A 44,483-nucleotide genomic window follows, 5' to 3' on the forward strand; every position below is an offset into this window, starting at 1 on the left:
TTAAAATTAACTGACTTATTTCATAAATGGTGTTGCTTCAATTAAGAAGCTATTTATGGTTTACTATCCAGTTTTCAAGGTTCATGTGTTGGCCATTTGGCCGTTTTGTTTTGCCCTCTCGCTGAGGACATGTATTAATATATCATGGCTACCAAAACACGTCAACTGTTTTTTAAAAGTTTTTTTGAGTTCTTAAACTCAGGGACTTATCCACAGTATCCACAAAGTTATCTACATACCAGTTTTTCAGTTTTCCTGAGATTTATCCACATCTATCCACAGATATATTGTTAGTAAATTATTTTTCTTATCTAAAATATAAAGTTTTGGTTTTTATACAGACTTTGGAATATATGTCCAAATTTGAGTACCTTCACCTTCAGTACTACTTACATCTATGGACCCTTGATGGGAGTCAATTATCCATTTAGCTATAGAAAGACCTAATCCTGTCCCTCCACTTTTTTTAGTTCTAGATTTATCAGCTCTATAAAATCTATCAAATATTTTAGGAATATCTTCTGATTTTATTCCAGATCCTGTATCTATTACGCCAATTTTTGCATTCTTCTCTGAGGAATCAAGCATTATTTTTATACTTCCTCCATATTCAGTATATTTAATGCTATTTTCTACAAATGCTCTAATCGCTTCTTTTATTAACCTCTTGTCTCCAAATAAAAAGACATCTTCATATATAGATTCTAAAGTTATAGTATGTTCATTATCTATCATTTTTGTTTCTTTATATATTTCCACTATTAAATCATTTAAATTAAATTTTTCTTTTTCTAGTTTTTGAGCATTCATATCGCCTCTTGCTAGAAAAAGTAACTTTTCTACAAGCTTGTTCATATGATTTGCTTCGTTTTGTATTGCTTTTACAGATTCTTCAAGGACTTGTTTCTCATCTTTGCCCCATCTTTCAAGGAGATCAGCATATCCTTTTACTACAGATATAGGGGTTCTAAGTTCATGGGATGCATCTGATACGAACTGATTCTGCTTTTCTACAGAGCTTTCTATTCTATTCATCATATTATTAAAAGTAAAAGCTAAATCCTTGAGCTCGTCTTTAGAGCCTGATACATCTATTCTCTTTGACAAATCATTTATAGTTATGTTTTTTACTGTTTTAGTCATTTGTTTTATTGGTTCTATTATCTTATCTCCAGATTTATTTCCCATAATGAGAGTAAGAAAAAAACCTAAAGTCATGCTAATTCCAAGAACAAGTGCTATTTTGGGAAAGTGAATGGCTAGTATATCTTGTGGGACTACAACTACAAATCCTATGATTATAACTGTAGAATTGAGAGCAGATACCCAGAAAAAAGTCCTCAGGTATGAAAGGGTGATTTTTAGCTTAATAGAAAATCTAAGTCTATTTGTAAGCTCATTAAAAAAAGATGAGACTACATCTGCAAGCGCTTTATATGTTGTTTTCAAAATATATATAACCATATTCACCATTTTATATACTAAAGAGGTTCTTTTCCCCATATTATTCATCCTTTATTTGATATCCCACCCCTCTTACTGTGTGGATAAGCTTGATTTTATATTTATCATCTATTTTACTTCTTATATATCTTACATATACATCCACTACATTCGTGTCACCTATATATTCATATCCCCATACTTTTTCTAGTACCTTTTCTCGGCTCAGTACTATATTTTTGTTTATCATTAAATATTTTAAAAGCTCAAATTCTTTCTTTGTAAGCTCTATTTTTTCATCTTTATATCTTACCATATATCCTTCGCAGTCTAATGTGATATCTTGAATCTTGAGAATGGAATTAGACTGTTCTCTATCTTGAAAAGAGCCATTTAACCTTTTAAAGATAACCCTAATCCTCGCAAGTAACTCTTCAATAGCAAAAGGCTTTGTCATATAATCATCTGCTCCTATATCAAGCCCCATTATCTTGTCGGTTACTTCATCTTTGGCTGTAAGCATTATAACAGGCGTCTCTATTTTTTGCCTTATACGTCTCAAAACCTCCATTCCATTTAACGAAGGTAACATTACATCAAGTATTATAAGGTCAAAATTGTTTGTAAGAGACTTATCTAACCCATCTCTTCCATCATATGCAATATCAACATAATATCCTTCATGATTGAGCTCTAGTTGAAGAAATCTAGCTATTTTTTCTTCATCTTCTATTACAAGTATATTTTTTCTTTCCATATGCGATTCACTCCTTTCTTTATTTTATAGATTTATTATATTATATTTTTGAGCTTTACAAATATTGGTTTTTTCTAAAAAAAGTCCTCCTCTTAGAATATTTCTATAAGGAAGACTTTTCATAGATTATATTTGCGTTATTATACTTTAGGATGCTGTTCATCTTTAAAAATATTGATGCCTGGTTTTACTTTATTATTTTTTTCTGTATTTTCAATTGTGATTTCATAGCCTAGTACGACTGCTACTAAAAGTCCTATTAGAACTATATGGATTGCAAGTATAGCTGCAATGATAACAATGTTTAGTGGAATACTTAAAATCTTATGATCTTCATCATGAACCGTAAGCTTGACTATATTTCCTTTGTGGATAAGAGCTTTTACTCTTTCTACAAATCTGTTTCTTCCTCTATAACCTTCATCTTTTGCTTTTCCCATTTCGTCTAGATATGCAAGAGCTCCTACCATATCTCCTTCTGCCCTTTCAAGTGCTTCTTTTGCATCTTTGTAACTAGCATTAGTTCTTTTTCTGATTAGATCAATTTCCTCTAATGTGAATTTCATCTTCTTTTCCTCCTTTTTTATGAAGATGCAATAAGTAAATCATCTTCTATAGTCTTTATAATACTCATAAAAACTTAAAGGAAAATTATACAATGATTAAAATTAGATTAAAAACTATAGCAAAGAACCTTTTTCACAAAAATATCTACAAGTTCTTTATCAAATTGTGTACCAGCACCTTTCAAAAGTTCACTTACAGCATATTCATTTGTCATTGCCTCTCTATATGATCTTTGACTTGTAATTGCATCATATGTATCGACTATTGATATTATCTTTGATTGAAGTGGTATTTCATTTCCTTTGAGTCCTCTTGGATATCCACTTCCATCTATTCTTTCATGGTGAGCTAATACGTACCTTGCCATCTCAGACATCTCACTAACTGAGCTCAGTATTCTAAATCCTATTTCTGGATGTTTTTTTATTTCTTTCCATTCCTGCTCACTTAAACTTCCTGATTTATTTAATATGCTTTCTTCTATTGCTATCTTTCCAATATCGTGAAGAAGCCCCATTACCTTAAGCTCTTTTATATTATCGTAAGAAAGCCCAAGTACTGTCCCCATTTTCTCGCAAAGCTCTGATACTCTGTGAGAATGAGCTTCTTCCCTTTTATTTTTTTCATGAAGGGTTTTAATAATTGCTGATACAGTTTTGGCTCTTACGCTAGGATTCTCAAAAAGCTTCTTTCTATACATTCTATCTTCAGCGGATTTTAAAATCTCATTTAAATCCTCTTCCTTATTAATCTTTACATTCCATCCAAATGTAAGAGTTATTTCTATATTTGAAAAGTCTTTCTTAGAGATTTTCTTTTTCATATTTTCTACCATTTTTTCAATATAAAGATTATCTGCATTAGGAAGCAATATGGCAAACTCATCCCCTCCTAGTCTCGCAACAATCGAATCTTTTTCAATGGAAGTTTTTATAATATTTGCAACTTTTTGAAGAATTTTATCCCCTTCGTTAGTTCCAAATGCATCATTTGCAAGTTTTAGTCCATTAACATCAGATATTATTACGGCTAAAGGAAGGTTACTCTCACAATCCAATTCTTTAAATTTCTTTTCAAAATATAATCTATTATAAATCCCTGTAAGTTTATCATGATATGTAATATACTCGAGCTCTTGCTGGCTTTTTAAAAGACTTTCAAAGTTTTCTCTTAACTCTTCTTCGGTGGCCTTTAGCTGATTAAGTGCGGCTTCAAGTTCTATGTTTTTCTCAGCTAACTCAAATTCATGCTTTTTCGCTCTGCTTACGTCTGTATAGATAGCATATCCCCCAGTAACAACCCCGTTTTCTTTCGACAATATCCCTCTTACGTTTACATATAATGGGTTTCCATTCTTAGAATACCTAATACCATGGATATCCATCATTCCTCTTCGAAAGAGTTCTTTCGTAGTATCTGCTGCTTCTTTTAAGGTTCTTTCATTATGTATTCCCGATACAATGATATCAAGATTTTTCCCCACGCATTCTTCTTTTTTATAGCCAAAAAGATTTACAAATGCCTGATTCACTTGAATTATAAAGTGTCTCTCGTCAAGGTATGCAATCGCATCTGGACTGTTTTCAAACAAGAGCCTATGCATTTTTTCATCAAAGCTTAAATTGTTAAGATTTTCGATAAACTCCACAGCATTCGTCACCTCTTTTTCAGTCTATTTAAAAAGTCATTTCAAAACTTTATTTTTAATATTGTAACTCTATTAATTTTACCATTTTATGTAGATTGCTACAAGATATTAGAGTTTGACGCAAAAAAGATTGAAAGCAATATTCATTTTGATTGCCTTCAATCTTTTTTTAATCATTATTATTTTGTTTTTTAGTATATATTATTCTATCAACCCTTTTTCCTTTAGCCAATTTTCAGCAACTTCTCTAGGCTCCATCTCTTCTATGTCCACTTGATAGTTCATCATTATCATAGATTCGTTATCAAGCTCTGCAGCTAATCTATTTAAAACATCTGCAAGCTCAGGATGCTCCTCTAACGTATCAGTTCTTAAAAGAGCTGATGGGTTGTATACAGGGAAAAACTGCTTATCATCTTCTAGATTTACAAAATCAAAGGCTTCAATTCTTCCATCTGTTGCAAATCCCATACCGGAATCTACTTGTCTATCTCTTAGCGTTCTATATACAATTCCTATATCCATAACCTTAAGACTATCTCCTTCAAGCTCAAATCCATATTCATCTTCAAGAGCTGGAAGCCCATCTGGTCTTGCAGTGAATTCATGATCTGCTCCAAATGAAAAACTTCCTGGATTTTGGTTTACATAATCAGCCATATCGCTTATTGTTCTTATTCCCAGTTCTTCACTTTGATCTCTGTTCATCATGATTGTATAAGTATTATTAAAAGGTGCGTAGTCCAGCCATACTATTTCGTTTTCTAAATCAGCTTCCTTAACTCTATCATATGCTTCTTGAGGATTTGTTATAGCTTCATCGTTTTGAAGATGCATCAGCCAACCTGTTCCTGTATATTCCCAGTAAACATCTATTTCAGAATTAAGAAGAGCACTTCTTACCTGCTCAGATCCAGCAACATTTGTCCTGTCTTCAACTTCAAACCCCGCATCTTCAAGTGCTAAAAGTGTAATTTGACCAAGAATAAGCTGCTCAGTAAAGTCCTTTGATCCAACTCTTATTCTATCACTAGACGAAGATGTACCTCCACATCCTGCTAAAAATCCTAAAGTTAACATGAGTACCCCAAGTAAAACAACTAATCTTTTTGCCGTTAAATTTGTTCTAACCATAAAACCACTCCTTAGTTTTTATATTATTGTTTTTTCTTCTAGTGCCGAAAACAAAGTATCTGCAACTATTGCCATCATAGCTGGAAGAGATGCTCCAAGTATTCTTATTTGCCACCTATTTATATTATTTCCAGATATTATAAGATCTCCAAGACCTCCTCCTCCAACGAAAGCTGCCAGTATGGCTGTACCTATATTTATCGTAACCGCTGTTCTTATACCCGCAACAATTATAGGAAGAGCGAGTGGCACTTCAACTTTTGTAAGTATTCTTCTTGGTTTCATACCCATACCTTTAGCCGCTTCAAGCACGGCTTGATCTAAATTTAATATACCTACCATAGTATTTCTAAGAATAGGAAGAAGAGAGTATATCCAAAGTGCAAGTATAGCTGTTCTTGCACCTATTCCTAAAAGCCCTACAAAAAGAGCTACTATAGCAAGACTTGGTATGGTCTGTCCTATATTTACAAATCCAAGTATCCTATCTCCAAATCGTTTAAACTTAGGTCTAGTAAGTAAAAGCCCCAAAGGAACCGCAGTAAAAATAGAAAGAAGACTGGAGATTAACACTATATATATATGTTCTCTCGCTGCTCTGAGTATTCTTTCATAACTTATAAATCTTTCTACTATTCTATCTTGAGGATAATTCACCACATAATAGCTTAGCCCTAGGGCAAGAGATATTATAAACACGATTATGAAAATGTCTTTTCCTTTAAGCAGAGGTGTTTTCATCTTGATCATCATCACTCACCGCCTTCAAAAGATCATCCATTGTAATTATTCCCTCAACCCTGCCTTTTTCTTTTGATACAAATATGGCTTTTCTACCTATAGAAAACATCTTAGACAGTGCATCCTGAAGAGTCGTCTTAGGTGTTACAGTTTCCTCTATATCATTAATTAACTCTGAAACCTCTTTCTCTTTGTTTTTGAAAACATCTTTATATCTTACATACCCAAGAAGCTTTTGACCGCTTTGGGTTACCAGTATATTCTTGACTTCATGCTTTAACATTAACTTTAGAGCCTCTGAAGATTTTTCTTTATAATCAATATAAGGCAGTTCCCTATATACATCCTTACACTTCATAAGATTCATCATTTTAATGGCACTATTTCCACCGATTAAATCTGATACAAAGTCATCGGCAGGATTTGATAGTATTTCTGCAGGGGTTCCAAACTGCACAAGCTTTCCATCTCTCATTACAGCTATCTTGTCACCCATCTTGATAGCTTCATCAATATCATGAGTTACAAAAACTATTGTTTTTCCTATTTTTTCCTGAACCCTAAGAAACTCATCTTGAATTTTACCCCTTGTAATAGGATCAAGAGCTCCAAAAGGTTCATCCATAAGCATCACGGGAGGATCTGCCGCTAACGCTCTTGCAACACCAACTCTTTGTCTTTGCCCTCCACTTAAATCTCTTGGTCTTTTATCCCTATACACTTCAGGATCTAGATCCATCAGTTCGAGAAGTTCATCCACTTTTTTACTGATTTTATTTTTGTCCCAGCCAAGCTCGTTCGGAACCATGGCCACATTTTCTCCTATAGTCATATGGGGAAATAATCCAGTCCCCTGTATTACATATCCGATTTTTAATCTTAGCTTTATGGGATCTAGACTCTCTATGTCTTCACCATTTACATATATTTTCCCAGATGTTGATTTTATAAGTTTGTTTATCATTTTCATTGTAGTAGTTTTTCCACAACCTGATGGTCCAACAAGCATACATATTTCCCCTTCTTTTATATGAAGGTCGAGATTGTCTACAGCTGGTCTATCTTTTTCATTATATTTTTTTATTACATTTTCAAATCTTATCATACTATGCACCCCCTATATTTCAAATTTTTTTTGAAAATATCCAAGCCCTTTATCAGTAATTACTGTAATTAGGGAAACCATTATTGCACCTATAAGTATCATCCTGTCATTTCCTCTGTTGATTCCTTGGAATATATATTCTCCAAGGCCTCCTGCCCCAATATAAGCAGCTATAGCCCCGATACCTATCCCCATAACTGTTGCAGTTCTCACCCCTGCCATTATAACTGGAAAGGCTAGAGGAATTTTGACCTTTAGCATTATCTTTCTTTTCGTGAGTCCCATACCTGTCGCAGCTTCTATTATGGATGGATCAATATTTATGATTCCCGTATATACATTTCTAATTATCGGAAGCTGTGTATAAAGGACAAGTCCCGCAATAGCCGGCGCTCTGCCTATTCCCATGATTGGTATAAGTATCGAAAAGAGAGCTAGACTAGGAACAGTCATAAGTATATTCGCAATATTTAGCACTATTTTAGCTCCAGATTTACTATTAGTGATAAGTATCCCTACTGAGATTCCTAAAAATATTGAGATTCCCATAGCTATAATGACTATTGTAAAATGATCTATGGTCATTTTCATAATAGCGTCCCATCTTGAGACAGCAAACTCTATAATATTCATTTTTACCTCCTGTTTTATAAAAATAGATAAACTAAAATAACCATTTACTGTAATTGATGGCCTTTGTAAAATTCATAAAATAATATACCAAAAAAATTATATGGATTTTTTTTAAGATTTTTTATAATTGATAGAGTTTCCTAACTCTTAAAAGACGAGCGAATCGCTCTTTAAAGGCACAAAGAAAAAGATTTTGCTTTTTCCGTAGATTGAAAAATAAATAAAATTGCGAACTATGTATTTTAAATTTAATTTGTGTTGTTTTTTCAAGAACTTATTTAGTATAACATTTAAACAACTTATTGTCAAGTTTGAAGTTGTTTGTCAAGGTAAGTATGAGTTCTATTATTGGAGTATTTAAAGATCGAGAATAGTATATTAATCTATTACGTAAAAAACCCCTAGAAGATTCTAGGGGTTTTTTATAGCTTTAATTTGCTTTTATATTATGTTTTAGTCTTATATCATCTGGCTTTGTATATTATTATGCTTTTTTAATAAGCTCCATTACTAGTTTACTACTGTTTACAAGATCTACTATATGAAGATGTTCTTCCAGTGTATGAGGCTTTCTTTCTCCTATTCCAAGGTTAACCGCAGCAATACCATTTGCATTAATTATGTTTGTGTCACTTCCACCACCTGAAGAATCTAGGAAATGCTTGATTCCAACATTTTCACATGCTCCTTGAGCAAATTTAACTATTTCAGCATCTTCTTCTATTTTAAATGCACTATACATTCTTTTTACTTCGACTTCCAAAGTAGCTCCAAATTTTTCTGCGGCTTTTTCGAAGCATTCAACCATGTGCTTGCTTTGAGCAGCTAGCTTGTCATTGTCAAGACTTCTAGATTCTGCTCTAACCATAACCTCTGGAGTAACTATATTAGTAGGTCCTCCTCCTTCTATAGATCCTATATTTGCAGTAGTTTCCTTATCGATTCTAAGAAGTTTCATCTGACTTATAGCCTCCGCAGCTACCATTATTGCACTTATTCCTTCTTCTGGAGCAACTCCAGCATGGGCAGGTCTTCCTATAACTTTTACATCTACTTTATCTTGAGCCGGTCCTTGTACTATTATCTGACCTGGGTCTCCGCCACTATCAAGAACAAAAGCCATCTTTGATTCAAATTGGCTAAAGTCCATGTTCTTAGCTCCGAAAAGTCCACCCTCTTCAAATATGCTAAACGCTATTTCAATTGGTCCATGATCTATGTTATTTTCTTTGATAGTTTTTAAAGCTTCTACTATAGCAGCTATACCTGCTTTGTTGTCTCCACCTAGTATTGTAGTTCCATCACTGTATATAGTTCCATCTTTTATTATAGGTTTTATCCCTATACTTGGAGATACTGTATCCATATGACAGCTAAAAAGTATAGGACGTCCCTCTCTAGTTCCTTTGATTTTTGCAATTACATTTCCTGTGTTGCTTCCTACTTTTTCTCCAGCATCGTCAACCTTTACTTCAAACCCTAAAGCTTCAAGCTCCCCTTTTATAAACTTTGCGAAATCAGCCTCATGCTTAGTAGGGCTGTCTATTTGTACGTATTTCATAAATTCTTGAACTATTCTTTCCTCATTTACCATTCTACTTCCTCCTTATATTAAAAAGTTGTGAAAACGTTTAACTTTATTTGTATACTTCAGTGTAGCAAATAGTTATAACAGGTGCAACCCCGCAGAATTTTCATAATATTCGATAAATAAATTCACCCAAGCAAAAAGGCGTCCTCCTGACCCGTCTTTAGATCAGCAACGCCCTTATCCTCTTAAGATTTAGCTAGTAGCTTTTTTCTTATTATATTGTTTATTCTTGTTATGGCCTGTTCTTTCGCCTTTGCCACCTGAATAGTTTCTATTCTTTGATGGGAAATTTCTGCTTCTTTCGCCATTTCTAGAATAACCGCTTCTTTGAGGTTTTTTCTTTACTCTTAGTGGTGCTTCTTCAGTAAGCTTTACCGGAGCGTTGCTAGTTTCTTTTGTCATCATCTTTAGTGCCGCTGAAACTATGTCTAATGCGTCATATTGCTCAAGTATTAGCTTTGCAGCTTCTTTAATATCTTCAGTCTGAGTTTTTTCAGATATTGATATTAGTTTTTCAGCAGCTTGCTTGTATCTAGCATTTTTAGCCTGTTCTTCTGTAGGCATAGGAACTTTATCCATAGCACGCTTTGTAGTAGCTTCTATTGCATATAGATGCTCTTTTTCTCTTGGCGTTACAAATGTGTACGATATTCCATTTTTTCCAGCTCTTCCAGTTCTTCCTATACGGTGAACATAGCTTTCTGGATCTTGAGGAAGGTCAAAGTTGAATACATGAGTTACTCCGCTTATATCAAGGCCTCTTGCCGCTACATCTGTTGCTACAAGTATTTTTATACCGCCTCTTTTAAACTTTCTAAGTACTTTTTCTCTTCTCTCTTGCTTTAAGTCTCCGTGAATTCCTTCTACCTCATAACCTCTTATGCTAAGGGCTTCCGAAAGTTCATCAACTCTTCTTTTTGTTCTTCCAAATATTATTGAAAGTTCCGGTCCGTTTATGTCTATCAGCCTGCATAGAGCATCAAACTTGTCCTTTTCTTTAAGCTCAATATATTTCTGGTCTATAGTATCCACAGTCATAGTCTTGTTTTTTACAGCTATATGCTTTGGATCTTGCATAAACTTTTGAGAAATATTTTTGATTCTTGGAGGCATCGTAGCTGAGAAAAGAAGTGTCTGTCTCTCATTTGGAACCTCTTCAAGTATTGTCTCTATATCTTCTATAAATCCCATACTAAGCATTTCATCTGCTTCATCAAGTATTACAGTATGTATAGAGTCAAGCTTAATAGTCTTTCTTCTCATATGGTCCATAAATCTTCCAGGTGTTGCAACAACTATTTGAGGTCTTTTCTTTAGTCCTCTAATTTGCTTCATTATGTCTTCTCCACCATATACTGGAAGAGCGTTTATGTTTTTGTACTTTGCAAGTCTGTTTATCTCTTCAGATACCTGAATTGCAAGTTCTCTTGTTGGTGCAAGTACTATAGACTGAAGCTCTGTGCTTCCTTCTTCAATCTTACTTAGAAGGGGAATACCAAATGCTGCTGTTTTTCCAGTTCCAGTTTGTGCTTGACCTATTATGTCCATACCTTCCATTGCAAAAGGTATTACCTGCTCTTGTATAGGACTTGCTTTTACGAATCCCATATCATCTACAGCTTTAATTATTTTGTCGTGTAACCCTAATTCATTAAATAATGTCAAAATATCTAACTCCTTTTCTACTAATACATAAAAAAAGGCATATTCCTCTTTATTGCGTGGAATACGCCTTTGATGTTTGGTTTAAATTATATTCTAGTTACGTTAGAAGCTTGTGGTCCTCTGTTTCCTTGAGTTATTTCGAACTCTACAGATTGTCCTTCTTCTAAAGTCTTGAATCCTTCTCCTTGGATAGCTGAGAAATGTACGAATACGTCATCTCCATCTTCTCTTTCTATAAATCCAAATCCTTTTTCTGCGTTAAACCATTTTACTTTACCTGTCATCATGTTTACGGCCTCCTAAAAAATTAAATTAAAGATGGAACTTGCTTAAAACACTTTACGTCCTAACACATTATTCAAACTCGATCTGATACTGAGGCCGAAAAACTGTTTTTAGATTCCAATTCTTTTTCATCTACTACTTTAGCATACCTTACTAAAAAAAGCAAACTTATTTATAAAAATATTAATTGGGTATATCGTTAGAATAATTAAATTAACATAAATATAAAAAATCCGATTATCCTAGCTCCATTTATTATTAAGAAATTTTTTACTGAAAGGGCAAATGTTTCTTTTTTACTTTGAACCTTAAAAAACTCTTCAATATTTTTGTTTACTAAAATCGCCGTCATAAATACCCCTATATTTAAAAGAGGTTCGAGTCCAAGAGATATAGAAAATCCAAGAGCAAGGTATGACGATATATATATCAGCTTAAAAAGCTTAAGACTATTTTCTTTCCCTATGTATATTGGAAGAGTGTACCGCCTGTTTGCAATATCATCCTCAATATCGCATATATTGTTTGCAAGCATTATATTACTAATTCCACCAAATACTGGAATAGAAAAGAGTAATATTTTTAAAATCTCTTTATAGTCTCCTCTAAGTTCAAATAAGCCTTCATATAAGGAAAAACTTAACATATCTGCATTCCAGATATGTATATATATAGAAAGAAATATTATTAATACTCCCATAAAAAAACCCGAAAAAAACTCTCCAAATGGAGTCCTTGAAATAGGTATTGGACCAAATGAATATACTATTCCAACTCCAAATGAAAGCATCCCTATAAGAAGTACTATTATATCCGTTTTATATACCAGTAAAACTCCTGAAGAAGTTGCAATTACTAAAAGAGCTATAATTATTGCCTTTACTATATTTTCTCTAAGTCCATGGGCTACTATGGCATTATGCTCTTCATATCCAAAACCCTCTTTTTTATGGGCTTTTTTGTAGTCATAGTAGTTGTTTATAGCTGTTGTAGCCATATCAAATGTAATTAAAGAACAAAACATGATTAATAGATTTAAAAAACTGAAACTTTCAAATCTATTAAAAGCATAAAGATTCCCAAGTATAAAGGGAATCATGCTGGCAACCTTGGTCTGTATTTCTACGAGTTTTAAAAAAGATGTAATTTTCAAGCTATATCCTCCGTTACTAGATGTCCACTACCAAATATGTCTTATCTATAATCCAAATAGAGATAAAAATGGAAGTATTACCATTATAGACGCTATCGTTATAGCAACAGCCTTTTTAGTCTTTTTACTTATTTTCATTAATTTCATTTTTTCCTCCTTATAATTAAACCCTGATAAATAAGATTTATTTTTCAATTGTTTCTTTTAATCTTTCTGCAAAGATTTTTCTAATAGTTTCAAATTCTCCAAGACCCTTTAAAATAGTCTCCACTTCATAACCTTCTTTTTCAAATATAGTTTTCCAAGAATCTTCTTCATCAGATGCCATATCATTAATAGCATGATCTCCCGCAACTATCATAAAAGGCATAAGCTTAACCTTTTTGTATCCATAGCTCTTCATCTCTTTTAGTACATCTTCAATCTCTGGATATCCCTCTACAGTTCCCATATAGCTATGAATAGTATTAGGATTTCTATCCATCAGGTACTGCATCATCACATATGCTGAGTTTGCTGCATGGTCACTTCCATGTCCCATAAGTACAAGAGCTTCATCTTTGTCTAAATCATTTGCAATCTCCTCTATAAAGCTCACCACTTCATCATAATGCTCCTTAGAATAAAGAAGAGGCCTTGCACACTCTATTTTGTTTAATCCTTCTTTATTTCTATATGCTCCATGAGTCACTTTCTTGTATTCGTGTCCCGGAATAATATGAAGAGAACTTATGTATATTTCTTCAAATCCATCTTCTTTCATCTTTTTTAAAGCTTCGTCTACATCATCTATTTTAATTCCTTCGTTTTTTTCTATTTTTTTTCTTACCATTGAAGATGTAAATGCTCTTCTTACTTCAAAATCACTAAATTTTTCCTTTATATGATTTTCAATTGCACCAATTGTCTTTTCTCTAGTCTCTGGATAAGACGTTCCAAAGCTAGTCACAAGTATTCCTTTTTTCATAATTGCCTCCTGAAATATAAATATTCTATTTTGATTTTATCATAAAACTTTTCATTAAAATAGGGATGCCTTAACATCCCCATAATTTATATCTATAGCTATTATTTATTTTTTGAACCTTTAATTATTCTAATATGATTAAAAATCTCATAACCGAATATTATAGTTAGTACAAAGGCAGTTATTCTACCTCCTAATCTGCTTGCCTCTATAATCTGTTGAGTTCTTTCCCCTCCATAAAATTCAGAAAGTACATTATAATCAACCATATTTGGATTTAATAGGAGCATCCAAAGGATTATAAGCATCCCTAAATTTAAAAATATATCTAGTATTCTTGTTTTGCTCTCCCATCTTCCTTTAACAAGAAGATATATGTTAAGAGCAAGAGAGGTAATAAGAAATATATTTATCCAAGGTATCATAGGGTTTATGACGGTGGGATTAAACCCTGGAATTATTATTTGAATGGATTCTCCCATATGAGTCAAATTCAGACTGCTATTAAACCAGTAAAGGCCTAGTATAATCAAGAATGAACTGACTATCATTTCAGTCCTTGAAATGTAGTTAGTCTCTTCAGGGGGAGACTGCAAAGTACTTAAATCCCAATTTTCTTCAATTTTTTCTTTATAGTTTGGTTCATAGTAACTTAATGCTCCAAATATAATAGTAATCATCCCTATTATCGTAAGACTAGAATTCCAAAGTTGGGCAATCAACCTTGCTAAAAGCTTTCCTGGATTCAAATCTCCAGAAATAAATGTGCTTATTGCAATACCTATAGATACACTTATCAATGCAATCTTGATTATTAAAAAATATGTGTCAATATAAGCCGGTCCAATTAGATGTCTTGGGCCTTCATTATACGCCTGAGCTACCTCTTTTGGATGACCCATAGCCCTTATAGACATTTCTATTTCTTCATCAGAATATTCTTTTACACCATAATTTTCCTCTAGATAGTCATACAAATTTGCTTTTACTTCTTTTAATACCTCTTCCCTGTTTGCAGGAGGGAGATTTTTTCCTATCGTATATAAATATTTATTAATCATGACTTACCTCCAATCAAAGCATTCATAGCCAAAGAGAGCTCGACCCATTCCTTTATAAGATTTTCTCTAAGAGTCTTTCCTTCTTCGCTGATTTTATAGTAACGTCTTGGTCTATTGTTTTCTACCTGCCATATAGATTCAAGTATGTTTTGTTTTTCGAGTCTTCTTAGCAATGGGTATAATGTGTTTTGCTCGATATTTATGTTTTTTTCATTAAGAGCTTCAATTAAAGAATATCCGTATTGAGGAGAATCCAAAAGCATTAACACCGCAAGAACTAAAGTTCCTCTTTTCATTTCCTGCTTTGTATTTAAAATTATTCTTTCCTGATCCGACATTATACTCTCCCCCTTTAATTACATTATACTGTGCAACGCACAGTACTGTCAATAAAAAATATTTTTAAGCTTTTGTATTAACAAAAAAAGGAAGGTGATTAATCACCTTCCTCAAAATAACACTTTATTTTAATCTTCAAAAGCCTCTTCTACTTTCCATGCCTTCCATACATTACCTACAAGCTCAGGTCCTGGTTTTAATACAGTTTTTCCAGGCTTCCAACCAGAAGGTGTAACCTCTGTTCCACCTGTAGCTCTTACATGCTGAAATGCTTTTATTTGCCTAATTGTCTCAGATACATTTCTTCCAACAGGAGGAGTAAGTACTTCAAATCCTTGAACTATACCATCTGGATCTATTAAAAATCTTCCTCTTGTCTCAACTCCTGCATCTTCATCATAAATACCGTACATTTTTCCTATGCTTCCATCTTGATCCGATAGCATAGGGAAAGGAATATCTTTATTTACCATCTTAGAAAGCTCTGTATCATTCCATACTTTGTGCACAAATACGCTATCAACACTTACAGAAAGAACTTCTACTCCTAATGATTTAAATTCTTCAAATTTTTCAGCAACTGCTGAAACTTCTGTCGCTCAGACAAATGTGAAGTCTCCTGGATAAAAGCAAAGTACTACCCACTTTCCTTTGTATTCAGAAAGATCTACATTAACAAACTTCCCTTGATAAAATGCTGGCGCACTAAAATCAGGCGCTGGTTTTCCTACTTTAATCATATTTTGCCCCCCTTTTTCTTCTTTCAAAGCAATTGTTTGAAAATTAGTTTCTTCTTGAGTCTTTTTTATTTCTGGTCTTTTACACCCTGCTTTAAACTCTTCAGGCATCAAATAACCCCCTTTTTGGTATAGGGTTGATATTGTTTCCACTTTGTAATTGTTCCAATTTAATCATAGTTCTTTTTACAGAATATTTCAACCCTTTTAGGCTGAGTATAAAAAATCTTTATACCTCATATAGATTTTGCATATGCTTTTGAAAATATTAAAATAGATTATCCTTATTTACTTGTAACCTCGATAACGATTATCATTAGTATTGTATTTTACTTCATACTGTTGTATAATCTACCTATTAATAGTAATTCCCAACTTTGTAGGTTTTTCAATTATATATTTGTTATTGAAAGGAGATTTCAGTCTATGCCTCTTAATATGGCTACTAGAAATCAAGAAGTTGTAATTAATGATATCCTTGCCCAAGGAGAATTGAGACAAAAATTGCTTGATATGGGTTTTACAAAGGGAGCAAAGCTATCTATAATTCAAGGTGGTAGCGCTGGATCTATTATGGTTAAAATAAGAGACTCTAAAATAGTACTCAACGCTTCAACAGCCCACAAGATACGTGTGGCTTAATATCTATACATAAAATAAGCATCCCTAGTTGAGATGCTTATTTTTTATTTTCAAGTCACATTTCTAAAATATACTACAAAGGAGATTATTGACTATGAAGTCACTTGCAGAAATGAAAATTGGAGAAAGTGGGGTCGTTGACTCTATAAATATAACCGGCATATTAAGAAGAAGAATTATAGATATGGGTCTTACTAAAGGCTCAACAGTAACAATCGAAAAGGTAGCTCCCCTTGGAGATCCTATAGATGTAAAGGTTAAAGACTTTCACATAGCTATACGAAAATCCGATGCAAAAAATATCATAATCAAGTAAGGAGAATCAACATGGCAAAAAATGAACTAGTCATCGCACTGGCGGGAAATCCGAATAGCGGAAAAACAACTCTTTTTAACGCCTTAACAGGCGCTAGGCAATATGTAGGAAATTGGCCTGGCGTAACTGTAGAGAAAAAAGAAGGAAAAGTAAAGCAAGATGGAAAAGATATAGTAATCGTTGATTTACCAGGCACATATAGCCTTTCACCATACTCAATGGAAGAAATAATTGCAAAGGATTTTGTCGTTAACGAAAAACCTGATGTAGTTGTAAACATAGTGGATGCTTCAAATATAGAAAGAAACCTGTTTCTTTCTATCCAACTTCTCGAGCTTGGTAGACCTACCGTAATAGCCCTAAATATGATGGATGTTGCAAAATCAAGAGGTTATGAAATTGATATAGCAAAGCTTTCGAAAGAACTTTCGGTTCCAATAATACCTATAGTGGCATCTAAGGGACAAGGGGTTAAAGAACTAATTTCAGCTGCAATAGTAGCATCCACTTCAAATTTTGAGCTATCAAGTGGTATTAAAAGCCTTTTGGAAAAAAATAAAGAACACGAAAAAGAATCTGCAAATCTCGAACTTGCAGATGAAATAAAAACTGATCTTACATATGAATATATAGAAGGAGTAATCAAAAAATCCGTAAAGAGACCAACAGAGTCAAAAGCAACACTTTCAGACAAAGTCGACTACTTCCTAACCCATAAATACCTAGGAATACCTATATTTGCTCTTATAATGTTTTTTACTTTTTATTTTACATTTGACCTTGTTGGAAATGTATTTAATGAAGCTATAGATGGATTTATCGCAGAAAGCCTTTCTCCAGCAGTCGAAGCAGGACTTATAGCAATCGGCGGCCAAGAGTGGCTGATATCCCTTGTGGTTGACGGTATCATAGCGGGAGTTGGTGGAGTAATTATATTTATTCCTAATGTTGCCTGTTTATTTTTTATGATATCGCTAATGGAAGACACAGGATATATGGCAAGAGTTGCCTTTATAATGGATAGATCTATGAGAAACATTGGACTAAATGGAAAGGCATTTATCCCTATGGTACTTGGACTTGGCTGTAACGTTCCAGCTATAATGAGTACAAGAACCCTTGAAAGTGAGAAAGATAGACTTACTGCAATACTTATAAATCCATTTGTATCTTGCTCTGCAAGACTTCCAGTTTACACACTCTTTGCAGCGGCCTTCTTTCCTGGAAACGAAAAATACGTGGTATTTTCACTATATCTGCTGGGAATAATGATAGCAATACTTGTAGGACTTATATTTAAAAAGACGCTTTTCAAGGCAGATGAGACTCCTTTTATAATGGAGCTTCCACCATATAGATTTCCAAGCCTAAAAAACTTGGCTCTTCATATATGGGATAGAGTAAAAGGTTTCCTTATAAGAGCTGGTACTCTAATATTTGGAGCTTCTGTAGTGCTTTGGTTCGTACTTGGCTTTAATATGTCAGGACCAGTTGAAATAAATGAAAGCTTTGGAGCAGGAATTGGAAAGATAATAGCTCCAATATTTACACCACTTGGATTTGGAAACTGGGAGGCTGCACTTTCACTTTTAACTGGTGTAGTTGCAAAGGAAGTTGTAATATCTAATATGGCTATAATCTACGGAATAGGTGAAGCTGCTGGAGATTTTGCTACAGCACTTTCAGGGACGTTTTCACTTGTGTCTGCTTATGCATTTATGGTATTCGTACTTCTTTACACTCCTTGCATCGCTGTAATAGGAGTGGTAAAAAGAGAGACCAACTCTTATAAATGGACTATATTTTCAGGTGCATATCAGCTCTTTGTAGCTTGGTTTGTGGCAATGATTGTTTATCAAATAGGAAGCTTGTTCTTTTAAGGAGATTGATAATATGTGGATTTCCATAATAATTGGAGCTATAATAGTCATCTTAGGTATATACGCCCTTGTAACTAGCATAAAAAAAGAAGTAACCGATGGATGCTACGCCTGCTCATCAAAAGATAGTTGCTCTAAAAAATCCTGCCCTTCAGAGGATTTAATATCTAAGGGATTATTAGATGAAAATAAAAAAAATTAATTTAAAGAGTTGCTAAAGGCTATGTATTAGCTTTACAGCAACTCTTTTTCATTTTATATAATATACAAAATTGCAAACTGAATTATCACCCCTATTGATATAAATGGACCAAGAGGTATAAAATCTTTTTTTCCTATTTTTTTTAACCCCATTAGAATTATAGAATATAATGCAGCGAGACCAAATCCATAAACTGTAGCGTACATTATTCCAGGAAAGCCTACATAAAGCCCCGAAACTGCTACTAGTTTTACATCGCCTCCCCCAATTCCACCCCTAGTCACTAATGCCGTAAAATAAAGTAAAAAACCTCCTATAGCGAAGCCATAGATTGCAGTATTTGAGTCTAGAATTTTAAAATAAGCAAAGGGTACCCATATAGCCATAAGGATTATAATATATTTGTTGGGAATTTTTCTAGTTTTCAAATCGACAATAGATATAATACCAAGTATTGATATTAATATTAAAAAACATGAAACTTTAATTAAATCCATAGTTTCCTCCATATAGTTAATTTATTTTATTTTATTTGGGTATATCTAAACTAAGTTCATATTTAATATACCCAAATATCTCGGAGGAATATAGCCATGAAAAAAATTAAAGAATCTAGAAAATTCGAGAGGATAAACCAAGGAATTCAGACCCAGTGCAATACCTATTATGTAGAAGACAAGCTAATTGAGGCAAACCCTCCTATAGATCTTTTAATGATGAATATATCCGAGGGAGGTATAGGTCTTGTTTCTCACGAAAAACTCCCAGTCGATTCTGTACTTATTTTAAACGTGGATTTTGGGCTTGAAACCTACAAAATAATGGCTAAAGTAGTATGGTCTAAGAAAAATGAAAATGAATTTAAAAGTGGACTGGAATTTGTCTCAATTCCTTATGCCCTAAAAGAAGCTTTGAGCCTTTATAAAAACTTAAACTAGTTTAAAAATAGAGCCTATATTGAAAGTACCCCTTCATCATTAGAGAAACTAATCTTTGAAGGTGTACTTTTTTAGGCCCTAAAACAATTGATATTATAGGATTTTTAGTTTATCGCCTATATTTACTTTAATATCAGTATTTCTATAGTCATATTCTATAACTTTTTTTGCACTTTTAACTATTGGACCTAATCTCCAGCTTTTCATGGTTTCAGGTCCTCTAATTACCATATCTTTCTCGTCTAAATAAATCACCCCTATATCAAACTTCATAAAAAAAGTGTGAATTGAGTTGCATGGCTCTAAAAGAACTGCATGTCCACTTGGAATCTCATCTTCAAACATAAGACCTTTCAGCCTTTTAGAAAAGGTATCAAATATCTTTAATTCTTCAATAATTACCTCTCCTTTAGAATCCTTAATCACCATAGGCTCACCTACAATCCTATAAGCATATTCTTAATCTGGATAAGGGCAGGTCCTAGTATTACTACAAACATGGATGGGAATATAAAGAACACTATAGGTATAATCATCTTTATTGGCGCCTTCATCGCAAGCTCCTCAGCCCTTTGTCTTCTTTTGGTTCTCATTTGAGCCGATTGAACTCTAAGCACCTTCCCTATACTAACGCCAAGCTGCTCAGCCTGAATCACAGATGATAAAAATACCCTTACATCATCAGTGTCACAACGCTGCACCATATTTTTCAGGGCTTGTCTTCTACTAATTCCCATTTGTATCTCATATACAACCTTTCCAAATTCCTTAGAAAGCTCATTACTTCCCTTTTCTGCAACCTTCGCCATTGCAGAATCAAATGAAAGTCCAGATTCAACACTTACAGTCATAAGGTCTAGTATATCTGGAAGCTGCCTTGAAAGAACAAATTTTCTTTCCCTTATCTTTTGATTGAGTACAAAGTTTGGAAAAATAAAGCAAAATCCAAAGAAAAGTACAGAATATAAAACCTTCATAAAATTAGTATAAGGTCCAATAGATATTATCATAATAAATACTATAGGAAGTACCCAGGTCACAATAGAAGATGCTATTATCCAACCACTAAGACTAAGTCCATAAGGATGCCCTGCAATTTCTAGCTTTCTTTCTATCTCCTTAGACCTTCCTTTAGGAGTTCTTTTATATATCTCTTTACTTACCTTGGATGTAAATGGTCTTATAACCCTTTCTCCAAACGGCTTTCTTCTCTCATCTAAAACTATAGCTCCTTGGTCCGAATATATATCCTCTATTTGTTTTATTCTTTCTTTTATATTTGTTACAGGTCTAAGCACAGTAGCAATTCCAAGATAAATAAAGTGGGAGATGCCTATAAAGGCTATTATCATTGTCCAGTCCATAACATCCCCTCCTTAATACCTTATATCCATGAATTTTCTAATAAACATATATCCTATAATCTGACCTGCAATTGCAAGTATAATCATAATTATCCCCAGCGGGTCTGAAAATAATGAAAGTATGTGATCTGGGCTAAAAAGAAATAGAAATACAACAAGTGCAAAGGGAAGAAACATTACAACATATCCAGATAGTCTAGCTTGGGATGTTAGTACCCTTACTTCACCTTTTATCCTATATCTCTCCCTTATGGTGGAAGAAATATTGTCCATTATCTCAGCAAGATTTCCCCCTACCTGCCTGTTTATTATAATTGCAGTAACTAAAAGGTCAAGATCTTCACTTTTTACCCTTTTTACCATATCTTTGAGTGCATCCTCTTGTTTAATTCCAAGTCTCATTTCCTTAATTGTCTTTCCAAATTCTTTGGATATAGGCTTAGGCATCTCTCTAGATATGGTTTCCATAGCTTGCATGAAGCTATACCCAGCTCTTAAAGTACCTGCCATCATATCCATAGTATCAGATATCTGGCTATTAAACATTTCCAGTGTCTTATTTTCCTTATACCTTACATAAAGTACAAATAAAAACGGAACAACAGAAACTACTATTATAGTTCCTAAAAATGAACCCGTTAAAATCATAATTAAGATTCCTGATATTAAAGTTGTGATAAGTCCTGCCATAAAAAATTCTTCAACTGTAAGCAGAATCTCAGCCTGATCAAGCCTTGTATCAATAAGGTCTCTATAGTAAGATAAATTCCCTTTTTCCTTTTCTGATTTTTCTACTTTTTCTCTATATGTTTTTTTCAAATCAACCTTCTGTCTTTTTTTCTTTGCAAGCTCAAAACCATCATCATATCTGTAATTAGATTCATTAAAATATCTATCCAGACGACTGATTGGTCTTCTTTGGTCAAGATAAAGAAAAAGGGATAGGGTCAAGATAAAGACTGTCAGAAAAGCTAAAAAAAGCGACAATACTAGCATGACCAATCCCCCCTCTATGAGAATATACTTTCATCTAAAAATATCCCTGCATCTTTAATATCCTGAAGAACCTTAGGCTTGATTCCAGTGCTTCTAAGGGATGTTTTTAATCTTCCTCTTGTGTCTTTACCCTCTATGTGAATCTTGAATATCTCCTGAAGAGTTATTATATCCTCCTCCATTCCTTGAACCTCCATCACGCTAACTACCTTTCTGGTTCCATCCTTTAGTCTTGATTGGTGAACTATTATGTCAATTGCTGATGCTATCTGCTCTCTTATAGCCTTAAGGGGAAGGTCCATGCCTGCCATAAGCACCATAGTTTCAAGCCTTGCAAGCATATCTCTTGGAGAGTTGGCATGACCTGTAGTTATAGAGCCATCGTGTCCTGTATTCATTGCTTGAAGCATATCAAGTGCCTCTCCAGACCTTACCTCACCTACGATTATCCTGTCAGGTCTCATACGAAGAGCATTACGAACGAGATCTCTAATTACTATCTCACCCTTTCCTTCTATGTTTGGAGGTCTTGACTCAAGCCTTACCACATGTTCTTGATGAAGCTGAAGCTCTGCTGCATCCTCTATACTTACTATTCGCTCATCATCTGGTATAAATGAAGAGATTACATTAAGAGTGGTTGTCTTTCCGCTTCCTGTACCTCCTGATACGAGTATATTTAGCCTTGCCTTTACTGCAGCCTTTAAAAACTCCATGAGCTCTACATTCATTGTTCCCATATCAATCAAATCTTTATCTGTATATGGATCTTTTGCGAATTTTCTTATTGTGAGAATAGGTCCATCTAAAGCTAGAGGAGGTATTATGGCATTTATTCTAGAGCCATCTGGAAGCCTTGCATCAACCATAGGGGATGACTCATCTATCCTTCTACCTATTGGTGCAACTATCTTCTCTATAACCTTCATTAGCTGAGATGTATCCTTAAACCTTACTTTAGTTTTTTCTAGTTTTCCTTCTTTTTCAATATATACATCATAAGGTCCATTTATCATTACCTCTGTTATGGCATCATCTTTTATAAGACCTGTGATTGGTCCATATCCGGTAATATCATTATAAGCTGCATTTATTGTTTCCTCTTTTTCAAGATGAGTTAAAAATATATTGTCCTCTTCCAAAATTTCTTGAAGAAAATCTTGTAATTTCTCTCTTATATCTACAGAATTCAACTCTTTTTTTTCTGTATGTTTTACCAATTTTTCCTGAAGTTTAAGGGTGACCTGATACATCTTATCACTATTATCTTCAACAACAGGAAATGGTGCTTCTTTAGACTTTATTTCTTCAAGTTCCTGTTTTTTTAGTCTATCAATAAGAGCCATTAACTATCCCCCCTTACCCACTGCCCTATCTCTGCTATGCTTTTTGATATTGGTTTCTTCGCCATATCTAGTACAAAAGGCTTCCCCTTGTTTCCAGAGGTTATCACAGTAGCACTGTCCATCGGAATAGTTTTAGATATCTTCTTTTTAAGGGTTCCCTCTACATCCTTCATGCTAACTCCATACTTCTTGTCATTCATATTAAGTATTACCCCGATCTTGTCTTCATCATAATTTAACCTTCTCATTATATCAAGACCGACTCTTGAGTTTTTTATGGCAGGAATATCTATAGTACTAACATATAGTATCTTCGATGAATGATCCATAGCAGAAAGATTTACATCTCCAAAATTTGGCCCTGTATCAACAATAATATAATCATATTTTTCCATAAGAACATTTATTACTTTATCAACACAACTGACTGACACAAAATCTGCCTGTTCAGGTGTTATTGGTGCAGGAAGAACCATTACACTTGATTCATGTCTTATCATATAATCGTCTATGATATCATAGTCAACACCTGATATATCCCTTGTAACATCCACTATAGTACTTTTGGGATTTATATCCATCATTATAGCTATATCTCCTGACATAAGGTCAAGATCAACAATAGCCACTTTGTTGTCATCTACTGAGGCTAAGTATACAGCTAGATTCACAGCTATAGTACTCTTACCTACTCCCCCTTTATTGCTAAATACCGAAATTACCTTCCCTTTTTTATCTCTCATAGCTTATCCCCTCCAGCTAACGATTGATTATATCCTGTCTTATTGTTCCACCTGTTTCTATAGTAGTTTCATCCTCAGGATTTCTAAGTGCAAGATGTATATATCCTGTTTGATTTGCAAATACAAGCTTCTCAGCATCCTTTGGCTCTAGTGATAATGTTATCTTTCTTGAATCTTCTTGAGCATTTTCCTGGGACTGCTCATCTGTAATTTCACTAGATCTGTCTACAGATAAAACAAGGACATTTTGAAGCATATCAGTAGATGCCTCGAGATTAAATATATATGTTGTTTCTGAGCTCACTTCTTTTTCAGATAGATATACAAATACATCCACAAAGTCTCCAGGTCTTATCTGATCGGCTACACCTGATACAGAATCGACTGGAATAGTAATAGCCACATATCCTAGAGGGACTTTGTATGAAAAAAAAGTCCTATCAAGATCAACAAGCCTATCATTTATTATCTGCTCACTTTCAACTATTTTCACAGCTGCATATTTTCCTACAATCTGAGCTTCATCCCTTATAGCACCAGGAAGAATATATTCATCCTGTATCCGTTCCTTTTTTAACATATCAGCAGTAATTTTAGTCCTAGCCTGTATATCTGAATTGGCTACAACTATTTCGCTATATGTGGCAGGGTCCATTCTGGAGATCTCACGTTGAATAAATGTGTATACTGCAAAAACCGTTGCAATTCCTATCAATATAGAGAGTAATATAAGCCTCTTGCTGCCCTTCATCTAAAATCCCCCTATTCTACTAGATTTACTGCTCTCACTCCGTAATCTACTGCTCCAGTGTCTCCTAACCCAAGGGTGACAAATTTTACAAATCTGCCACTTACTTCATCTTTAACTGTATTTTCTTCTTCTCTTAGTTCAAATGCAGCAAAACCAACAATAGTACTTTCTTTTTTACCATTTACGTAAAGTTCGTCTACAATGGGAACTATAATTGTAGCGGGGCTTCCCTCTGCATTAAATAAACTATCTAAACCTTGCTCTGTAGGTCCCGCCATATTTCCGGTTTCTGTATCTATTTGTTTTCCTATCCAGTAGTTACCCGTAGTTCCACTATGAATATTGTCTCTATAAACATTTGCACCATTATCACTATGTCCCTGAAGTAGACCAACTGCACCAAAGTTGCCAGGTCCTAATCTATCATTTTTATCTGCATTTTTTTTATCTCCAACCTTTAAAGTAATAAGTCCTATTTTTTCTGCATCTTCATGGAGTATGGCAAATGGTCTAAGTCCACTAACTACAGATTTTACAGGAGCATTAATTGCTGCTGCACTAACATTTACATCATTATCATTAATTCCTAGAATCCTTGCAAATGAAAATTCAACATTTCTAGTAACCTCCACGGTTATCTTTTGATTAGATTCTGAAAAAGCTATATTTGAAGTAAAAGAGTTATTTATATTTTTATTTAAATAATCTTCAGCAACTGACCTTGCAAGAGCTGTATCGAAAGGGAGCTCTTGGGCTCCTGCTAATGCTGCAGAGTCTGCTGCTGCCTGAAGTCTATTTCTATTTAGAGCCATAGCTCCTACATCTGTAACAAGAGCTGTCATACCAAGAAGCACTACCATAGTGATTGCTATAATAACTAGTATCGAGCCTCTTTCATCTAGATTCTCCTTAAGTCTAAACTCTTTAAACCTAAAAATGAATTTTTTCATATTAATCCCCTCATTCACTTTCAACTCTCATACTTGTCGCAGAATTTACATTAAGAATGCCTCCTGGAGCTATGATGGTTCTTATTATAGGAACTATGAGATTAAGATTATGATTTACCGTAACAGTAACCTCATTTCCATAGGTTCTACTTCCAGATGGATTTATTGTTACAGTTACAGCTCCAAGCGTAGATGCTTTGTCAGTAACTAAAGTATTGATTTCAGCGTTTGACTTTCCAACTGCAGCTGCCCTTGCTCCTTCTCTAGATGCATTTGATACAATTAAATAAGCATTAAACACCCTTCCAAACTCTATGGTGCCAAATACTATGAGAATCACAAGGGGAAGGACTAGTGCTGTTTCCACAAGACTCTGACCCTTTGAATTTTTTATCGGACCAAATATACCTTTCATACTAATCCCACCTAGCTAAAAGTATCTAAAATATCAAATTAGTTTTTTATTTTAAATAATCTTAATATTTCATCTAAGATTTTTAAATTAAAGTTACAAAAATATTTAAACCTTCTGAAAATGAAAATTTGCCTTGCCTTATTATAAGGCAAGGCAAATAATTATTTTTTTTATTTAATATAAATTCTCATTAAAAACCAAATTTACTCTCCTGCTCCACCTAAAGCAGTGCTTATTTTAGTAAAAACTCCATCTATTCCACCCTCAACTAACTGTAATGCTCCTACTAAAACTATAGCTATTAGTGCTATTATCAATGCATACTCAACTAGCCCCTGTCCTTCTTCATCCTTTACAAATCTCTCAATAAACGGATACAATAATGCCTTCATATAATCTAGCATCTCAAGCCCTCCTTTTAATAACCCGTAAAGTAAAGTAAACTATACCTCTTTAGTCTAAATATTGCGAAAATTCCACACCCTAAAAGACTATTTTTATGCATCTGAGGTATTATACAACTAATTGTTAATATATATATACCTAGAGAAAAGTGCATTCAAACAAAAATATTACTATTTTTTAACCAAAACTATAATGTAATTATATTTTACTAAGATTATATATTTTATCATTTGATAATTTCTTTTAAAAAATTAATTTTTTTTACTAAAATAAGGCCGCATATTTGCGGCCTTTTAAAATGGGAGTGTGCAATGCACATGAAATGATGTTTTAGTTTTATTTTAATTATTGAGTGATTAACTCTAGGTCTACTGGAATAAATGATTCTACAGATTCTCCAGCCATAACCTTTGCTGCTGTTTCTATTCCGTGAGAACCTATCATCTTAGGTTGCTGAGCTACTGTTGCAGCAAGCTCTCCAGCTTCAACTGAGCTTACAGCATCATCTGTTGCGTCAAATCCAACTATCAGTATATCTCTTCCACTTGCTTTTACTGCCTCTAGTGCTCCTAGTGCCATTTCATCGTTGTGGGCAAATACTGCATCGATTTCACTTTGAGCCTGAAGTATGTTTTCCATTACTGAAAGTCCTTTTGTTCTATCAAAGTCTGCTGCCTGCTTAGCAACAACTTCTATTTCTGAACCTTCTATCGCCTCATTAAAGCCTTGTCCTCTATCTCTTGCTGCTGACGTTCCTGGTATACCTTCAAGCTCTACAACTTTTCCAGAACCCCCAAGCTGCTCAATTATAAATTCTCCAGCCATTCTTCCACCAGCTACGTTGTCTGATGCAATATGAGATACTACGTCTCCCGATGTAGCTCCTCTATCAAGTGTAATTACAGGTATTCCAGCTTCATTTGCTGCAAGTATTGCAGATGCTACTGCATCTGAATCCGTAGGGTTGATCAGTATGATATCTACTCCTTGAGTTACAAGGTCCTCAACATTTGAAAGCTCTCTTGCTGGGTCGTCTTGAGAATCAAGAACTATAAGGTCAAATCCCATTTCATTTGCTTTTTCCGCCGCTCCATCTCTAAGATCTACAAAGAATGGGTTATTTAGTGTCGATACTACAAGTCCTATAGTACCTCCCTCAGCTGGCTCTTCTGCCTCATTGTCTGCAGGTGGTGCTGGCTCAGGTTCAGTCGTTGTGCACCCTATTAAGGATATTGATAGTGCAAAAAGCAGTGTAAATAAAAGTACAAGTTTTTTCATTTTTTAATTCCCTCCTTATTTTTCTTTTCTATCTAACAATACTGCAATCAGTATGACGATAGCCTTAGCAATCATTTGGTAGTACGCAGATACATTCATTAGATTAAGAGCATTATTTAAAATTCCTATAATTAAGGCTCCTATTATCGTACCTACGACACTTCCTTGACCTCCTGAAAGTGAGGTTCCTCCAAGCACTACTGCTGCAATAGCGTCAAGCTCATATCCTGAGCCTGCTGTAGGTTGGGCAGATACAAGTCTTGCAGTTAATATGATTCCGGCAAGAGCAGATAGCATTCCGTTTATGATATATGCAGAGGCCTTTATTCTATCCGTTCTAAGTCCTGAAAGAGCTGCTGCTTCTTCATTGCCTCCTACCGCATAAAGATGTCTACCAAAGCTTGTGTTCATAAGAAGATGCCAACATACTATAAATATAAATAGCATTACAATTATAGGTACAGGTATTCCAAACATTGCCCCTGCTCCTATATATCTAAAGCCTGAAATAGCATTTGCCCCTGCAACTGATATAGGTCTCCCATCTGTAAATACAAGGGTTGCTCCCCTAAGAAGTGTCATAGTCGCAAGAGTTGCTATAAATGGCTGTACTTTACCTTTTGTTATTATGATGGCGTTAAACAGTCCAGATAGTGCTCCAATCAAAATAGCTACTCCTATACATATAAAGAGATTATACCCAGATGCAAGAAGATAAGCGCACACTGCTGAGCTAAATGCAAGGACAGAGCCTACCGAAAGATCTATCCCCCCTGTAAGAATTACAAAGGTCATACCAGCTGCTATTATTGCATTAATAGAGGTTTGTCTCAATACATTTAAAATATTTGAAGATGTTGCAAACCTTGGACTTATAAATGATATTATTACTGAAAATATCAAAAGTCCAATTAATGGTTTGAGTTTTTCTAATATAAGTTTGTTTTTTTCCTGCATCCTTTGTGCTCCTTTATTTTTAATTACTATGAGAGAATCAGTTTCATTATACTTTCCTGATTGGCATCATTCCTTGAAAGCTCTCCTTTGATTTCTCCTTCATGCATTACTAGTATTCTATCGCTTACTCCAAGTATCTCAGGCATTTCTGATGATATCATTATTATTCCTCTACCTTCTTTTTTGAGATTATTCATAAGCTCATATATTTCGTATTTTGCTCCTACATCTACTCCTCTTGTAGGTTCATCCATGATTAGGACATCTGGATCTTTCATAAGGCCCTTTGCAATGGATGCCTTTTGCTGATTCCCTCCAGAGAGATTCTTAATTTTGTTTTGAAGACTTGATGTCTTGATATTCATTTTATTTCTAAAGGTTTCAGCAACTTCCTTTTCCTTCTTCTTGTCAATTCCAAGGGGCGTATTTACTTTATCTAGGGAAGATAGGGTTATATTGTCCTTGACACTCATTATAAGCACAAGTCCATCCTTTTTTCTGTCTTCTGATATATATGATATCCCAAGGTCGAGTCCTTCTTTTGTAGACTTTGGATTAATTTCCTTTCCTTTTAAAATAATCTCTCCACTGGATTTTGGATATGCACCGTATATGGTTTTTGCAAGCTCTGTCCTTCCAGCTCCTACAAGACCTGCTATTCCAAGTATTTCCCCTTTTTTAAGACTCAAAGATATGTTTTTTACAAACTCATTACTCACATCTTTAAGTTCCAGAAGTACCTCTTTAGAATTTACATCAATATAAGGAAACTGCTCCTTGATATCCCTTCCTACCATCATATTGATAAGGGCCTCTTCATTTATTTCAGATACAGGCTTTTCACCGATATATTTACCGTCTCTTAGCACAGTGACTTTTTCGCATATTTCAAATATTTCCTTAAGTCTATGGGAGATATATATTATTGCTTTGCCTTGTTTTTTTAGTTCATTCACTGCGTCAAATAGTTTGTCTACTTCTTTATCTGTCAAGGCATCTGTCGGCTCATCCATAACGATGATTCTCGCATCAAGGGATAGCGCCTTCGCAATTTCCACCATCTGCTTTGAGGCTATAGAGAGGTTTTTAACCTTTTCATCCGGATCTATATTTACTCCCAGCCTATTTAGCAATTCAGATGTATCTTTTTTTAGCTTGTTTTTATCTATTATTCCAAAAGATTTTTTAGGCTCTCTTCCTATAAATACATTTTCTGCCACTGTCATATTTTCCATCAGATTAAGTTCCTGATGTATTACAGAAATTCCAAAGGCTTGAGAATCATGAACAGTTGATATTTCCACCTTCTTTTCATCTATATATATATCCCCTTCATCCTTTTTGTAAGCTCCTCCAAGGATTTTTATGAGAGTGGATTTTCCGGCTCCATTTTCTCCAAGAAGAGCCATAGCCTCCCCTTCATAACCTCTAAGGGAAACATTATCTAATGCTTTTACACCCGGAAAACTTTTGGATATATTTTCTAACTTTAATATGTTCAAGATTAAAGCTCCTTTCCAATCTAAAAAGCTACTCCTGATTTAAGTATTACATTGGCATAGGGTGAAGCTTCGCCTGTCCTTACAATCGTTTTGGAGTGAAGAGTACGTTTTTTGAATTCTTCATGGGAGATAAAGTTCACCTTTTTATCCCCTAATTTTTCTTTTATAAAATCAAGGATTTCACTATTATTTTCTTTTATTTCCTCCGCTAGTACTATCTCTTCAACCTCCATCTCTAAAAGTATAGCCTCTAGAGTATCTTTAAATGTTGGAATCCCTCTTACTAGCGCAAGGTCAATTCTATTTATATCTTTTGGAATAGGAAGCCCGCAGTCTGCTACTGTTATTTCATCTGTATGTCCAAGCTTAGATATTTCATAGGAAAGCTCAGAATTAATAAGTTTTGTTTTTTTCATAATCTACCTCCAAAATTCTTCAAATTCTTCAATGGTAGGTATCGAGCTTTGAGCTCCGTATTTTGTAACAGATAAAGCAGCAGTTTTTTGTCCAAATACTATAGCTGCTTTTATATCTCCAGTTTTTAGATAATTTGCACAAAACCCTCCAATAAAGCTGTCTCCCGCCGCTGTAGTATCAACTGCTACTACTTTAAACGCGTCGTAATTTATTGATTCACTCGCGGTCACATGAAGGCATCCTTTTTCACCAAGGGTTATGATTACATTTTTTACCCCTTTTTCTATGAGGCTCTTTGCTCCTTCAATCATGCTTTTTTCATCTGTAATCTTCTGTTTGCACAAAGTCTCAAGTTCATGTTCATTTGGTATTATAAAGTCAAGTCCTTTTAGTGCCTCTAGAGATACTTCATCAGCTGGCGCTGGGTTAAGAACTGTAATTTTTCCTTTTGATTTTGCAGCAGCTAATGCATAGCTCACAGTTTCAATAGGTATTTCGTGTTGCAGCACTACTATCTTTGAGTCTTCAATTAGGCTCATGTTTTTATCTATATCTTCTTTTCTCATTTCAAAATTCGCACCAGGAGCTACTATAATAGAGTTTCCTCCATGTTCATCAACAGATATAAGAGCCACTCCTGTAGGGAGATTCTTCTCTTCCTGTAACCCTTTTATATCTACATTACTTGATGACAATGATTCTTTGAGGTTTTTAGCAAATGAGTCATCTCCCACTTTTCCTATCATAAATGTCTTGGCTCCAAGCCTTGAAGCTGCAACAGCCTGATTCGCTCCTTTACCGCCTGGAACTGTGCTAAAGTCCTTTCCAATCACAGTCTCACCCTTTTTAGGAATTTCTTTTACCCTTACTACAAGGTCCATATTGAGGCTTCCTATTACGCATATTCCCATATTCATCTCTCCTATGTGCTTTCCCTTATTACAAGCTCTGTCTCAAGTACTATACTTGTTTTTTCTTTAGAATCTTCTATTGACTCGATAAGAAGCTTTGCAGCCTCAGAGCCAATAGAATATATCGGTTGCTTCACTGTTGTAAGTGCAGGATTCAAGTATGCTGATATATAAATATCATCAAAACCCACTATTTTAACTTCTTGTGGAATTTTAAGTCCTTTTTGAATTACGGCCTTCATAGCACCAATCGCTATCATGTCACTTGCACAAAATATACCATCTATATCATTATGTTTAGTTAGTATTTCCATTGTAGCCTCATATCCATATTCACTTTTAAAGCTTCCAAATCTGCATAGCTCTTTATCAAGCTTTATACCATTTTCCTCTATGGCTTTCACATACCCTTCATATCTATGAACAGATGGAAGAGAAGATTTGGAACCAGCAATTATTGCAATTTTTTTACATCCTCTATCAATTAAATGCTTGGTACCAATATACCCTCCATTTATATTGTTTACGATTATTCTTCCCTTTAAGTTAGGTACATCTATATCTCTATCAACAAGTACAAGTGGTGGGTCCGTCTTTGATATATGTGATATAGCCACTTCAGCAGATGAAGCTGTAAAAATAATCCCATCTACCATCTTCTTTTTGAGTATATCCATATATTGCCTTTCTTTTTTTATATCATCATCTGTATTACATATCATAAGGTTGTAGCCAAGGCTATGAGCCATGTCTTCAGCACCTCTAGTAAGCTCTGGAAAAAAAGGGTTTCTTATGTCAGGGATTATTATTCCTATAGTTTTTGTCTTTTTTGTCACCATGCTCCTTGCTATTGTGCTTGGAACATAGTTTCGTTCCCTCATAATATTATTTACCCTGTCTATTGTCCCTTGACTTATATCCTTATCCTTCTTATTGATGATTTTGGACACCGTTGTTGTAGAGACTCCTGAAAGCCTAGCTATATCCTTGATAGTTGTTTTCATAAAATCCCTTCTTCTATTTTATTGTTAGGTAACCGTTTTAGTAAATCGTTTACCTTGATTCTATCATCTAAGGAAAACATTTTCAATAATAAAAAAAAGCCTTTATAAAAAAATAATTTTAAAAAGGTCAGCATACTGATATTTTCAGTATCCTGACCTTTTTTATTTTATAAATATAATTTTAGTTGATTATGCTTCCTTCTCTACCCTATCTTTTACTTTAAGTACTAGCTTTTCTATTCTTTTGTCGCTAACTGAAATAGCTTCTAAATCCACATGCTCAAATTCTGCATTTTTTATATCTTCTGGATTGCTTAAATCAGGTATTTTACCAAGTGTAGCTAGAAGGAGCCCTCCAATTGTTTCATTGGTATCTGTAGGAAGATCTATGTTTAGCATCTCATTGATATCTGATATACTTGTAAGTCCTTCAATTTCATATATCTCATCGTTGATTTTCACTATTTCTTCCTCTTCAATGATGTCATCATCCTCATCTGATATATCTCCTACTATCTCTTCCACAAGGTCTTCTATTGTTATTATTCCAGAGAATCCACCATATTCATCAATTACTAAAGCCATATGATTTCTCAGCTTTTTCATTTCTAGAAAAAGCTCATCTATACTCATATATTCATGAATAAAATACGGTTTTCTCATTAGAGATCTTATATCTATATTATCAAGGTCTCCTTTTCTTGAAGCTTCAAGAAGATCCTTTATATGAAGTACTCCTATTATATTATCTATTTCCTTCTCATAGACAGGTACTCTTGAATACCTCTCCTCTATTATTCTGTCAATGATTTCTGGTGTTTCATCTTCAATGTTTACAGTAAACACGGATGTCCTTGGGATCATAATCTCCTTAGTCTTTGTCTCGTAGAGTTTTAGGACGTTCTTAATCATTTCCTTTTCAAACAGATTCACTGCTCCTTTTTCTTCCTCTTCATCCAAAATAGTAATAAGCTCATCTTTAAGCATTTCTTCGGTATCTTCTGGATGATCTGCTTTAGCGAAAATGTTTTTTAAACTTCTTCCTCCCGAAATTATACCTAGTGGTGTTCTAAGTATGTCAAAGAAAGTCCTCCCGACGCCGTCTTCCATTCTTTTTTCCCTCCATTTTTTATGTTCTATAAAATACTATTACCATACATTATAACATCTTAACCATAAATTGAACAATTTTTTTGTCCCTTGAAATTCTAAGGTCCGTAGTATTATAATATAAAGATAAAACTTAAATTGAGGTGAGGAAATGAGCAATGTGTTTGACGTACTTAAAGAACGTGGTTTTATAGCCCAAGCTACCCACGAAGATGAGATAAAAGAGCTTTTAGGAAAAGAAAAGGTTGTTTTTTATACTGGCTATGACCCTACCGCTGACAGCCTCCATGTAGGTCATTTTCTTCAAGCAGTGGCTATGAGACACCTTCAGATGGCTGGACATAAGCCTGTGGTCCTTATAGGTGGTGGAACAGCTATGATTGGCGACCCATCTGGAAGAACTGATATGAGGCAGATGATGACTCCTGAAATTATAAAGCACAACGGTGATAGATTCAAAGAACAACTAGGAAGATTTATTGATTTCAGTGATGACAAGGCAATTCTTGTAGACAACGCACAGTGGCTTATGGGACTTACATATATACCTTTTCTAAGGGAAATAGGCCAGCATTTTTCAGTAAATAGAATGCTTACTGCAGAATGTTTCAAATCAAGAATGGAAAAAGGACTATCTTTTCTTGAATTTAACTACATGATAATGCAGGCTTATGATTTTCTTGAGCTAAATAGAAGACATGGATGCACCCTTCAGCTTGGTGGAGATGATCAGTGGTCAAATATTATAGCTGGTACCGACCTCATAAGAAGAAAAGAGCAAAAACAGGCTTTTGGTATGACTTTTAACCTTCTTACTACAGCAGATGGGAAAAAAATGGGAAAGACCATGTCTGGCGCAGTGTGGCTTGATAGAGAAAAAACTTCTCCATACGAGTTTTTTCAGTACTGGAGAAATATAGAGGATGCATCTGTGGAGAAGTGCCTTGCCCTTCTTACATTCCTTCCTATGGATGAAGTTAGAAGACTTGGAAGCCTAGAAGGTTCTAAAATAAATGAAGCTAAAGAAATACTGGCTTACGAAGTTACAAAGCTCGTTCATGGCGAAGAAGATGCAACATCTTCCCTTGAAGCCGCAAGGGCCATATTTGCAAAAGGAAATGTTTCAGATAACGCACCTACTACAGAAATCTCTTCTTCAGACCTTGAGGATGGAATAGGAATTATTGAAATCCTTAGTCTTACTTCTTTGGTTCCTTCAAAAGGGGAAGCTAGAAGGCTAATTGCTCAAGGAGGAATATCTGTAAACGATGTAAAGGTGGACTCCATAGACTACAAATTAGACTCTTCAATGATTAAAGATGGAGTAATAATGATAAAAAAAGGAAAGAAAACCTTCCACCAGGTAAAACCTGTATAAAATGACAAAAGCCAACGCATTGTAAAATTTTACACTACGTTGGCTTTATTTTTTAGTTTTTTTATATACTTTCTTTTGAGGTTATGGAAGGCATAATGATTTTAATTACAGTGCCTTTTCCAATCTCACTTTCTATCTCCATTGTTGAACTATGAATCTTTAAAATCTCATCAACAATAGAAAGTCCAAGGCCACTTCCTGGAGAATTGTGACTTACTTTATAAAATTTCTCTCTTATTTTTTCAATATTTTCTTTTGATATTCCAATTCCTGTGTCAGAAATATTTATTTCTATCTTTTCTTTATATCCTATAGCTTCAAGATGAATAGTCCCTCCTTGAGGTGTAAACTTTAGAGCATTTGCAAGGAGATTGATAAATACCTGTCTTATTCTATTTACATCACCCATTACAAAGGTCTCTTCCCCTTGGGAATTGCAGGTAAGATTAATTCCTTCTGCTCTTGGTATAAACTGCTTATAAACCTCTTCAAGTACCTTTTTAGGACTCATAGGTTTCATATTTACTCTCATGGTAGTTGATTCAAGCCTCGAAAAATCAAGAAGTTCTTCAACTATATCCTTGAGCCTATCGGTTTCTCCAGAAATTATATTAAGCCCTATATCAAGCTCACTGTTTTTTTCTATATCTCCAGCAAGTAGAGTTTCGGACCATCCCTTTATTGAAGTAAGAGGAGTTCTTAGTTCATGGGAAATTGAGGATATGAAGTCAATTTTTAGTTTGTCAGCCTTTAAAATCTCTTCTGCCATAAAGTTCATAGTATCTGAAAGCTGACCTATCTCATCATCATACATCTTAATTGCTTTTTTCTCAAAATCCCCTAGAGCCATATGCTTTGCAACTGTATTTAACTGTTTGATTGGATTTACGATAGACTTGGATATTATTATAGCCATGACCATAAAAAAGAGTATCACGGTAAACCCAAGCAAAATACCTCCAAGGACATACTGCCTTACCTCTTTATATACGCTATCAAGTGATACAGTAAATCTTATAGCCCCATCAATTTGATTATATCTGACAAGAGGCCTAGTTGCAGACATTATCCGTTCACCTGTGACTTCGCTTTTTCCTTCATATATTACAAGTCTATTTTCAAATGCCGCCTTTACATCCTCAGATTCTATAGGTACTGGATCTGAAAATCCATTTGAGTCCATTATAACTGTAGCGTTTGAATCTAGTATCTGAATCAAAAACTTAGAATCATAGGAAGACATAGAATTTTCAAAAAGGAACTTGGATTTTTCTTGGGCTGTAGAGTAATTAAAGTATCTATTTAAAAACTCTGAGGTCATAGTTACCCTATCTCTTAAAATTTGTTCTACTCCTCCAAAGTAATAGTTTTGAACAAATATCACAAAAAAGACTTCAAGAACTATAACTGTTGCTATTACTATAGCTCCAAAATTTATTATTATCCTGCTCCTTATACTTGATCTAACTTTCATCCTCTTCCCACCTATATCCATATCCCCATACAGTCTTGAGGTAACAAGGATTGGCAGGGTCCTTTTCTATTTTTTTTCTGATTCTTCTCATATTTACGTCAACCACCTTCAAGTCTCCAAAGTAATTTTTTCCCCAGATTTCATTTAATATCTGGTCTCTGCTTAGAGATTTTCCCTTATTTCTCATAAAAAGATCAAGTATTTCAAACTCCTTTGGAGTAAGCTCGATTTCTTTATCACTTTTATAGAATTTTCTATCTGATAGCTTTAGTGTAAAATGTCCACTTCTAATTTCGTCTTTTTCATAATCTACAACATCACTCAAGGAGATTCTTCTTGTAAGTGATTTTATTCTTGCCACAAGTTCTGTAGGGCTAAACGGCTTGCTTATATAATCATCTGCTCCATACTCAAGTCCTAAAACCTTATCCTGCTCTTGAGTTCTTGCTGTAAGCATTATGATTCCAATTGAAGGGCTTTTTTCTCTAAGTCTTTTAAGGACTTCAAAGCCATCTATCCCAGGTAGCATTACATCAAGTATAGCTAACCTTATATCATTATTTTTTTCAAAAACTTCTACTGCTTCTTCCCCTGTAGATGCTTCGAAAACCTCATAGCCTTCTCGCTTTAGGTTTATAGTTACAAAGCTTCTTATGGAGTATTCATCTTCTAATACTAATATCTTCAAAGGGTTCACTCCTTATTTTAAAGTCCTATTGGCTTGGTTACATTGGAAAGATTGAGTATATCTGATCTCATCCTCAAATAAAGTGCCTTATCTTCTTCATTTAAGTCTTCAGAAAAGTCTTCGACTCGTCCTCCGGTTATCTCTTCACTACTTTCAGATATTACTTGAAGGACTTGCTCTGTCTGCTCCCACTCTGATTTATTCATGATTCTTATCTCAGAAAGCAGATGAGGGTTATTTTGAGAGTCTATAAAATTAACTCTTAGCACTCTTTCTTCATCATCTTTTTCAAGAGTATATCTTGATGTGAAGCTTTCAGGTATTTCAAATAAAAAGCCCATCCTATAATCTTCGTATATCTGTTTGCTGAGTTTTAAGGTTCCTTCATTTGTTATATTATAGTAGCTTTTCACCCAAGGCTTTGAGGGTTCGTACATATTTTTCCCATCTGGAGGTAAGAATGGGAATCCTATCTCCATTATTCCATTTGAGTCCATATCTTTACTTTGAACTGGAAATACCTTTTTAGGAAGAGAAAGTCCGAGAACCTCCACACTGTCCTTTAAGCTTTTATCAGTGTAAAAAAACACCTCTGTCTTTCCTTCTTGCCCACCTATAAAGGAATCTACAAATATCGCCTTCTTATCATCATATATTCCGCTTATCTTAATAGAATATGGCTCAGTCCCTGGATATAAACCTGTTTCTGCCATCCTATTCATTTTTTCGTCTTTATAGTTCATAACTCTTAGTCTATTTTCAAGGGTTGTAGTATCCTGATATGTCACTACTACCTCGTAAAATCCATCTCCATTTATATCATATACATCGCCTGCTAGATATGGCATCTCTACTATAGGCTCAATACTATCCCCATTGAATCCAAGAATAGTAAGTTTTTTGCCATAGCTAAACTGTTCATCCCCTTGTGTTCCGATTATTATCTCTCTCTTTCCATCTCCATCAAGGTCCTTTATGCTGTACTGAAGTATCTCAAAGGATTTTAGCTTTATGTCTGCAATACTACTCCAAACACCATTTTTTTCCCTTAAAACCATGATCCCTATAAGCTTAGTGCTTTTATCTCTGTAAAATGCTATAAGCTCCTCTGTGCCGCTTCCATCCAAATCTCTCTTTGTAAAGGCATCTTCCTTTTCTATTTCGTCGAGAGCAGGAAGTACAGTAAATGTAGCATTTGCAGGGAGGAATTTTTCCATAGCATCTTTCATGCCCTTTTTCTCCAAATTAAGCTCTGGAGGATGTAGTAGCTCTTCTGGTGTAGCGACTCTTGTGCAGCCAGAGAGGACTGTCCCTAAAAAGGTCACTAAAAGAACTGTTTTTAAAAAATTTTTCACTATTAAAGCACCCTTCCATATAAGTCCCAGATATCATTATCTTAGCTTTACTCCTGTGTATATGAGTACCATCATCACAACAGGTCTTACTACACCTTCTTCAAAGCCATAGATTCCGCTTGAAAATCCAAGTATCGAAAGAGATATCTGAGAAATTAAAAAACCGTAAAACCCAATTTTTTTTCCTAGAAATAGCATACCGAGAAAAAGTACATTAATCAATGTCAAAATAATTACGGAAAATACTATGAAATTTCCTCCAAGTAGATTTGCCGCTTCAGAGAAAGAAAATACAAGGGGTAAAATCTGTATAATATTCACAATAGCAAATATAGGAATGACAATTTTTAGCCATTTATTCACTTCAAAAGCAGCTTTATGATGCTCCATAAGTTGGGGACTCCTTTCTTAAGACCTCTCCTTTAAACATAAATACAAACATTGATGTAGCTATAAGATAAAGTCCCACAGTAAAGTAATAAGGCATATTATAGCTATAGTTTTCCATTATAAATCCCCCTACAGATATCCCGAGAGCTCTAGTGAGATTTCCAGAAAGAGACATAAGACTTGAAAGATTAGCTCTGTCTAATGGATGAACCATTTCCATACCAATATTTTGTATCAAAGGAAAAGCCATATTCATAAGAGATGACCTCATAAAAAAAGATATTGCTATAAGCAGTATTCCTTGTGGAAAGGCTATCGATATCAAAAATGGTATTGATAAAAGTTGACAAAGCACTATTGCTCTATGTGCTCCTATTTTCCCTACGAGGACCGGAATAAGCAGCCCTCCAAGTACACATCCAAACTGAGAAAATGAGAGTATCGAGCCTACTATAGAATCATCTACATTTAGGGAATATTTTAGGTATACGCTAAAAAAAGGGACCACCATCCCTGCACCCATCCCTATAGTTCCATTAAAAAGAAGGAACCTGTTAGCAGACTTACTACTTATAAGTATATTTTTGTATCCTAATAGATATTCAGATACGGTTCTTCTATGTATTATTTTATTTTCATGAAGCATTAGCACTGGAATAGCTGCAATTAAAACTATAAATCCTCCCATAGAAAGGACAGCGGACAACGCTCCAACTGAACCTAGATAATTCGACAAAAAATCCGAGATAAAACCGCCCATTAGATTAGAGCTCGTCATACCCAGGTTCATTGCTGTAAAATTCATGCTAAAAGCAAGGACTCTGCTCTCTATAGGAGCGTTTTCAGTTAGAAACATTGCTTCAACTGTATTTTTTATGGCATATCCAAAGCCGCTAAGTATACCCATCATTATTATGAGGTATGAGGAATCTACTTTTACCATAAGAAGCATTCCAAAAAAAAGCCCGAAGATTCCAATCAATATGCTTTTTTTCTTTCCTATCCGCCCTACAAGATATGCTCCAAAAACTGAAAATATTGCTGTAGACAGAGTGTGAGAAGACAGCATTTTTCCTACAAAATTTTCTCCATAACCTACCTCTTTAAGATATAAAGCTGCAAACATCATAAATATCCCATATGCAAAGGATATTAGAAGATTCGCAGTGAGATAGAGGTTTATATTTTTTCCAAGCCCCTTTTTTTCTCCCTGATCCATTTTTTCCCCCTTGATTCAAATTATCAGTCTACATTTCCTTCCATAAGCTTATCATTTAGAGAATCCCCTACATTGAATTCGTCCTCGGAAAATTCTTCCTCTTCTTCAAGCATTTCTTCATCTAGGATTTCTTCCATCACTTCCTCTTCCTCTTCTGCTTCTATCCCTAATATCTCTTCTTCTATCTCTTCACTTTCAAAACCTGAATCTATGCTTGTAAGCTTTGCGCTATTTATAAGAGGGGGTAAAAAAAGTATTGCAAGTGCTAGTATTAGAGCCGTTATAATAAACTTGCTTTGTTCATCCAGCTTGTCCTCTTTTTTCATAAAATCAATTCCCTTCGTCTTCAACAGGTCTTATCCCTCTATATAAGTTCCTCATCAACGCTCTAGTTTTTTCTCTATCATGTTCAAAATACCAAGCACCATTTTCTAATCTGTCTTCTCCTGGTAGGCTATATGCATTTATATCTGTGTCATTCATATTCAAAGCTTTTGTTCCATAGTAAAGTGCTTCTGTTAATGTAAGACTTGTTTTTGTATTTTGAAGTCCCGTACTTATAACATTTGGAAGTCTTATTGGATTCATTGCTTTTTTCATCGCAACCATTACAAATTCTTGCTGCCTGCTTATTCTTCCTAAATCCCCTTCTCCCCCTGCAGCTCCAGAGTTATTTTTTCTCCATCTTAGGTATTTTACAGCATCTTCTCCATCAAGAAGCTTTTTACCCTTTTCAAATCTTATTTTTAAAGGGGGAGTATCATAAGGGTCATCATAAACCATTCTAAATGGTATATCTACTTCTACCCCACCTATAGAGTCCACAATCTCTCTAACACCTTTGTAATCCACAACAGCATAATTGTGAATAGTTACTCCAAGTATTTTTGATACTGCCTCTGCAGTTCCTTTTATTCCGCCTCGTCCTTCTGGATAGCCATATACTGAGTTTATTTTTTTCCTAGCCGGGTCTCTATATCCGTATAAATCTATATAGGTATCTCTTGGGATAGATATTATATCAAGCATATTATCTTCCTGATCGTAGCTAAGAACCATCAAGGTATCTGTCCTTACTCCATCTATTCCTACAAGAAGTATATTAACCCTTCTCGTTTTTCCGTATCTTTCGTCAAGCTCTCTTTGCTCCTTTTCCTCTGCGGTTTCGATTTCTTCTACTTCCTCTATCTCTTGCTCTTGGTATATTGCTTCAAATTCCTCAAATGAGGTAGCGTTATAGTACCTGTTTATTGCAAAAATACCTCCACCGAGGATAGCCCCAAATACCCCTAAAAAAATAACAAGATATTTCAAATACTTTTTCAAATAAACCACCTTTATCCTATTTATTATTTTTCTGTCTCATTATTCTTTTTTTGTTTTTCACTATTTTTTGTCTCTTTGCTATTTATGCTATCTTTTTACTATTCATGTTCTATTCCTATTTTACTGCTAATTAACTGTTGCGTAAATGAAAAAGGCACAATTGTAATCTACCTGTAGCAAGTAATCTAAAAACTTTATTTTTAAAATCAAAAGACAGGTACCTTAAAGATACCTGCCCTAAGTCTTTATTATATTTTGAACATTTTTAGCTTACTCATAAGTTCTCCCGAAAGCCTGCTCAGACGAGATGCGCTTTCTGCAACCTGCTCTACTGCTTCTGCCTGTTGCTGCATTGATGCTGTAACCTCTTCTGATGCTGCAGCAGTTTCTTCAGATACTGCAGATATATTTTCCATAGAGCTTACTATGGTTTCCTTTTCTGTCTTTAGGTCGTCTATCTGTCTTGTAATTGATTTTATCTTCTGAACCACATTTCCTATTGATTTTGATATTTCTATAAAAGCAAGATTCACTTTTTCCACAGATGATTCCTGCTCATCATATATAGTCTTTACCTCGCTCATTATATCTACTGTATTTTTACTATCATACTGGATTTGGTCAAGTATAACTTTTATTTCGTGGGCTGCTCTATCTGAGCCTTCAGCCAGTTTTCTGATTTCATCTGCTACAACAGCAAACCCTTTTCCTGCTTCTCCTGCTCTAGCTGCTTCTATAGATGCATTTAATGCAAGCAGATTTGTCTGGCTTGATATTGCGGTTATTGTCTCAAGTATTGCATTTATGGAGTTAGCACTTTTATCAAGCTCAACTATAGCCGCTTCTACTCTTTCTGTGGATGACTTAGTTATCTCACTTGTCTTTTTAAGTTCTTCAAGACTCCTAACACCTTCTTTATTTACCTCTATAGTGCTTTTTGCATCCTCATCCATACCTTCACTACTTAGTGAAAGCTCTTCAAATTTAAATGAAAGGGTATTTGCTACCTTTACTCCCTTTTCTGTCTCTTCAGCTTGCTCCGATGCTCCCCTAGCGATTTCCTCTACTGTGTTTGCAACCTCTGTAGATGATGCACTGGTCTGCTGAGAAAATGCCGCCAGATTTTCAGAAGCATTTCGTACCTCTTCACTAACCTGAATTGTGGATACCATAAGATCCTTAACCTTTTCTATCATCTCATTAAAGCTCTGTGATAGACTTCCTATTTCATCTTTTGATTTTACATCCATTCTAACTGTAAAATCCCCTTCTTTTACAAGGCTCATCTTATTTTCAATTTCTTTTATAGGTTTTGAAATATATCTAGATGCAAGTATACCTATACCTATTGCTATTAGAAAAGCTATTCCCCCGATAATTGTGGTGTTTAGTGTCATATCATTTGTTATATCTGTTATCTCGCTATAGGATATGCTGTTTACAAGATACCAGTCCATACTGCTAAATCTTCTAACTATCTCAAACCTTCTATCTCCAGTTTCATCGCTATAATCTCTTTGAGCTCTTTCATCTGATTTAATATGAGCTAGCTGCTCATCTGAAACCTTCTGCCCAAGCATTTCTGGGTCTTCATGTGCTATTATAGAGCCATCTGATGCTACTATATATGCCTTTCCAGACTCTCCTAACTTTAATTGCTTTACAAGCTCAGTAAAGTAGTCTAGATAAAGATCAATTGCCATAATTCCAATGATTAGGTTGTCATCTTCATTGTCGTATACAGGAATTGAAGCCGTCACTACTATAGCTCCAGTATTTGCATCTGGATATGGATCAGTCCATACAAGTTCTTTAGAACTCATTCCGTCTTCATACCAAGGTCTTGTCCTTGGGTCATATCCCTCTGGAAGACCTGGATCTGGGTATATTAGCATAGATCCTTCCTCAGTTCCTATATAAATATTGGATACATCTGGATTAACCTTTAGATAATCGTCAAAGGCATCCAGAAGAAAAAACTCAAACTCCGGATTAGAAACTATAGTTCTAGCATTGTAATTTTGGCTCACAAGCTGCAAACCTTTTCCATAACCTTCAAGTAGATTTTCAAGAGAAGCAGTCGTTGCTCCATTGATCTCATTCATAGCATTTACATATTGCTCAGTCATTACAGATTTCGTAGTGCTAGCAGTCCTATAACCCACTATAAGAAGTGGCAAAGTTATTAACAAAATAAGTCCTAACACCATTTTCTGTCCTATTTTCAGCCTCATAAATTCATCTCCCCACGTAATAGATTTTCCAAATTCTTCATTTTTAATTTTATATATAACTCTTTACATTATATATGTCTACTTATCATTTGTCATGTATGAAATTTTAATAATAATTCCAAATGAGTTTGATTTAAAATTTTAAGCTATATTATATTTCGACATTTTATGACAATCACTTTAGTATATTTAAACCAATTATTCCCGAAAAAGCCCAAGCAAACAGGACTTTTTTGCTACTAATTTTCAGTAAACTATATAACCCTTGGAAAATCTATATTTTATTTCGTAAATAAAAATATTTTAGTTTAAATTTTTTTACTTTTTATGTAATTTTTCTTTTGTTAATTTTTTGCTTTGTTATACGCATTAAAAAGGGGCTGTCGGGAAATAGCCCCTTTCTAAAAAGCGACTTTGTCGCTTTTTTTAATTCTTAAAAAAATATAAAAAAAAGGCAGCAAATTAA

General features: G+C 34.5%; 47 protein-coding genes. 6 read left to right on the plus strand and 41 right to left on the minus strand.

What is annotated here, in order from left to right; all coding sequences use genetic code 11:
- Window positions 1-333 precede the first annotated feature (333 nt).
- The 16 genes from J2Z35_RS10315 to prxU all read right to left on the minus strand — a co-directional run bounded on the left by J2Z35_RS10315 (window position 334) and on the right by prxU (window position 15,937).
- The gene (locus tag J2Z35_RS10315; protein ID WP_245330855.1) at window positions 334-1,503 is read right to left on the minus strand and encodes a sensor histidine kinase; all 1,170 of its coding nucleotides are present in this window, start codon (window positions 1,501-1,503) and stop codon (window positions 334-336) included.
- A 1-nt stretch (window position 1,504) separates the two neighbouring features.
- Complete coding sequence (locus J2Z35_RS10320; RefSeq protein ID WP_209661328.1) at window positions 1,505-2,200, minus strand: response regulator transcription factor; 696 nt, start codon at window positions 2,198-2,200, stop codon at window positions 1,505-1,507.
- A gap of 140 nt (window positions 2,201-2,340) precedes the next feature.
- Window positions 2,341-2,766 (minus strand): DUF4342 domain-containing protein, encoded by a 426-nt coding sequence (locus J2Z35_RS10325; RefSeq protein WP_209661329.1) that lies wholly within the window; start codon window positions 2,764-2,766, stop codon window positions 2,341-2,343.
- Between the two features lie 107 nt (window positions 2,767-2,873).
- Window positions 2,874-4,415, minus strand: coding sequence for an HD domain-containing phosphohydrolase (locus J2Z35_RS10330; protein WP_209661330.1), 1,542 nt, complete (start codon window positions 4,413-4,415; stop codon window positions 2,874-2,876).
- A gap of 201 nt (window positions 4,416-4,616) precedes the next feature.
- Window positions 4,617-5,549 carry a glycine betaine ABC transporter substrate-binding protein gene (locus J2Z35_RS10335; RefSeq protein WP_209661331.1) on the minus strand — a complete coding sequence of 311 codons (933 nt, stop codon included), beginning with the start codon at window positions 5,547-5,549 and terminating at the stop codon, window positions 4,617-4,619.
- An 18-nt stretch (window positions 5,550-5,567) separates the two neighbouring features.
- Window positions 5,568-6,302, minus strand: a complete 735-nt coding sequence (locus J2Z35_RS10340) for an ABC transporter permease (RefSeq protein WP_245330856.1) — start codon at window positions 6,300-6,302, stop codon at window positions 5,568-5,570.
- Window positions 6,271-7,395 (minus strand): betaine/proline/choline family ABC transporter ATP-binding protein, encoded by a 1,125-nt coding sequence (locus J2Z35_RS10345; protein ID WP_209661332.1) that lies wholly within the window; start codon window positions 7,393-7,395, stop codon window positions 6,271-6,273. The genes J2Z35_RS10340 and J2Z35_RS10345 overlap by 32 nt, the downstream gene beginning before the upstream one ends.
- Window positions 7,396-7,407: 12 nt before the next feature.
- Entirely contained in the window at window positions 7,408-8,028 is a 621-nt protein-coding gene (locus J2Z35_RS10350; protein ID WP_209661333.1) for an ABC transporter permease, read from the minus strand.
- Window positions 8,029-8,512: 484 nt separating this feature from the next.
- Complete coding sequence (locus J2Z35_RS10355; RefSeq protein WP_209661334.1) at window positions 8,513-9,622, minus strand: M20/M25/M40 family metallo-hydrolase; 1,110 nt, start codon at window positions 9,620-9,622, stop codon at window positions 8,513-8,515.
- A gap of 189 nt (window positions 9,623-9,811) precedes the next feature.
- Window positions 9,812-11,284, minus strand: a complete 1,473-nt coding sequence (locus tag J2Z35_RS10360; protein WP_209661335.1) for a DEAD/DEAH box helicase — start codon at window positions 11,282-11,284, stop codon at window positions 9,812-9,814.
- Between the two features lie 86 nt (window positions 11,285-11,370).
- The gene (locus J2Z35_RS10365; RefSeq protein WP_209661336.1) at window positions 11,371-11,571 is read right to left on the minus strand and encodes a cold shock domain-containing protein; all 201 of its coding nucleotides are present in this window, start codon (window positions 11,569-11,571) and stop codon (window positions 11,371-11,373) included.
- Between the two features lie 206 nt (window positions 11,572-11,777).
- Window positions 11,778-12,722, minus strand: coding sequence for a 1,4-dihydroxy-2-naphthoate polyprenyltransferase (locus J2Z35_RS10370; protein ID WP_209661337.1), 945 nt, complete (start codon window positions 12,720-12,722; stop codon window positions 11,778-11,780).
- Window positions 12,723-12,906: 184 nt separating this feature from the next.
- Window positions 12,907-13,689, minus strand: coding sequence for a sirohydrochlorin cobaltochelatase (locus J2Z35_RS10375; RefSeq protein ID WP_209661338.1), 783 nt, complete (start codon window positions 13,687-13,689; stop codon window positions 12,907-12,909).
- 101 nt (window positions 13,690-13,790) lie between these two features.
- Window positions 13,791-14,750 carry an HAAS signaling domain-containing protein gene (locus J2Z35_RS10380; protein WP_209661339.1) on the minus strand — a complete coding sequence of 320 codons (960 nt, stop codon included), beginning with the start codon at window positions 14,748-14,750 and terminating at the stop codon, window positions 13,791-13,793.
- Window positions 14,747-15,088 (minus strand): PadR family transcriptional regulator, encoded by a 342-nt coding sequence (locus J2Z35_RS10385; protein WP_209661340.1) that lies wholly within the window; start codon window positions 15,086-15,088, stop codon window positions 14,747-14,749. The genes J2Z35_RS10380 and J2Z35_RS10385 overlap by 4 nt, the downstream gene beginning before the upstream one ends.
- Before the next feature lie 129 nt (window positions 15,089-15,217).
- Complete coding sequence (gene prxU, locus J2Z35_RS10390; protein WP_209661341.1) at window positions 15,218-15,937, minus strand: thioredoxin-dependent peroxiredoxin; 720 nt, start codon at window positions 15,935-15,937, stop codon at window positions 15,218-15,220.
- 315 nt (window positions 15,938-16,252) lie between these two features.
- Between prxU and J2Z35_RS10395 the strand changes: the two genes are divergently transcribed.
- The 4 genes from J2Z35_RS10395 (at window position 16,253) to J2Z35_RS10410 (ending at window position 18,866) form a co-directional block, all read left to right on the plus strand.
- Window positions 16,253-16,468: a FeoA family protein gene (locus tag J2Z35_RS10395; protein WP_209661342.1), complete on the plus strand. Its 216-nt coding sequence runs from the start codon at window positions 16,253-16,255 to the stop codon at window positions 16,466-16,468.
- A gap of 94 nt (window positions 16,469-16,562) precedes the next feature.
- Window positions 16,563-16,784: a FeoA family protein gene (locus J2Z35_RS10400; RefSeq protein WP_209661343.1), complete on the plus strand. Its 222-nt coding sequence runs from the start codon at window positions 16,563-16,565 to the stop codon at window positions 16,782-16,784.
- 11 nt (window positions 16,785-16,795) lie between these two features.
- The gene (feoB, locus tag J2Z35_RS10405) at window positions 16,796-18,664 is read left to right on the plus strand and encodes a ferrous iron transport protein B (protein WP_209661344.1); all 1,869 of its coding nucleotides are present in this window, start codon (window positions 16,796-16,798) and stop codon (window positions 18,662-18,664) included.
- Window positions 18,665-18,677: 13 nt separating this feature from the next.
- On the plus strand, window positions 18,678-18,866 hold the full coding sequence (locus tag J2Z35_RS10410; protein WP_209661345.1) for a FeoB-associated Cys-rich membrane protein: 189 nt from the start codon (window positions 18,678-18,680) through the stop codon (window positions 18,864-18,866).
- Window positions 18,867-18,919: 53 nt separating this feature from the next.
- Here J2Z35_RS10410 and J2Z35_RS10415 read toward each other — a convergent pair whose 3' ends face one another.
- Window positions 18,920-19,363, minus strand: coding sequence for a prepilin peptidase (locus J2Z35_RS10415; RefSeq protein ID WP_209661346.1), 444 nt, complete (start codon window positions 19,361-19,363; stop codon window positions 18,920-18,922).
- A 96-nt stretch (window positions 19,364-19,459) separates the two neighbouring features.
- Here J2Z35_RS10415 and J2Z35_RS10420 point away from each other — a divergent pair, with 96 nt between their 5' ends.
- Window positions 19,460-19,804 (plus strand): PilZ domain-containing protein, encoded by a 345-nt coding sequence (locus tag J2Z35_RS10420; RefSeq protein ID WP_209661347.1) that lies wholly within the window; start codon window positions 19,460-19,462, stop codon window positions 19,802-19,804.
- Window positions 19,805-19,897: 93 nt separating this feature from the next.
- Here the strand turns inward: J2Z35_RS10420 and J2Z35_RS10425 are convergent, their stop codons facing one another.
- The 16 genes from J2Z35_RS10425 to J2Z35_RS10500 all read right to left on the minus strand — a co-directional run bounded on the left by J2Z35_RS10425 (window position 19,898) and on the right by J2Z35_RS10500 (window position 33,953).
- Window positions 19,898-20,230 (minus strand): DUF192 domain-containing protein, encoded by a 333-nt coding sequence (locus J2Z35_RS10425; RefSeq protein ID WP_330623433.1) that lies wholly within the window; start codon window positions 20,228-20,230, stop codon window positions 19,898-19,900.
- An 11-nt stretch (window positions 20,231-20,241) separates the two neighbouring features.
- On the minus strand, window positions 20,242-21,168 hold the full coding sequence (locus tag J2Z35_RS10430; protein WP_209661349.1) for a type II secretion system F family protein: 927 nt from the start codon (window positions 21,166-21,168) through the stop codon (window positions 20,242-20,244).
- A 12-nt stretch (window positions 21,169-21,180) separates the two neighbouring features.
- The gene (locus J2Z35_RS10435; RefSeq protein ID WP_209661350.1) at window positions 21,181-22,164 is read right to left on the minus strand and encodes a type II secretion system F family protein; all 984 of its coding nucleotides are present in this window, start codon (window positions 22,162-22,164) and stop codon (window positions 21,181-21,183) included.
- Window positions 22,165-22,178: 14 nt separating this feature from the next.
- Window positions 22,179-23,510 (minus strand): CpaF family protein, encoded by a 1,332-nt coding sequence (locus J2Z35_RS10440; RefSeq protein WP_209661351.1) that lies wholly within the window; start codon window positions 23,508-23,510, stop codon window positions 22,179-22,181.
- Window positions 23,510-24,253, minus strand: a complete 744-nt coding sequence (locus J2Z35_RS10445) for an AAA family ATPase (RefSeq protein ID WP_209661352.1) — start codon at window positions 24,251-24,253, stop codon at window positions 23,510-23,512. The genes J2Z35_RS10440 and J2Z35_RS10445 overlap by 1 nt, the downstream gene beginning before the upstream one ends.
- 16 nt (window positions 24,254-24,269) lie before the next feature.
- Window positions 24,270-25,004, minus strand: a complete 735-nt coding sequence (cpaB, locus tag J2Z35_RS10450; protein ID WP_209661353.1) for a Flp pilus assembly protein CpaB — start codon at window positions 25,002-25,004, stop codon at window positions 24,270-24,272.
- Between the two features lie 11 nt (window positions 25,005-25,015).
- On the minus strand, window positions 25,016-25,954 hold the full coding sequence (locus J2Z35_RS10455) for a pilus assembly protein TadG-related protein (RefSeq protein ID WP_209661354.1): 939 nt from the start codon (window positions 25,952-25,954) through the stop codon (window positions 25,016-25,018).
- 10 nt (window positions 25,955-25,964) lie between these two features.
- A complete protein-coding gene (locus J2Z35_RS10460) occupies window positions 25,965-26,369 on the minus strand; it encodes a TadE/TadG family type IV pilus assembly protein (protein ID WP_209661355.1) in 405 nt (134 codons plus the stop codon).
- 203 nt (window positions 26,370-26,572) lie between these two features.
- Complete coding sequence (locus J2Z35_RS10465; RefSeq protein ID WP_245330857.1) at window positions 26,573-26,773, minus strand: Flp family type IVb pilin; 201 nt, start codon at window positions 26,771-26,773, stop codon at window positions 26,573-26,575.
- Between the two features lie 346 nt (window positions 26,774-27,119).
- Window positions 27,120-28,052 (minus strand): ribose ABC transporter substrate-binding protein RbsB, encoded by a 933-nt coding sequence (rbsB, locus tag J2Z35_RS10470; RefSeq protein ID WP_209661356.1) that lies wholly within the window; start codon window positions 28,050-28,052, stop codon window positions 27,120-27,122.
- A 15-nt stretch (window positions 28,053-28,067) separates the two neighbouring features.
- Entirely contained in the window at window positions 28,068-29,009 is a 942-nt protein-coding gene (gene rbsC / locus J2Z35_RS10475) for a ribose ABC transporter permease (RefSeq protein WP_209661357.1), read from the minus strand.
- Between the two features lie 26 nt (window positions 29,010-29,035).
- Window positions 29,036-30,511 (minus strand): sugar ABC transporter ATP-binding protein, encoded by a 1,476-nt coding sequence (locus J2Z35_RS10480; RefSeq protein ID WP_245330858.1) that lies wholly within the window; start codon window positions 30,509-30,511, stop codon window positions 29,036-29,038.
- A 20-nt stretch (window positions 30,512-30,531) separates the two neighbouring features.
- Window positions 30,532-30,927 (minus strand): D-ribose pyranase, encoded by a 396-nt coding sequence (gene rbsD / locus J2Z35_RS10485; protein ID WP_209661358.1) that lies wholly within the window; start codon window positions 30,925-30,927, stop codon window positions 30,532-30,534.
- 3 nt (window positions 30,928-30,930) lie between these two features.
- Window positions 30,931-31,839 carry a ribokinase gene (gene rbsK, locus J2Z35_RS10490; RefSeq protein WP_209661359.1) on the minus strand — a complete coding sequence of 303 codons (909 nt, stop codon included), beginning with the start codon at window positions 31,837-31,839 and terminating at the stop codon, window positions 30,931-30,933.
- 11 nt (window positions 31,840-31,850) lie between these two features.
- The gene (locus tag J2Z35_RS10495) at window positions 31,851-32,843 is read right to left on the minus strand and encodes a LacI family DNA-binding transcriptional regulator (RefSeq protein WP_209661360.1); all 993 of its coding nucleotides are present in this window, start codon (window positions 32,841-32,843) and stop codon (window positions 31,851-31,853) included.
- A gap of 189 nt (window positions 32,844-33,032) precedes the next feature.
- Entirely contained in the window at window positions 33,033-33,953 is a 921-nt protein-coding gene (locus J2Z35_RS10500) for a hemolysin family protein (RefSeq protein ID WP_209661361.1), read from the minus strand.
- A 151-nt stretch (window positions 33,954-34,104) separates the two neighbouring features.
- On the opposite strand from J2Z35_RS10500, the gene tyrS reads away from it, so the two are divergent.
- Window positions 34,105-35,331 (plus strand): tyrosine--tRNA ligase, encoded by a 1,227-nt coding sequence (gene tyrS / locus J2Z35_RS10505; RefSeq protein ID WP_209661362.1) that lies wholly within the window; start codon window positions 34,105-34,107, stop codon window positions 35,329-35,331.
- A gap of 61 nt (window positions 35,332-35,392) precedes the next feature.
- Here the strand turns inward: tyrS and J2Z35_RS10510 are convergent, their stop codons facing one another.
- From J2Z35_RS10510 to J2Z35_RS10545, 8 genes are all read right to left on the minus strand, one after another.
- On the minus strand, window positions 35,393-36,805 hold the full coding sequence (locus tag J2Z35_RS10510) for a sensor histidine kinase (protein WP_245330859.1): 1,413 nt from the start codon (window positions 36,803-36,805) through the stop codon (window positions 35,393-35,395).
- Complete coding sequence (locus tag J2Z35_RS10515) at window positions 36,795-37,493, minus strand: response regulator transcription factor (protein WP_209661364.1); 699 nt, start codon at window positions 37,491-37,493, stop codon at window positions 36,795-36,797. Before J2Z35_RS10515 ends, J2Z35_RS10510 begins: the two co-directional genes overlap by 11 nt.
- Window positions 37,494-37,510: 17 nt before the next feature.
- The gene (locus J2Z35_RS10520; RefSeq protein WP_209661365.1) at window positions 37,511-38,848 is read right to left on the minus strand and encodes an FG-GAP repeat domain-containing protein; all 1,338 of its coding nucleotides are present in this window, start codon (window positions 38,846-38,848) and stop codon (window positions 37,511-37,513) included.
- A 36-nt stretch (window positions 38,849-38,884) separates the two neighbouring features.
- A complete protein-coding gene (locus J2Z35_RS10525) occupies window positions 38,885-39,238 on the minus strand; it encodes a hypothetical protein (RefSeq protein ID WP_209661366.1) in 354 nt (117 codons plus the stop codon).
- On the minus strand, window positions 39,225-40,457 hold the full coding sequence (locus J2Z35_RS10530) for an MFS transporter (RefSeq protein WP_209661367.1): 1,233 nt from the start codon (window positions 40,455-40,457) through the stop codon (window positions 39,225-39,227). The genes J2Z35_RS10525 and J2Z35_RS10530 overlap by 14 nt, the downstream gene beginning before the upstream one ends.
- 23 nt (window positions 40,458-40,480) lie before the next feature.
- On the minus strand, window positions 40,481-40,807 hold the full coding sequence (locus J2Z35_RS10535; RefSeq protein WP_209661368.1) for a hypothetical protein: 327 nt from the start codon (window positions 40,805-40,807) through the stop codon (window positions 40,481-40,483).
- Window positions 40,788-41,783 (minus strand): LCP family protein, encoded by a 996-nt coding sequence (locus J2Z35_RS10540; RefSeq protein ID WP_209661369.1) that lies wholly within the window; start codon window positions 41,781-41,783, stop codon window positions 40,788-40,790. The genes J2Z35_RS10535 and J2Z35_RS10540 overlap by 20 nt, the downstream gene beginning before the upstream one ends.
- Window positions 41,784-42,031: 248 nt before the next feature.
- The gene (locus tag J2Z35_RS10545; protein WP_209661370.1) at window positions 42,032-44,017 is read right to left on the minus strand and encodes a methyl-accepting chemotaxis protein; all 1,986 of its coding nucleotides are present in this window, start codon (window positions 44,015-44,017) and stop codon (window positions 42,032-42,034) included.
- Window positions 44,018-44,483 lie beyond the last annotated feature (466 nt).

This window comes from Acetoanaerobium pronyense (assembly GCF_017874355.1).
In the GTDB taxonomy this organism is placed as follows: domain Bacteria; phylum Bacillota; class Clostridia; order Peptostreptococcales; family Filifactoraceae; genus Acetoanaerobium; species Acetoanaerobium pronyense.

Bases quoted from the DNA above. Each gene is read 5' to 3' on its own strand.
- rbsC (WP_209661357.1), bottom strand. From the start codon at position 29,009: ATGCAGGAAAAAAACAAACTTATATTAGAAAAACTCAAACCATTAATT.
- J2Z35_RS10500 (WP_209661361.1), bottom strand. From the start codon at position 33,953: ATGGAAGACGGCGTCGGGAGGACTTTCTTTGACATACTTAGAACACCA.
- J2Z35_RS10380 (WP_209661339.1), bottom strand. From the start codon at position 14,750: ATGATTAATAAATATTTATATACGATAGGAAAAAATCTCCCTCCTGCA.
- J2Z35_RS10350 (WP_209661333.1), bottom strand. From the start codon at position 8,028: ATGAATATTATAGAGTTTGCTGTCTCAAGATGGGACGCTATTATGAAA.
- J2Z35_RS10545 (WP_209661370.1), bottom strand. From the start codon at position 44,017: ATGAGGCTGAAAATAGGACAGAAAATGGTGTTAGGACTTATTTTGTTA.
- J2Z35_RS10495 (WP_209661360.1), bottom strand. From the start codon at position 32,843: ATGAAAACAACTATCAAGGATATAGCTAGGCTTTCAGGAGTCTCTACA.
- J2Z35_RS10345 (WP_209661332.1), bottom strand. From the start codon at position 7,395: ATGATAAGATTTGAAAATGTAATAAAAAAATATAATGAAAAAGATAGA.
- J2Z35_RS10395 (WP_209661342.1), top strand. From the start codon at position 16,253: ATGCCTCTTAATATGGCTACTAGAAATCAAGAAGTTGTAATTAATGAT.
- J2Z35_RS10335 (WP_209661331.1), bottom strand. From the start codon at position 5,549: ATGGTTAGAACAAATTTAACGGCAAAAAGATTAGTTGTTTTACTTGGG.
- J2Z35_RS10465 (WP_245330857.1), bottom strand. From the start codon at position 26,773: ATGCTAGATTATATGAAGGCATTATTGTATCCGTTTATTGAGAGATTT.
- J2Z35_RS10510 (WP_245330859.1), bottom strand. From the start codon at position 36,805: ATGAAAGTTAGATCAAGTATAAGGAGCAGGATAATAATAAATTTTGGA.
- J2Z35_RS10420 (WP_209661347.1), top strand. From the start codon at position 19,460: ATGAAAAAAATTAAAGAATCTAGAAAATTCGAGAGGATAAACCAAGGA.
- J2Z35_RS10385 (WP_209661340.1), bottom strand. From the start codon at position 15,088: ATGTCGGATCAGGAAAGAATAATTTTAAATACAAAGCAGGAAATGAAA.
- J2Z35_RS10325 (WP_209661329.1), bottom strand. From the start codon at position 2,766: ATGAAATTCACATTAGAGGAAATTGATCTAATCAGAAAAAGAACTAAT.
- J2Z35_RS10455 (WP_209661354.1), bottom strand. From the start codon at position 25,954: ATGAAAAAATTCATTTTTAGGTTTAAAGAGTTTAGACTTAAGGAGAAT.
- J2Z35_RS10430 (WP_209661349.1), bottom strand. From the start codon at position 21,168: ATGGACTGGACAATGATAATAGCCTTTATAGGCATCTCCCACTTTATT.
- J2Z35_RS10410 (WP_209661345.1), top strand. From the start codon at position 18,678: ATGTGGATTTCCATAATAATTGGAGCTATAATAGTCATCTTAGGTATA.
- rbsB (WP_209661356.1), bottom strand. From the start codon at position 28,052: ATGAAAAAACTTGTACTTTTATTTACACTGCTTTTTGCACTATCAATA.
- J2Z35_RS10355 (WP_209661334.1), bottom strand. From the start codon at position 9,622: ATGGTAAATGAGGAAAGAATAGTTCAAGAATTTATGAAATACGTACAA.
- J2Z35_RS10530 (WP_209661367.1), bottom strand. From the start codon at position 40,457: ATGGATCAGGGAGAAAAAAAGGGGCTTGGAAAAAATATAAACCTCTAT.
- J2Z35_RS10525 (WP_209661366.1), bottom strand. From the start codon at position 39,238: ATGGAGCATCATAAAGCTGCTTTTGAAGTGAATAAATGGCTAAAAATT.
- J2Z35_RS10365 (WP_209661336.1), bottom strand. From the start codon at position 11,571: ATGATGACAGGTAAAGTAAAATGGTTTAACGCAGAAAAAGGATTTGGA.
- J2Z35_RS10320 (WP_209661328.1), bottom strand. From the start codon at position 2,200: ATGGAAAGAAAAAATATACTTGTAATAGAAGATGAAGAAAAAATAGCT.
- J2Z35_RS10415 (WP_209661346.1), bottom strand. From the start codon at position 19,363: ATGGATTTAATTAAAGTTTCATGTTTTTTAATATTAATATCAATACTT.
- J2Z35_RS10400 (WP_209661343.1), top strand. From the start codon at position 16,563: ATGAAGTCACTTGCAGAAATGAAAATTGGAGAAAGTGGGGTCGTTGAC.
- J2Z35_RS10445 (WP_209661352.1), bottom strand. From the start codon at position 24,253: ATGAGAGATAAAAAAGGGAAGGTAATTTCGGTATTTAGCAATAAAGGG.
- rbsD (WP_209661358.1), bottom strand. From the start codon at position 30,927: ATGAAAAAAACAAAACTTATTAATTCTGAGCTTTCCTATGAAATATCT.
- J2Z35_RS10460 (WP_209661355.1), bottom strand. From the start codon at position 26,369: ATGAAAGGTATATTTGGTCCGATAAAAAATTCAAAGGGTCAGAGTCTT.
- J2Z35_RS10315 (WP_245330855.1), bottom strand. From the start codon at position 1,503: ATGGGGAAAAGAACCTCTTTAGTATATAAAATGGTGAATATGGTTATA.
- feoB (WP_209661344.1), top strand. From the start codon at position 16,796: ATGGCAAAAAATGAACTAGTCATCGCACTGGCGGGAAATCCGAATAGC.
- tyrS (WP_209661362.1), top strand. From the start codon at position 34,105: ATGAGCAATGTGTTTGACGTACTTAAAGAACGTGGTTTTATAGCCCAA.
- J2Z35_RS10340 (WP_245330856.1), bottom strand. From the start codon at position 6,302: ATGATGATCAAGATGAAAACACCTCTGCTTAAAGGAAAAGACATTTTC.
- J2Z35_RS10375 (WP_209661338.1), bottom strand. From the start codon at position 13,689: ATGAAAAAAGGAATACTTGTGACTAGCTTTGGAACGTCTTATCCAGAG.
- cpaB (WP_209661353.1), bottom strand. From the start codon at position 25,004: ATGAAGGGCAGCAAGAGGCTTATATTACTCTCTATATTGATAGGAATT.
- rbsK (WP_209661359.1), bottom strand. From the start codon at position 31,839: ATGGGAATATGCGTAATAGGAAGCCTCAATATGGACCTTGTAGTAAGG.
- J2Z35_RS10440 (WP_209661351.1), bottom strand. From the start codon at position 23,510: ATGGCTCTTATTGATAGACTAAAAAAACAGGAACTTGAAGAAATAAAG.
- J2Z35_RS10435 (WP_209661350.1), bottom strand. From the start codon at position 22,164: ATGCTAGTATTGTCGCTTTTTTTAGCTTTTCTGACAGTCTTTATCTTG.